The organism is Bacteroides sp. LFL-34 (genome assembly GCF_027257075.1).
Lineage (GTDB): Bacteria > Bacteroidota > Bacteroidia > Bacteroidales > Bacteroidaceae > Bacteroides > Bacteroides ovatus.
In genome coordinates this window covers 1-41,309 of sequence record NZ_JAPQKZ010000053.1, presented here as the reverse complement: position 1 = coordinate 41,309, position 41,309 = coordinate 1, and the positions used below count along the sequence as shown (strand labels likewise).

Sequence of the window (41,309 nt, the reverse complement as noted above, 5' to 3'; positions counted from 1 at the left end):
TTGGAATATAGCAACTTGTTGCCAAATGCATGAGGAAAAAGCAGCATAGCCAAAAGAAAATATAGCAGAACTGTAAAATATAAAAGAGGTTGTGCCAACGTTTTGACACAACCTCTTTTCTTATTCTACTTTTTTATGCCGGGGGTGATCGATGTTCTACCCACGTGTGAGTTGGTTTTAGCCCGGGTGTTAATAAGCGGCAGTTAGTTGCCGGCGTTTGTTTTCAGTTGCTCATTCATAGCAGCGGCAGCTTTACGGCCATCACCCATCGCCAGAATTACAGTAGCTCCACCGCGAACGATGTCGCCACCTGCGTAAATCATCGGGATAGAAGATTCCATGTTGTCATTTACTGCGATAGTTCCTTTCCGTCCTAATTCCAGTCCTTTGATAGAGCTTGGAACAATCGGGTTAGGAGATACCCCAACGCTGACAATGGCCAGATCTATGTCAATTGTTTCTGTTGCTCCCGGGATGGCTACAGGACTACGACGTCCGGAAGCATCCGGTTCGCCTAATTCCATCTTTTGCAGAATAACTTGTTTTACGCAACCTTGTTCATCAGCAATATATTCGATAGGATTATGCAGAGTGAGGAATTCAACCCCTTCTTCTTTGGCGTGTTTTACTTCTTCGATACGTGCAGGCATTTCTTCTTCCGAGCGACGATAGATAATAATAGCACGTTCAGCGCCAAGACGTTTTGCCGTACGGACAGAGTCCATAGCTGTGTTGCCACCACCGATTACTGCCACATTCTTACCGAATGCTACCGGAGTGTCCGAATCTTCGCTGGCGGCATCCATCAAATTGACACGGGTGAGGTATTCATTTGAAGACATGATATTGATAGAGTTCTCTCCCGGGATATTCATAAAGTTTGGCAGTCCGGCACCGGAAGCCACGAATATTCCTTTGAAACCTTCCGCTTTCAAGTCTTCTACACCGATAGTCTTTCCTACAATACAGTCTTTGATGAAATTAACGCCCATCTTACCGAGATTGTTGATTTCTACGTCTACAATCTTGTTTGGCAAACGGAATTCGGGGATACCGTATTTCAATACACCGCCAATTTCATGCAACGCTTCGAATACAGTTACATCATATCCATATTTAGCCATATCTCCGGCAAATGCCAATCCTGCAGGTCCTGAACCGATAACAGCTATTTTGATGCCGTTTTTCTCTGCAATGACAGGTACGGAGATTTGTCCGCTTTCACGTTCGTAATCAGCTGCAAAACGCTCCAAATAACCGATAGCTACCGGCTTTTCATTCATTTTCAGATGAATACATTTTGATTCGCACTGTTTTTCTTGCGGACACACACGGCCGCAAACTGCAGGGAGCGCACTTGTTTCTTTCAATGTTTTAGCAGCTTCGAGGAACTCACCGCGTTCGATATTCTTAATGAAGCGGGGAATATCAATACCTACCGGACAGCCTTCCATACATCCAGGATTAGCACAGTCGAGACAGCGTTTGGCTTCTGTAACAGCCTGTTCTGCTGTTAATCCTTGATTAACTTCCTCTTTACGGCTGTGTGAACGGTATTCAGCATCGAGTTCATTCATCTCTACACGAGGAATAGCCGTACGTTCTTTTGGCTTCATGGATTTGCGTAACTCCTGCCTCCAAGCAGCATTACGACTTTTTTCATCGATTTCTTTGGTTGCTTCACATTCCGATTCCAGCTTATGCATTTCTTCGCGTTCGATATTCTTGAACGCACCCATACGTTTCAGCATTTCGTCGAAATTCACCTGGTGACCGTCGAATTCCGGACCATCTACACAAACGAATTTAGTCTTTCCTCCTACAGTGATACGGCAAGCGCCGCACATACCAGTTCCGTCCACCATGATAGTGTTTAGCGAAACATCTGTCGGAATTTCATATTTTTTAGTCAGCAAGCAAACGAATTTCATCATGATGGCAGGGCCAATAGCGAAACATTTGTCTACTTTCTCACGTTTGATAACTTCTTCTACACCTTCTGTCACCAGACCTTTCCGGCCGTAAGAACCGTCATCCGTCATGATAATTACTTCGTCAGAGCTTTCACGCATTTCTTTTTCCAAGATGATGAGATCTTTATTGCGTCCAGCCAATACAGTGATAACACGGTTACCGGCAGCCTTCAAAGCCTGTACGATAGGAAGCATCGGAGCCACACCTACACCACCACCAGCGCAGATTACTGTTCCGAATTTTTCTATATGGGTAGCTTGTCCGAGTGGGCCTACTACGTCAGTGATAGATTCGCCTTCATTCAGCTCGCAGAGACGGGTAGAAGAAAGCCCGACTTCCTGCACTACCAGAGTAATGGTACCCTTTTTCAGGTCGGAACCTGCGATAGTCAATGGCATACGTTCTCCTTTTTCGCCTACACGTACGATGACGAAGTGTCCGGCCTTACGAGATTTAGCAATTAAAGGAGCTTCAATTTCAAATTTGAATACTTTTTCAGAAAAGCGTTCCTTGCTAATGATTTTGTTCATTATCTAATTAATTTGTTGTTTTTATTACGTAACTGCTATCAGAATGATATAAATTTTGGCAAAGATACAGCTTATTTGCGAAATATAAAAGAAAAGCCACTCTTTTGATGAGTGGCTCTCTATATAAGGGTGCTTTTATTAGTCTGTCAGATCAAGTCTTAGTCTATCATGTCGAAGCCGCAGTACGGAACCAACGCTTTCGGAATTCTAATGCCTTCCGGAGTCTGGTTGTTTTCGAGTAGGGCAGCAACGATACGTGGCAGTGCTAATGCTGAACCGTTCAGTGTGTGGCAGAGTTCGGTTTTCTTTTCTGCATTACGGTAACGGCATTTCAGACGATTGGCCTGATAGGTATCGAAATTGGATACGGAACTTACTTCCAACCAGCGTTTCTGTGCCTCTGAATATACTTCGAAGTCGAAACAAAGGGCAGCAGTGAAACTCATATCACCACCACAGAGGCGGAGGATACGATATGGAAGTTCCAGTTTTTGCAACAGACCTTCTACGTGGTCTAGCATTTCCTGATGAGATTGTTTGGAGTGTTCCGGTTTGTCAATGCGAACCAATTCTACTTTGGAGAATTCGTGCAGACGATTCAGTCCGCGCACATCTTTACCATAGGAACCAGCTTCACGACGGAAACATTGTGTATAGGCGCAATTCATTATTGGCAACTGTTTTTCTTCCAAAATTACATCACGGTAGATGTTGGTTACAGGCACTTCTGCTGTCGGAATCAGATATAAATCATCTACTTCGCAATGATACATTTGTCCTTCTTTGTCAGGAAGCTGTCCTGTGCCATAGCCGGAAGCTGCGTTAACTACTGTCGGTGGCATGATTTCAGTATATCCGGATTTGCGTGCTTCGTCCAGGAAGAAGTTGATAAGAGCGCGTTGAAGTTGTGCGCCTTTACCTTTATATACAGGGAAACCTGCACCTGTGATTTTTACACCCAGGTCGAAGTCTATTAAATCATATTTCTTAGCCAGTTCCCAGTGGGGGAGTGCATCTTTAGGAAGTTCAGTTTCCATACCTCCCATTTTTTCCACTACGTTATCTTCAGCGCCTACACCTTCGGGTACGCTGTCGTAAGGAATGTTGGGGATGGTGTAAAGTACATTCTGCATATCTGTTGCAGCCTGTGTCATAGCGGCGTCTAATTCTTTGTTACCTTCTTTTAGTTCGGCAACGCGTGCGCGTGCAGTCTCAGCTTCCTCTTTCTTGCCTTCTTTCATCAGTTGACCGATGGTGCGTGAAAGCGAGTTAACCTCTGCCAGATTCTTATCTAATTCATTTTGTGTGCTACGTCTCTTGTCGTTAAGAGCGATCACTTGATCGATCGTTTCCTTTGCATTTTTGAAATGCTTCTTTTCCAGTCCGCGGAGTACCGCCTCTGTGTTTTCTGTAATTTGTTTAATGGTAAGCATATCTATACTTTTTATGAACTTTCTTATTTAAGGCTACAAAGATAAAGAAAAAACGAATAATCAAGCAAATATATGTGTTATATATAATATATATGATGTGTCTATGATATATATAATACATGTATTGAGCTGTATAATAAACATATATGCAGTGAATGATACATACATGTCTCTTTTAGAGTGATATATAAAACTCTGGTTGTTAAAAAGAAAGGAGATGTAATCCAATGGATTACATCTCCTTCTCTTAAATATTTTCAGTTGTGCAATTATGCCTCAGTAGCAGGAACAACAGAAACATATCTTCTGTCTTCTTTGCCAACTTTGAAGCTAACTGTACCATCTACTAAAGCGAAAAGAGTGTGGTCTTTACCCATTCCGATGTTTTCACCCGGGTGGAATTCAGTACCTCTTTGACGAACGATGATGTTACCTGCTTTGCAAGCTTCGCCACCAAATATCTTAACGCCTAATCTTTTACTTTGTGATTCGCGGCCGTTCTTAGAACTACCGACACCTTTCTTATGTGCCATTTCTTCTTACTTTTTAATTGATTAAGCTACTACTTCTGTAATTGTTAATTCAGTGAACTGTTGACGGTGACCGTTCAGTTTTCTGTGTCCTTTTCTTCTTTTCTTGTGGAAAACAAGAACTTTGTCGCCTTTAACCAAGTTTGAAACAACCTGGCAAACAACTTTAGCGCCTTCTACGGTAGGAGCACCTACTGTTACGTTTCCGTCTTTGTCTACCAAAAGAACTTTTTCAAATTCTACTGTTGAACCGTTTTCTGCACCTTCGATGTGGTGAACGAACAACTTTTGACCAGCTTCTGCTTTAAATTGCTGACCGTTAATCTCTACAATTGCGTACATCTTATATATAAATGTATAAGTTAGCTCCGGCGGGTGGTCTTTAATCACTTAAAGAACTCTTTATCGAACCCGTTGCGGAATAATCGGGCACAAAAGTACTATTTTTATTCGTTCCCGACAAATATTTCTTTTATTTTTTATAGGAGATAAAATGATTACGGCAAATAAATGAGCATTTTAGCTCTCATTGTAGCCTATTGGACTAATTCTCCTAAATTCTGCATAATGATTTTGTGTGGATAAACACGAAGTTCCTCTCCCGTTGTCATTCCGTTCAGCACACCTGCAAAATCGACTCCTGCATTCTGCGCTGTTTCGGCATCTACGGTGCTATCTCCAATATACAATGTCTCTTCGGGGCTACTTCCCAGATGTTCCAATGCAAATTTAACTCCTTCCGGCGAAGGTTTCGGTGCTTTTACATCTTCTCCTCCCACTACTATATCAAGAAAATCTTTAGGCAGAAATTCTTCCAGATAACTCAATATCCGGAAACGATACTTGGTAGAGATAATTCCGACGCGGGCACCCCGTTTCTTCAATTCTTTCAGTGTAGACAATGTGTCGGGAAAAAGACGGGTATTTACATTCATGTGTACATCAGCTTCCAGTCTGTACTCCTGCCGGAAGGCCTCCAGCTGTGCCGGGTTGGTAATTCCGGTAAGGATACTGAATGATTCTTCCAATGTTTTGCCGATTGTACGCTTGATAGCTTCATCAGTAACGGTTAAATACTGATGCCGGGTAAGCACAATTCTGAAACACTTAACGATACCACGCGACGAATCGGCTAGTGTGTAGTCGAAATCGAATAAATAGGTTTTGTAGTTCATTGGGGAAAACTTTTCCGCAAAAGTACTAAATACTTTTCTTATTTCACAGCTTCTACTGTGTATCCTTGTCTTTTTAGTAAGTTTAATAATCCTTTTTCTCCGGGGAGGTGCAGGGCGCCTACTGCAACAAAAGTCGGGGCAGCCTTCATGATTGCCGGTAGTTTTTCAGCCCATGCTTTATTACGGTTGTAAATCATGGTATCTTCTTCGCCGGGAAGTGCGTCACATTGATCGCCTTTACGCTCTTCGCTGATTTTAAGCATGGTGTTCAGATCTTGGTTCATGTAGGCGTTTGTGAGCTTTTTCAGGTTTTCTACTTCAGTCTCTATATGGTTAAGAGTGCACATTAATAGTTGTGCTTGCCGTTGTAGTGAACTGCCATTGAAAAGCAGGTTGAATTGGAATTCTGCAGTTTCCAGTCCGTCCACCTTTTTTCCGTTTTGGATGGCTTGACTTTGAAAGAATGTGTCGAGTTGCTCTTGCGGGTTGAATTTCCCTATATGTTTTACGTAAGCCATCACCACTACATTATTTAATAAGAAGGCAGGTTTTAGCTTCGGAGCCATATTTAAATCTACCATCAGGTTTTCTTTGCAGAATTTATTAGCAGTCTCAAAGTCTTTCGGAGAAAGGAGAGAGTTTAGCGTGGTATCACTTTCAATCATCATTGCCTTTTGCATCTTTTCCATGGTGGCAGGCGATTGCATTTCCGACATTTTTATCTCTCCATATACTTGTTGAGTTTCATTCATAGCCTTTTTAAGTCCGGCAATGCTATCCATGATGCTGAACGGTGCTAGATGGTGAGTGCCTATGATGTAGGAAGGTTGGTTCAGTCCGTTGCCGGACACTTTCCATAAAAGCTGTGCATTGGCGCTGAATGCCACGCAAATAAATAGAACTGCTCCGATGAATGATTTCATAATTTTATATCATTAGAAGTTGATAATTAACGTATCCTGCCGCCGCTTATCCAGTGTTTGGTATAATAGTTTTCGTTCAAGTTGCTGACGATCACTCCTTTACTGGTGCTGGAATGAATAAACTTACCGTTTTTGAGGTAAATGCCTACATGAGCTACTTTATTTTTTGAACGACTGCTGGTGAAGAATACCAAGTCTCCTTCCCGGAGATTCCGTTTGGCGACTTTATTGCTTTCTTTTTTTAGATCTTCCGTGTTACGCGGCACTTGGGTGCGGTATACCTTACGGTACACTTGATAAACTAATCCCGAACAGTCGGCTCCTCGTTTCGAATCACCTCCACCACGATAGGGAACCCCTATCCAGTCGGCTGCTTCCAGATAGAGCTTATGGTTATCCTCCATATTAATATCTACCCCCAACAATATAGAAGCTCGTGCCAATGCTTGATAATCCAGCCGGGGTGCGGAAGTGCGGCAGGAACTAAGGCTGGCAATCAGTCCTAATAAAAGGATGAATTGCAGGAAGTATCTTTTCTTTCTATCAGGTTTCTTTATACTAGACTTATGGGTATCAGACTTTTCTGTTATATATCTCATCATAATTAGTTTATGCAATAATTTTAGTAAGGATGGATACTTACCATTCATTATTTTATCATTTCCTATTTACCGTTTACTCTTCTTCTACATTAAAATAATCCTCCAGTTCTTTCTCTGCGGAGTTGTCCTCGTTGATAATATCCCGGATGATGACACCGTGTTCCAATAAAGCAATCCTCGGACATACATCTACGGTATGATTGAGATTGTGACTGGATATGATAACCGTAGCTTGATGCTCCTCATTATATTTCTTGAGCAGATGTTTGATGATAGACTGAGAACTTGGATCGAGAAAGTTGAATGGTTCGTCCAGTATCAGTAATTGCGGGTAATGAAGCATGGCAGAAATAATTCCGATCTTTTGCTTGTTACCTGCGGAGTAGTTACGGATTAGCTTCTTGTGCCCGATCACTTCTCCACTCATAAAACGTTCGAAAGGAATCAGACGTTCGTCCACTTCTTCTTTCTTTAGTCCGTACATCTTTCCGATGAAATAGAAATATTCTTCCGGAGTGAGATAATCAATCAGAAAACCATCGTCAATGAAAGCACCGGTAATGCTTTTCCAGTCTTCGCTTTGGCTGACATCAATATCATTAATAATCACCTTACCATCGTCTGCTTTTAACAGATCCAGCATGATTCGGAAGAGAGTTGTTTTACCGGCACCGTTGTTTCCCACCAATCCGAGCATATCGCCTTGATTGATTTCGTAGTGTTCTATGTCTACGGCAATCTTCTCACCGAAATTCTTTTTAAGTTTGTCAATGATAATCATGATCTTCAATGTTTATATGGTTAATGATTCATGAGCGTTTATTGGCGGCTGTCTCTGAAGCCTTCCATGTTTTCGTATCGCCGTTTCATGAAACGATGATATACATTTTTAATCCATAAAGGAGAAGTCAGGGTAAATCCGAGACCGACAACTAACAGAATAATGTAAGTGATTGTTTCACCTAAAAATGCATTTAATAGACTGTATAAGATGAGAGGCACACCGAAAGCAGCGAAATTAACCACCATCTGTATAGCGCTATTCGTTTGTCGGCTTGCCACTTTCTCGTTTAAGGGGACCGTCTGTTTGTTGTAGACAGCCAGTTGGAAAAAACAGAAATAAATAAAGCCGATGGTATAGAAAAACCAGGCGAAGGCGCCCAGTAAAGTGAGTTTATTCATGATGATGGCGGGAATCATGAGTATGAAAGGTATGATTTCGCCAATGCTGTATGTGTAATATTTGGCTTTCAGTAGACTCATAATTGATTCTTTACGAGACATCAGGCCATCAATGTAATTACCTTCGAATGACATAATCTGTGAAAGGATAATCATTCCGAATACGGCAAAGTTGTATACACAGATGAAAGAAGTCATGAAATTCCCGTCGTAGACACTGGAAAAGCTAAGTGCGACGGAGAAAGCCACCACTACAATTGCGATATTGCGTAATGCACCTTTGCAGCGGCGGTTGCGTAAAAGCATTTTCAGTTCCAGCCTCATATATTCGCCAACTTCCCCGTAGCGTTCGAAGAATTTATATTCGGAGACATGTTTAATCTGACTATCTTCTACTTTTGCCAGCTCTGCATAGATAAGTCCGGACATGATCTTGCGGTTAATCAACCATAAAATGGCAATCACAAGTATGGTGCCGAGAAAATAGAGAATGTTGCCCTGTATGTATCCGTCTCCCAGATCCATGAAGAAATAGAAGAGAGGACTATCTTCGGGAATAAAAAGAAGGCAGCCTATTCCACCGTAGAAAGCAATAGGTAATAGAATCCACCAAATACGTTCGTTGATAAGAGTGCGGCAAAGCAAGTACCAGTAATTATTGGCAATAATCAATAGCAAGATACCGATAAGATAGGTGATGACACCGGGGATACCGAAAAACTTGGTAATAGTGATGAAGGAAAAAGGGACAAACAGAAACAACCAGAACAGGTTGAACAGGCTTAGTCCCGAGCGGATTAGTAAAAAGTCGATGACACGAATTCGTTTAACCGGCAGCAGGAGGTAAGGTTTTACCTCCTGCGTCGGTGTTTTTTGAAACGGAACACGCAACAGAAAGTCCAGTGCCAGGATAAAGATCAGAACCACTGCGTTCATCACATGATATGGTTCCCGGTTGGGAACCATATCAGAAAATCCGAACGCGAACGTCGTACCGAAGAATATCAGGTAACCAGCCCAGAATGCGCCCATGACATAACCGAGTATTTTAGCAACTTTGTTCTTTTCATACATCGGATGCCGTTTGGCGGCAAGCCTTCCATGTTTGCGTAATTCGTTGAATATCATCATTCGGTAGATATACTAGAGAATTTTTATTTGTTTTCTTCCGGCACGGTCATGATGACTTGAATTTCGTTGTTCTGTTTCAGCAATTTGGCGAGGAAGTCTTGCACTTCTTTCGCTGTAATGCTGTTGACCAACTTTTCATAGTCTTTTGTATTATCTACACCCGTGTAGAGGTATTCGTCCATATTATTAAGCCAGTAGCCGTTTTCTTTCTGGGCGTCTTTATACTTCTTCAGCATATATTCTTTGATCTTCTGCATGTGTTCGGCAGACGGACCTTCTTTTGCCATTTTGTGAAGTTGTTCTACAACAACAGCAGACAATTTATCTTTCTTGGCAGGGTCAGTTTGGAATACAATCTGAAGAACAAGTTCCTCTTTCGGGTATTTACCAAGACTTCCGTTACAGCTTACACCGTATGTACCTCCTTCTTTTTCACGGATTTCAGCAGTGTAAACCAAATCCAGAGCCTGATCTAAGAAGCTAAGCAGGACATTGTTGCGCAAGTCATATTTGCAAGTGCCGCTATAAAGGAACATGATGGTAGCCATCGGAGTTTCCTGTGCTTTCGCAAATACATTTTTGATCTCTCCCTTGCGGATGTCCATCTTGTTATCTTTGAAAGTCTCTTTACGGTTGATAGATGGCAGACCTCCCAGATATTTGGCGATTAACGGTTTCATTGTAGCCAAGTCTACGTTTCCTACCAGGAAGAAAGTGAAATCACTTGCATCTTTGTAGCGGTCTTTGTACATTTCAAGAATACGGTCATAGTTGATCTGGTCTACCATGTTTTCTTTCATTCTGATAGCGCGTGGATGGTGACCGTATAGTACGCTTGTAATAGTGTCACTGAAAGCAGTCATCGGGTTAGCGTCTGCATTTTGAAGTTCAGCTTTCAAACGGTTCTTGTAAGATTCGAATGCTTCGTTATCCTTACGCGGAGATGTGAAAGTCAGATAAGTAAGCTGCATCATTGTCTCAAAGTCTTTCGGAGCACAGCTACCGGAAACAGTTTCCGTAGTGTTGCCGATACCCGCACCTACGTTTGCACGTTTGCCAGCCAAAGCTTTACCCAGATCTACTTTGCTGAAATTACCGATTCCACCTACTAGAGCTACTCCGTTTAATTGAGAGATATTGATAATTTCTTCGTTCGGGAATACGCTGGTACCACCGAAGCTTACACCTTTCATTACAATCTGGTCAGCCTTGAAATCAGTTGGTTTCACATATACGGTTACGCCGTTGGAAAGTACCAACTTAGTTGTACCATAGATTTCGCCAGCTTTTTCAGAAACAATCTTACCGCCTTTAATATCTTCAGAGATCAGCGGTTCGTTAGAAACTTTATCTTCATAAGGTTTCAGATCGAATGACTTCATTTGTTTCAATAAAGCAGCAATTTCTTCTTTAGTAGGGTATTTTGCTCCTTCTTTTTCCGGACCGGCCAGCAAAACCACCTGATTGTTGTCAGTGATTAGTTGTTGCATCACCTGATTGACAGCTTCTACAGGGATATTCGGAGCCAGTTTGTTTACCAGTGTATATTCAACTTCAATTCCCGGAATCGGTTCTTTTTCAAGGAAATTGTTAACGTATTCGTTGACGTAAGAACCACTTTTAGTCTTTTCACGTTCGTTGTAAGCAGATTCTACGGCTTGCAAATAGTTGGCGCGTGCGCGTTCATATTCTGAAGCGGTAAATCCGAAGCGGCGTGCACGTTCCGCTTCTTCCAAAACAGTTTTCATTGCTAAATCGATACCGTCTATTTTGCTGCTTGCATCAAGTGCGAGTGCTTCTTTAGTCTTGGCAAGGAAATAGTTTCCATATTCTGCGCTTGCACTAGTGAAAGGAGGATTAGCGGTTTGACGGAGTTCGTTCAAACGGTTGTTCAGCATATTCATAGCCATGCTGACCATATACTGAGTAGCATAATAAGCAATGGTGTTTTTCAAAGAATCCGGTGTAGCGTCTTGTTTGAAGAAGATGTTCACATAAGGATTCTTCACTTCCTTGTCTGTACCGATATAGATAAGCGGTTCCTGATTATCTGCCACTGGATAGTAGATACGTTCGGCCGGGTTTACCGGAGCTTTTACATCTGCAAATACCTTTTTCAGTTTAGCTTCAATTTCATCTACATTGATATCACCTACAATAACGATTCCTTGTAAGTCCGGACGATACCATTTCGCATAATAATCGCGGATATCCTGATAAGGGAAGTTGTTGATAACATCAATACTTCCGATAGGCATACAGTCTGAATATTTAGAATCCGGATACAGAGTCGACTGTGCATCAGTCATGATGCGAAGCATACCACTGTTGCGGCTTCTCCATTCTTCGCGGATAACACCACGCTCTTTGTCAATTTCCTTGTCGGCAAGGTTGATAGCGTTCGACCAGTCGTGAAGGATCAGCAGACAAGAGTCTACCACGTTTATATTTTCAGTTGGTACGTTGCTGATGTTGTACACCGTCTGGTCGACACTGGTATATGCATTCAGGTTCGTGCCGAATTTGATACCTTTTGTTTCACACCAGGGCACGATGCCAAGTCCGGTTTCATCACCTGGGAAGTGCTTTGTTCCGTTGAAAGCCATGTGCTCCAGAAAGTGTGCCAGACCACGTTGTTGTGGTTCCTCAAGAATGGAACCTACTTTCTGGGCGATGTAGAATTCAACTCGTTTTTCGGGAAGGGCGTTGTGGCGAATGTAATAGGTAAGCCCGTTGTCTAGTTTACCGATACGAACATTCTTGTCCACAGGTAACTCTTGCATGGGTTGTGCAAGTGCGAGCTGGAAATTGCAGCATATAAAAAGGACTGCAATAAATAATCCACGTAATAAATGTTTCATGTTCTATTTAGTTTAAATAAATATTTCTGTGTTATTTGTCGTTGTGCTTGGTTGTAAATCACAAATAGACAGGGAAAAGAGTTATTTTATAGCTTCCCGTATCCTGACTAGCTTAGTTAACAGTCCTTCCAGAAGGTCTAACTTTAACATATTGGCACCATCGCTTTTGGCTACGGCAGGGTTTTCATGTGTTTCGATGAATATTCCGTCGGCACCTACGGCGATACCTGCTTTGGCGACAGTCTCTATCAACTGCGGCATTCCTCCTGTTACCCCACTGGTTTGGTTGGGTTGCTGCAAGGAGTGAGTGACATCCAGAATCACCGGATAGCCAAATGACTGCATTTCGGGGATACCACGGTAGTCTACAACAAGATCTTGATAGCCGAAAGTTGTTCCACGTTCGGTAAGCATCACATTCTTGTTTCCGGCTTCCACCACTTTGTCGGCAGCAAACTGCATTGCCTGCGGTGAAAGGAACTGTCCTTTCTTGATGTTAATCGTTTTTCCGGTTTTGGCTGCGGCAACCAACAAGTCGGTCTGGCGACAAAGAAAAGCCGGGATTTGAAGTATGTCCACGTATTCGGCTGCCATTGCAGCTTCATCTGCGGTATGGATATCGGTTACGGTGGGGACTCCGAAAGTCTCATGTACCTTTCTCAATACTTTGAGTGCTTTCTCATCGCCAATGCCGGTAAACGAATCCAGACGTGAGCGGTTTGCCTTACGGTAAGAACCTTTGAATACATAAGGTATTTGCAGTGCTTCGGTGATCTTTACTACTCGTTCGGCAATGCGCATTGCCATTTCTTCACCTTCTATCACACACGGACCGGCCAACAGGAAAAAGTTGCCGGTGGGGTTGTTCTTAAGTTCTATCATTTTATTATTTACCAATTACAAATTATCAATTAGATTGTGAGTATATGTCTCTCTCCTTGGGGGGAGTGATCCTGATTAGTTGGGGATGATAAGCGTTGTCTTTTCCGGGAGCACGCCTACTTCTAAAGGAAAATGTTTAGGCAACAAACGCCCGTCCAAATCCACCGCTGCATTCTGTGCCCGGAGTACCTTTACTTTTCTCGTCCGGTAGCTTTTCACCACTTTGTGATTCAGGATTCTTCCCTGAATCAGCATCCATAGTCCGGAAATAATTTGCAGGAATTCCGGGCGGTAGATTACAGATACATCCAGCCATCCGTTGTATGGAACGGCACTGGGAGTTTGTCCCCATCCCCAGGCACTGCCTATACATACGGTCATGATGCGTCCACGGATATGTTCATCATTGATGCGGAGATGCATTCTGTAGAGCTTCCGTTCGAAAATGAGGGAGAACAGGGCAGCAACGTATGAAAGGAACTTCACCCCCCAGAAACGTTTGGTCTGATCGGTGATTTTAACGATTCGTGCTCCCAGTCCGATATTAACGGCATTGAGGAAATAGCGACGCTGGTGTTCGTTTCCGTCGTAGAAGTTGCAGTAGCCTACATCTATTTTCTTCAACCGATGATTGATGATACAGTCGACAGCCGGCTTGTATTCGGTGCTAAGTCCCCAATATTTGGCGAAGTCATTTCCGATACCGTTCGGAATCATGCCGAGGGCGATGTTCTCTTTGTCTTCGGCATCGGATAGCATAATGCCATTGATGGCATCGTTCAATGCCCCATCACCTCCCACAATGACAATCGTGCGATAACCATTGTTGGCCAAAATTTTAGCGAGACGCTCTACCGAACCGAAACCTTCGGATTGTACATAGTCATAGTCTACACCTTTACTGTCCATGTACTCCTTAATTTCTTTCCAGCGCTTCTTTACCTTTCGGGTACCAGCTTTTGGGTTGTAAATCACTCCCCATTTCTTCGGTTCTACACTCATATTTGTTTATCTATCCTATTGTGTATTAAAAATCGCACTATAATAACTGCCAAAGATACTAATTCCCTTGCAGTTTCTCTTTTACAAAAGCTATCTTTTCTTCCATTGGCAGCTCTGCATTCATCCAATGGATCGTAAATCCTCTTCTTTCCATGCCGCGGAACCAGGTCATTTGTCGCTTGGCAAACTGATGGATGGCTATCTCCAAACCATTGAACATTTCTTCATAAGTCAGTTTGCCTATGACGTATAATGTCAGGTATTTGTATTCCAGTCCATAGTAGATGAGATCGTCCGGTGTAATTCCCTGTTCGATCAATCGTCTTACCTCGTCCACCATTCCTTCATCCAATCGTTGTTTCAATCGGTGGGTGATCTTTTCACGGCGCAGTTCCCGGTCAATGTCCACTCCGATGATGAGACTGTTCAGTTCCGGAAATTCTCTTTCGGGAACCGGATGGGCTGCATAATACTCTTCAATTTCTATCGCACGTATCGCCCGTTTTACGGTATCCACATCGGTAGAGTTATGCAAAACCTTGTATTGACTTAGCATTTCCGTCAACTCTTCCAGCGAATGATTTGCCAAACGGTTGCGTAATTCCTGATTTTCCGGTACGGGCATCAGTTTATATCCTTTCAACACGGATTCCAGATACATACCTGTCCCTCCACATAAAACGGGAAGACAGCCTTTTTGTTTGATGCTTTCGTAAGAATTCAAGAAATCACGTTGATATTCAAACACATTGTATTTATATCCGGGGTCTGCGATGTCAATCAGATGATAGGGGATTGTACGTCCGTTTACGGTATAGTCGGCCAAATCTTTTCCTGTACCGAGATCCATTCCTCTATATATCTGACGGGAATCGGCACTGATAATTTCTGTGTTGAGTTCATAGGCCAAGGCAGCGGCAAAGGGAGTTTTACCCGAGGCTGTAGGTCCGAGTATGGCGATTAAATCATAGTCCGGCATAGCTTCATTCTTTTATATCTGCAAAATTACGAAATATTTTTAACCTGTTTGGTATTCAATCGCTTTTTTATCAAGATTAATAAGGGGGATAGGGAAGGTTAATTTGTATTTTAACCTCTAATTGGTGGTATTCAATCTAATAATAATGAAGTGTATGAGAATACCGCCATCTGATATTATCTACTATGATATTTGTGTTGTTTTTATTGTCAATCTGTCATGATAGTAGCTAATCTTTTGATTTTTAGTGGAATATGGCTGATGATAGGAGCTGACAATAGGCTGACAATAAAGGTCTTGTTTTTTTATTGTCAGCTTTGTTTTTGCTGATTAAATAGTGTAACTATTTGATAAACAGTTGTTTATCTCCTTTTTTATCATGATGCTATTTTTGTGATAACTTCTGTATATCTGTATGTTTTTACGTTATATTACCACTAAGGTTGTGTTGAAAAATCAGGTGTGATAACTCTAGTATGCTGATAGAATAACACGGAGATACGGGTAAAGTAGCTTAAAGATACTGGCATTGTTCAGCTAGAGTGCCTTTATTGTTCTGCTAGAGTACCGTTCTTGTTAGTTCTCCACGGCCGTGGTAGCTTCTTCCCACAGTCGTGGTAGCTTCTTCTCACGGCCGTGGGAAGATCTCACCACGGCCGTGGTGAATGAATGATATCGGTAGCTTAACAGATGTATACCTGCTTGATAGAATAAAGATAAAGGTGCCTTAATAGAGTTGTGCTTACTTGCGTAAGTCTATAAACCTAGCATTCAAAATCATTTCCACATTTATCTGTTGTTTATTGTCTGTATGATTCGGCATACCTTTCCGTTTTTATCCACACCTTCTATGGTTATATCTTCCGGTGCAGTGCTGTCCGGAGTATAGTATTCGATAGTTGCTTTTCCATTGGCATCCAGTTGAAGGGTAGGATTCCAATAGATCGTACTTCGTAAATCCGAGCGTTGGTCATTCTTTTTTTCGGGCGTATCATAAGTCGGATGGTAGAATTCGACCGAGTCGCTGTACCCTAGTGGAGTGCACGTGATAATACCTTGTGCCGGTCTTGCCGGGATATCTTTGCCGTCTTTCAGCGTAATAACGATAGCACCTGCCGAACCGCGGGAACCTAAGATCGCTGCATCGGCACCGCGAAGAAGGCTCAAGCTCGACATATCACTGGTTTGTATCATGGTCAAGATGTCGTTATCGTCTTCATACACCACGTCGTCAACAACAATGACAGGTTGCTCGGGATTGTTGCGGATATGTATTTCATTTCCGTTTGTCACGCTAATGCCCGGAAGTCTGGTAACTGCATCAAAAGCTGTTTGCGCACCGAATCCTTCCAGTCTGTCCCCTTCGATCGTGTAGGTGTTGATACCTCCTGTGTAAATACTTTCTGAACTGGCCTTTTTACGACTTCCAGTGACTACCACTTCTTTCAGATTGTACACTCTCATTCCACCTTTCATGTAATATTGGTCGCGGGTGTTGAGCAAATAATCTTCCATAAACGTTGCTGTTCCATCATGGAAAGGAGACTTGTGCGAAGTTGCCGGGTATTGAGGAGTGTCAATCACGATGTCCACTCCGGCAAATCCTCTTTTGGTACGTGCCTGAACAAGGAAAGTCGTGCTATCTCTGAAAGATGTGTTCACGATAAACTCTCCTTTTTCGTCTGTGGTGGTAGTGGCGATGATGTTCTGTTTGGGAGCCAGAATACAAATAGGTCCTTTCTTAACGTTACCTCCAAAGAAACCTTTGATACGTCCGCTGATAGTTTGCCCCTTTTCCATATAGTTGGTGAGGTTCATTGAAGGTGCAGTCAGTACATTCTGGATATGGTGTCTGCGCCATCCGTGCGTCATCATCAGGAAGTCTACCGTGCGGAGAGTCCGGAGGTCTTGCTGCAAAAAATAATATCCGGGATTTTCTACATATCCTTTTAAGTCGGAGGTCAATAGAAAATTCGATACGATATTGTCAGCAAGCGAATCCGGGCGGATACTCTTTCTGTCGGTAATGCTGATGGAAAAACTACCTTCTACCGGAGTACCGTTATCGTCTTTTGCTGAAATTTGCAGGGATACCTTTTCTCTTTTTCCGTATGTCGGCTTATCTGCAAGAATTTGCCATTGATGCGGATTCCGGTCGGGTATGAAAACCAGGCATTCGCTAAGTGCGTTGCCCTGTTGGTCGATCAGCATGAAATGGGTGATGCCTGCGTTGAATAAACTGTCGTTCATTCTTCCAAAAGTCCTGTCGATACTGACTGGCTGCAGGATGACCAGCTTTCCACGAGTGTGCGCAATCAAGAATAACTTTTGAGGCCATTCGGTAGCTTCTGTTTTCTGGATTTCGTAACGGATTTCCTTTTTATAATGTGTCATGGAAAGTGTGATTCCTTTTTCTTCTACAGCTGGGAGGTCGAATCGTTTACTGATACCGTCACCGGATTTGGCAATCACATAGTAAGAGTTTCCCACAGTCGGATTCAGTGTGAAAACTCCCATGCCGTCATGCTCCGAGCGGAAAGCTGTCAATGTGTCTCCGTTGGCATCGAACAGGAATCCTTCTATTTCTGTAGAAAAGCCATCCGATCCTTGAGCCTTGAAAGCTATATTCTGATGAGCAACGGTCAGGAGAGCACCTCCTTCCGGGAAGAACTTAACATCAAAGTCTTTTGTAAACGAAGGCAGATAGAAAGTCTTTTTATAAATATATTGGGGATCATCGAACTCTACTTCAATGTGGCGTGTGGCAATAGGCTTCAAATCCGGCAGGGAAATAGAAATCAACCCATTCTCGTCTGTCTTTCTTTTACCTTTATCTTTAATCTTTCCGTTTTCAATGTAGCGGTAGCGGATGGCAGTATTTCCGAAAGCCTCTTGGGTATTGCTGGTAAATCTTACCTTGGCTGTATAATGTGATTCGTCTTCTTGCTGATACTCAATATTTGAAACAATCGTATTATCAATCGAATTACCGATTTTCAGATTGCGTGAATAAAAGAATTCCGGTTCCTGATTAAGCATCCAGTTGCTATATCCCCGCAAATAATAATCACCTGCAGGGAGAGTGGGAGGGAGGGTGAAAGCATTATGAAAACCCAATGAATCTCTACGGATCTTTTTCCGTTCTACAATAGAGTCGGAACGGTTGACAAGCTCTGTAATGATGAAGTTGCTTTGTGTATTATCTTGATGTGTAACAGAGTTTACCAGATATCCCTTGAACCATATTTTTTCTCCTGCCCCATAAAAGGGCTTGTCCAGATGTAAGTAGAGTTTCTCCTGTGGGACTTTTTCCAGTAGATTAAAATACGCAATAATTGTATCTTGTACGTTTTGCCCTGACAATGGGGCAAAACAGAACAGTATTCCGAAAAAGAAAGCTATTAAGCCTCTATGGATAGAAAATGTAGTTTTGTTTTTCATACGTTATGTGTTTGATTCTACATCTATGATTTGTGCATCCAGATCGAAAGCACTTTCTTTTTTACTGCCAGTATGTTAATCACCGATACAACGATAAATAATAGAATACCCATACTGATTGCTGCCCATAATGATCCGGTTTCCAGCTGTGGAAATAGGATGCGGATACTGTCTATGTAATAACTGCGCAACCAGGAGACTAATCCGATGGATAATACAAGCACAATAACGTTCAATCCTACCGTGAGCAACTGATAAGGCAATGCTACCTTGTTGGGACTGTATCCGATTAGTAATAGACTTTCCAGCTTGGTTGTATTCTTTTGTAAAAGCAGGAAGATGCTCAACATCAGTATATAGAATGAAAGGATACTGATAAATAAACCCACTCCCAATACAATACCTACGATAAGACGGAGGAAATAAGTTGTTTTTCCGGCATCCAGCTTACCATCTTCCGTTTCATATCCTTTCTTCTGAAAATAACTGGCGATGGCGGAATCTGCCGGATTGCTAACCTCGATAATCAATCGTGCCGGTTGGGCTTCTGCATTCGGTGCGAAATTCTCATTAGCCCATTTCATAAAGGACTGGGGAACAAGAATCGTATTCAGACGATTGGAGAAACCGACAATGTTTCCTTTGTACTGTTCCACCCGTCCGTTGCCACGCATCATAATGTCCATTTGAATCAGACTCATTAACCCTTCCGATAGTTTGGGGAGGCTGCGGCTTTGCGCAAAACCGAAGTTATAAAGGTTCAGATAGTTGCGCGGAATGATAATGGGTATGGTATGTGTGTGTTCATCGAAATGCCATTTATCGAGTTTGATGTCGACAAACTCATCGGGAACAGACTCAAAAAACATATCTGTGGAAAGATGAATACCGGCTTCCTTCATTCCCAATCCTGCTGAAACTTTGAATTGAGAAGGAGTGAAAGCTCCTATTGTTTTGGTAAACGGTTGCTTTTTCAGATCCGCAATTTCTTCGGCAGAGAATGTATTACTCTTTCCTGCAAAAGAACCGAGAGCACTGATTTTCTTTGTAGCTATGATGAAATCCTTTTTCATAAAGCTGTCTCCTTCGGTGAATACCGGAATGACATCTTTATAAAACTGTACGCTAAGCAATACAATCATCATGCCGAATAGGTTGGCTAAAAAGAAACCGGCTAATTGACCGATACTGATATGTTGGCGGAGAAGCTTCCAGACAAGAGTTGGCATTTTATTTACGATTTTACAATTTACGATTTACGATTTGAAATGATGCTGTGAAAAGAGGTTGTTTATTACCTGCTACCTGTTATTAACCAGCTTACTACAGTTGAAGTGTATGGTTGTAAGGCAACTCGATATGTTTACCGATGGAAGTGGCGATCACTCCGGCTCCTTGTGCCTTTGCTTCGGCGATGATAAGTTCACCCATGATGCGGCTGTTATCATCGTCCAGGTGGCTGATCGGTTCATCCAGAAATAAAAAGTCGAACGGCTGGCAGAGCGCCCGGATAAAGGCGACGCGCTGTTGCTGTCCGAAAGATAGCTTGCCGGCTTTCACATTTATTTTATCTGCGATCCCCAGTTGTTCGAAGAACGATAAGATTTCTTTTTTCTTTTTGCATCCGGTGAGGTTATTCTTCAATTGCACATTTTCAAGAGCGCTAAGTTCGGTGAAGATGCGTAAATCTTGAAAAAGCATACTTAGTGAATGCTTTCGCAGGTCGACCCATTGCTTCACGGAGTATGCTTTGATATTGGTTTCATCGAAATTAATAATCCCCTGATAGTCGTTGCGGTAGCCATAGATATAGCTGCACAACGAAGATTTGCCGGTGCCGGAAGCAGCTTCAATCAGATACATTTCTCCTTTCCGGAAGAAAAGATCCTGATGCCATACGTCCGAAGTCACCGAATTACGGTCAGCAAACACTTGGGGAAGTGTTTGCTGTAAGTGAATACTATTCATACCGTTGGTTTATACATTTATTACATGCCGGCAAATTGCTTGGCAAAGTCTACAATTTGTTTGAGGGCATTTACATCTTTGTCTTTCAGGCAGAGGTCGATCTCGCTGACTTTCCCTTCCGAACTCATGGACAGGTAAGAAACCTTGTTGGCCAGTTCGATATATGTCTTAGCTTCCTGTCCTCCGAAACCTGCTACCATTTTAACGATAGGCAGATCGAGGATTGCTTCGGCATTGATTGCTATAAATAGGCTCTTTCCCTTCATATCCGATGCATAAGGAGCATCTTTGACTGATTTGTCGGCAGCTTTACCTACGTTTTTGTAGAGTAACTCATCATTGGTTGCATACATTTGTTTATCCTTGATGCCGAAGAATATATTCATGCCTCTTGTCTTGTAGACATATTCGTCTTTGCCAAGTTGCATGATATCTTCCCCTCTCTTCAATCCCAATGATTCCTTGTTCTTGTAAATCATTTCAAGAGCATTGCCGTTCTTCACGTCAGCGTACATCATGAAAGTGGGAGCACTGCTCATCGTTACGTTGATTAATCCTGCAGAAATATCACCATTGAACGAGCTGAACAACTCTTTTACTTCGTCTGCCTTAGCGATAGATACTGTGTTGCGGAATTCCTTGTTTTCGCTCAACAGGTTATACAGTTCGCCTCCTTTTACACCTACGTTGAAGAACATCAGGGTAGAAGCCGGGAAGTATTTAACGAAAGTATTGTTCGCTTTTCCAACAGATTCCATTTGTTTTTTTAGGAGAGCTTTCACTGCTTCGTTTTCAGTATAGTTTTCTGTTTTGAGGGCAATCTTTCCTTTTTCAAAGTTCAGTCCTCCTATCAGAGTGATGTCTTCCGCTTTCACTTCAGTAGGTAATCCCATGGTTATCTGATCGCGGTAGGTTGAAGGAATAGCTGTCATGGAAGCAAAGAAGTTAATATCATTTTTCTGTTTCTCCATTTTCTGGAAAGCTCCTGATTTCACGATACTATTGCTTGCTGTCTGTTTCAACAAATTAGTAATGGCTTCTTTGGCTTTATCAGTTTGAGTTGTTCCGCTGACATTGACTACCAATATAGTAGAACTATTGAAAACAAGCAAACCGCTATTCATCGTTGTAAAACTGTAACCGTCAGCTTCGCCTACCGGTTGGCAGATCTGTTCTTTTGCCATCACGTCGAGTGAAGCATGCAACTTATCTTCATTGTTCACTTTACCTACAACAGTAGGATAAGGGAAAGAAGATGAAGAGAACACATAGAATGGAGATTCAACATCGATTCCCGATTCGCCCGGATTCTTCATAACCTTTTCCAGTTGTTGGAATGTGGCCGCATTCATTCCGCTTTTCAGTGCTTCCAGTACTTTTTGTTTAGCAGCTTCATTCTCTTTATCATCCAATCCCGCTTTGCTTGCGAGGGATTTAAGGTTGATAGAGGCAACTACCGAAGCGTCAGCCGGTATCACATTTGTATATTCCGATGTTTTGGAACATGCTGCCAGAAAAACAATCAGTACTGCCAGTACCGAGAGTCGTGAAATCGTTTTCTTTGCCATACTTATGTTATTTAAAAGTTGTATAATCATTGATTCAGACATTTACTGCTGTTATTGATTTTGCAGATTCAGCGTGTGGCAGGCCACCAATGCCGCTGTTTCTGTACGGAGCCGTGATTTGCCGAGACTAATCGGTACGAATCCCCGTTCGATGGTCTTCTTCACTTCTTCTTCACTGAAATCTCCCTCGGGACCTATCAGAACAAGGGCGTCTTCTCCTGGTTTCAGAACATTCTTCAATAGAGGTTTCTCCCCTTCATAACAGTGGGCGATAAACTTCTGTCCTTTAAACTCCTGCCTGATGAACTGATCGAACTCAATCATTTCGTTCAATTTTGGCAGTCGTGCCTTGAGAGATTGTTTGATGGCTGATACCAGAATCTTTTCAATCCGTTCGGTCTTGATGACTTTACGTTCCGAGAAACGGCAGTTGAGGAAAGTCAGTTCGTCAAAACCTATTTCGGTAGCTTTCTCTGCAAACCATTCGTTACGGTCCATATTCTTCGTCGGTGCCATGGCAATGTGTAAATGGCACGGCCATAACGGTTCCTGAAAAATGGTTTCTTTGATGTTTACGAAACAACGTTTGTTGGTTGCAACAGTAATTTCAGCTTTGTAGAAGTTACCCTTACCATCGGTAAGCGTGATTTCGTCTCCGATACTTAGCCGCAGAACACGGATACAGTGTTGTGCTTCCTCTTCGGGAAGCTCGTTGCTTTTCTGTATATCTGGAGTATAAAATACGTGCATAATATTACTTACTGATTTTTATTTCTTGAATTGATTTGATCGCGTATCTGCGCGGCTAACTCGTAATTCTCATCTTTAATAGCCTGTTCCAGTGCTTCTTCAAGCGTTCTGGAAGTAGCACCGGGCAAATCATGTTCTTCTTCAGCCACTTCGTCGTTGTCCGTTTCTTCAGAACGGGTTCTTTCTTCTGACGACATGTGAAGACATTCCTGTTCAAGAATAGATTCATAAATAAGAATCGGGCAGTCGGCACGCACTGCCAGGGCAACTGCGTCTGAAGTCCGTGCGTCGATACGTATAATCTCTTCGTCTTTTTTGAGGTAAATATAGGAGTAGAAAATACCATCCTTTGCTTTGTAAATTAATACACGTATCAGGCTGGCTCCCAGTATAGTAAGACTTGTTATAAATAAATCATGTGTCAACGGACGGGGAGTTTTCACTCCTTTCAGATATAAAGCGGTAGCCTGGGCTTCCGCTGGACCGATGATGATAGGCAGTTGCCTTTCACCGTCCACTTCGCCCAATAGCATAGCAAACGCGCCTACTTGCGCCTGGCTGTTCGTGATATTTATAACTTGTAATTCTACCTTTTTGTCCATCGTTCTCTTTTACTTAATTTGTTTTACTCTCCTGCTGGTGTTTGTACTTGAATACCAAGGCAAACAGAATGCCGATTACCAGCGCATAAGCGGCAAAGATCAGCCAAATGTTCATCCATTCGCGACTCACCAGTCTGCCGTCGGCATATACAGAGAATGCATCAACTACCGCACCGCTGGCATATCCGCCCATGATGGCTCCCAATCCGTTAGTCATCATAAAGAACAAGCCCTGTGCACTGGCACGGATAGAAGATTTGGCTTCTTGTTCAACAAACAACGAACCGGAAATGTTGAAGAAATCAAAGGCCATACCATAAACAATCATGGAAAGGATCAGCATCCATAGTCCTGATCCCGGATCTCCAAAACCGAACAGGCCGAACCGGAACACCCAAGCGAACATACTGATTAGCATGACTTGTTTGATTCCGAAATGACGCAGGAAGAAAGGTATGGCAAGAATAAACAATGTTTCGGACATCTGTGAAATGGATAACAGGATGACTGAATGTTTCACTCCGAAAGAATCTGCATATTCAGGGATGCTGGCAAAACTGCCTAGGAAAAGGTCGCCGTAAGTATTCGTAATCTGCAATGCTGCACCTAGAAGCATGGAGAAAAGGAAGAAAATAGCCATTTTCTTTTTCTTGAATAACACCAGCGCATCCAGTCCGAAAGCGGAGAGCCATGATTTGTTTTCAGATTTAGCCGGTCGACAGGCCGGGAGCGTAAATGAATAAAGTCCGAGTAGCAATGCGGAAGCACCTCCTACATAAAGTTGTGCACTTGAATTCTTGAATCCGGTAAGGTCGACAGCCCACATGGCACAAATAAAACCGATTGTTCCCCATACGCGGATAGGAGGGAAGTCTTTAATCAGGTCACATTTGTATTGCTCCAGTGCATTGTACGATACCGTGTTGGCGAGGGATAAAGTGGGCATATATACCAACAGGTTGAGTAACATGGCCCAATACATCTGGTCGTATCCCGTTGCGGTGGAAGCGTAGAAGAGACATCCTGCTCCTGCAATATGGCAAAGTCCGTATAAACGTTCTGCATTAAACCATTTATCGGCAATAATACCGATAATACCCGGCATTACCAAAGAGGCAATCCCCATGGTGGCGAAAATGGCTCCGATTTGTCCTCCTTCAAAATGAAGTTCTCTTCCCATATAACCACCTAATGATATTAACCATGACCCCCATACAAAGAATTGCAGGAAGTTCATAATAATCAAACGAACTTTTATACTCATGACTTTTTTAATTTGTGTTTCTCTTCACATTCATAAACCTTGCAAATATAATATTTTCGTTGAATAGGTGGATAAGTAATTTGATAAAAAGGGGATAAAAATGGCATAAATGCGAAGAAAAGATGAGATTTGGGTGTGAAAAAACAAATGAAGGGGGTATAAAAAAAAGAAGGCTATCTATCCCAGACAGCCAATCTTTGTTAACCTTAAATCTAATACCATGAAAAACACAGTGCAAAGATATAGGGTTTATGTTATACAACATAATGTTTTCTCGAAAATATTCTATTTGTTAACTCTAATTAACTTTGAATCTTCCGTTTTTCTGTTACTGCCCTCTCTAATCAGCCATACTTCCGGAGAAATGTCTGATATCCGAATGGAAACTTGGTTCCGGCACCTTGCCGGTTATTCTACGTAGAGTACCAATCCTTTCAGATATTCTCCTTCGGGATGATAGATGTTTACCGGATGGTCGGCCGGTTGAGTCAGCTGGTGTAGAATGCGTACGCTACGCCCTGACATGGCTGCTGCGGTAAATACGGCAGTACGGAAATTGTCTTTGCTTACCACTTGCGAACAAGAGAAAGTAAACAGGATACCGCCTGGTTTGATTTTCTCGAATGCTTTGGCGTTCAGTTTACGGTAACCTTGCAAAGCATTCCGCAGTGCATCTTTATGTTTGGCGAATGCGGGCGGATCAAGGATGATTAAATCATACTGGTCGCCCATGCGGTCGAGATATTTGAAAGCGTCCTCGGCAAACGCCTCGTGGCGGGAATCACCGGGGAAGTTTAATTCCACGTTTTTGTTAGTCAGATCAATCGCTTTGGCTGAACTGTCGACAGAGTGCACGAGTTTCGCACCTCCGCGCATGGCGTAGAATGAGAATCCGCCGGTGTAGCAGAACATATTCAGTACCGAACGGTCTTTGGCGTAACGTTCCAGCAAAGAACGGTTTTCACGCTGATCTACAAAGAATCCGGTCTTCTGACCTTTCAGCCAGTCCACATGGAACTTCAAGCCATATTCTTGTGCGATATTATCACTGCTTCCTCCTTTCAGAAAACCGTTTTCGGGGAAAAGGTCTGCCTTAAAAGGAAGAGTTGTTTCTGATTTATAATAGATATTTTCGATCTTGTCACCCATTACTTCGGATAAAGCTTCGGCAATTGTCATGCGGTCTACATGCATTCCCGCAGAGTGTGCCTGCATAACAGCGGTTTTGGCATAAACGTCAATCACCAGTCCGGGGAGATTGTCTCCTTCACCGTGAACGAGACGGTAAGTGTTGTTGGTCGGATTAGTGGCGATGCCGATACTGCGGCGCATATCGTATGCAATTTCCAGTTTGCGTTTCCAAAAATCGTGATCGATAGGTTCCTGGCGGAAAGACAGTACGCGCACAGCAATACTTCCGATCTGGAAATGTCCTTCGGCAATAAATTCTTTTTTTGAGGTGTACACTTCTACAACTTCACCTTCATCGGGCTCTCCGTCAAAACGAGCGATAGCACCGGAAAAAATCCAGGGGTGGAATCTCTTAAGAGAATCTTCTTTACCAGGTTTGAGATATACTTTATGCATAATGTAGTCTTTCCTCAACCCTCTCCCAAGGGGGAGGGCTTCAGATCGTTTTATTATTGGTTATTAATCACTTATTTTATTACTTATCACTTCTTCCGCGGGAGAGACAGTAGCTGTCAGCGGAGAAACCTCCCAATCTCCCGTCTGTTTCAGTTCTTGCAACAGATTGTAGATATTGAGGCATGCCCATGCATCGGTAGCAGCGTATTGTTTCTGTCCGTCACTTAATACATCAGCTTCCCAGTTGGACAAGCGTTGTGATTTGGATATTTTTTCTTTGAATAAGATGGCGTAAATCTTTTGCAGACTTTTGTCCTGTATTCCGAATTGACGCACATAGTCCTGTAATTCGATACAGCTTTGTTGGGTGAAAGGTGCACGTTTGTGCAGCATCATAAAGTCGTCTTTCAGTGAAAGTCCCACTTTGATTACAGCCGGATTTTCTAACAAGTCAACCAATGGCTGAGTCAATCCCGTCATATTGAGCCGGAATAAGAAACAGCATTCTTCGGAAGAAATCTGGAGAAGTGCTACTTTGTGCGATTGTCCTTTGGTAAAGGAAGGGCGAGTTTCGCTGTCGATACCTATCACTGGTCTGGATTGGAGGTAAGCTACAGCTTTTTCCGTTTCAGCTTCCGACTGGATAACATAAATACGTCCCGGAAAGACTGTTTTCGGGAGTTCTTTTAGTTCATCTTTATCTATGGTTCTTCTTACAATCATTTTTATTTTAATTCATCATCGTGGCAATGGCAACCGTCTTCGTGACAGTGGCAATCATCATCGTGGCAATGACAGCCATCTTCTTCACAACAATCGTTGTCGTCGCTTGGTTCGTAAAATCCTTCTTCATTACCTACTTCCTCTTCTTCTTCCTCCTGGTTGTATTTCACGTCATGAAGGGCGCGAAGTGTGTTTACCAGTTTCTGTCCCCACAGTGTACCGAAGTTTTCCTGGCAGATGGCCAATGAATCATTCATTGTTTCGTTCAGTCCCAGTTGGAAGACAAATATGAAATCTTTAATATCCTGATAAATGTCGGCCAGGTCTTCCGATATAGACTTCTTGATAGGTTGGTCGCTATACACCATATCTTGCACGAATACGTCCAGATAATCATCCTTGTCAGCCATCAATCCGGAAAGGTTGATACGCAGAATTTCGTAAATCTCTTCTGTGACATACGTTTCAAGTGCTTCGTCCCCGATAGTCTCACATTTGGGCAGCATAGATGCTTTGAGATAGAGTAGGGGAAGTATTTTTAATGATGTATCAACGAAAGTGCTACGCTTCATGCGTTCGGCACGTTCGAGAAATGCACAAAATTCGGCAGCTACCGTTACGAACTCAATTACGTTTTTATCAAATATCGTTTGGCTTTCTTTTTCCATGATCTATATTGATTTGAAACGCAAAGGTAAGAAAAAGGATTGAATGAGCGTAGTGCTCGTTATTTTTTTATTATTTTTGCAGCTTAGAATCTCATTCCAGTTTTATAAAAAAGAATTAAAGACTCATGGCAAAGAAGAAATTAGATAAGGAGGCGGAACGTACTCCCTCTTCCCCCAGTAAAATTTTGGCTGTATTTAAGAATGAAACCATTCATTTTGTAATCGGATTGATGCTGGTCATCTTTTCCGTTTACCTGTTGTTGGCTTTTTCTTCCTTCTTCTTCACGGGGGCTGCCGATCAAAGTATTATTGATAGTGGCAGTTCGGCAGATTTGGCAGCTGTTAATAATCAAGTGAAGAATTATGCAGGTTCACGCGGAGCGCAGTTGGCCAGTTATCTGATTAATGACTGTTTCGGCGTTTCCTCTTTCTTCATACTTGTTTTCCTGGCAGTGGCAGGATTGAAGTTAATGCGTGTACGTGTTGTACGTCTGTGGAAGTGGTTTATCGGCTGCACACTCTTGCTGGTCTGGTTCTCCGTATTCTTCGGATTTGCCTTTATGGATCATTATCAGGATTCCTTCATTTATTTGGGAGGTATGCACGGATATAATGTCAGTCGTTGGCTGATTTCGCAAGTTGGAGTACCCGGTGTGTGGATGATCCTGTTGATAACGGCTATCTGTTTCTTCATATATATAAGTGCACGTACCGTCATCTGGTTGCGTAAACTCTTCGCATTGAGTTTCCTGAAACGCGAAAAGAAAGAAGAAAAGGAGAATGTTCCGGAAGGAGAAGGAGATCCGGAATTTACGACCTCCCAACCGCAAGAAGTGGAGTTCAATTTGAAACGGACGTATAAACAGACACCTCCTCCGGCACCAGTGATGGATATTCAGGCTGAAGAACCTGAAGACGACTTTCCTATTAATAAACCGGAAAAGGAAGATACTTCCGTATCTGACGAAAGTGAAGGAGTGACTATGGTATTTGAACCGACTGTTTCCAATCCTGTTCCTATTGTGCAGGAAGACTCTTTGGAAGAGGCGGAACCCGGATTTGAGGTGGAACCGGCAGCTTCGGAAGAAGAATACCAAGGACCTGAACTCGAACCGTATAATCCTACTAAGGACTTGGAAAACTACCGTTTCCCGACTATCGATTTGATGAAGCATTTTGAAAATGATGATCCGACGATTGACATGGACGAGCAGAATGCAAATAAAGACCGCATCATCAATACATTGCGCAGCTTCGGAATCGAAATCAGTACGATTAAAGCAACTGTGGGACCTACGGTAACTCTATATGAAATTACTCCGGAACAGGGAGTACGTATTTCTAAAATCCGTGGTTTGGAAGATGATATCGCATTGAGCCTTTCCGCTGATGGTATCCGTATTATTGCTCCGATACCGGGTAAAGGAACCATCGGTATTGAAGTACCGAACAAGAATCCGAAGATTGTTTCCGGACAGAGTGTGATCGGAAGCAAGAAATTCCAGGAATCCAAATATGACTTGCCTATTGTATTGGGTAAGACGATCACGAACGAAGTCTTTATGTTCGACCTTTGCAAGATGCCGCACGTATTGGTGGCAGGTGCAACCGGTCAGGGTAAATCAGTCGGTTTGAATGCCATTATCACTTCCTTATTATATAAGAAGCATCCGGCAGAATTGAAGTTTGTACTGGTCGACCCGAAGAAAGTAGAATTCAGCATCTATTCGGTGATTGAAAATCACTTCCTTGCCAAACTTCCTGATGGAGGCGAACCGATTATTACGGACGTAACGAAAGTAGTGCAAACCCTGAACTCGGTTTGTGTGGAGATGGATACCCGTTATGACCTTTTGAAGATGGCACATGTGCGTAATATCAAAGAATATAACGAGAAATTTATCAACCGCCGCCTGAATCCGGAAAAGGGACATAAGTTTATGCCGTATATCGTAGTGGTGATTGACGAGTTCGGAGATTTGATTATGACCGCCGGTAAGGAAGTGGAACTTCCGATTGCCCGTATTGCACAGTTGGCGCGTGCTGTCGGCATCCACATGATTATCGCTACACAGCGTCCGACTACTAATATTATTACAGGTACGATCAAAGCCAACTTCCCGGCACGTATCGCATTCCGTGTATCTGCCATGATGGACTCCCGTACTATTCTCGACCGTCCGGGTGCTAACCGTTTGATTGGTAAGGGGGATATGCTCTTCTTGCAGGGAGCCGATCCGGTGCGTGTGCAGTGTGCCTTTATCGATACGCCGGAAGTGGAGGAAATTACGAAGTTTATTGCCCGTCAGCAAAGTTATCCTACTCCGTTCTTCCTGCCAGAGTTCGTGAGCGAAGATGGTGGTAGTGAAGTAGGAGATATTGATATGGGACGGCTTGATCCGTTGTTCGAAGATGCAGCCCGACTGGTAGTGATCCATCAGCAAGGTTCCACTTCGTTAATTCAGCGTAAATTCGCTATCGGTTACAACCGTGCCGGACGTATTATGGACCAACTCGAAAAAGCGGGAATCGTAGGCCCTACCCAGGGAAGCAAGGCACGCGATGTCTTGTGCATGGATGATAATGATCTTGAAATGCGATTGAACAATTTACAGTAACCGTTCGTTTATTAATCAAATGAGAAAATACATTTTTAGTGTTTTAATAGCTTTACTGTCTTTGCCTGTGATTGCCCAACAACAGCAGTCGCAGGCTAAAGTCATTCTTGATAAGACGGCAGAGGCGTTTCGTAAAGCAGGTGGTGTAAAGGCCGATTTTACTGTAAAGGCTGTGACGAACGGTCTGGTAGAAGGTGTTGAAAATGGAACGATTCAGTTGAAAGGAGAGAAATTCGTACTGAAAACGTCGGATATCATCACTTGGTTTGATGGAAAAACGCAGTGGAGTTATATGACAAAGAATGATGAAGTGAACGTCAGCAATCCGACACAGGAAGAGTTGCAGCAGATTAATCCGTATACATTTCTATATATGTATCAGAAAGGATTCTCTTATAAGTTGGGAGCAACTAAGATGTATCGTGGAAAAGCTGTTTGGGAAGTCGTTTTGACTGCCAGAGATAAGAAACAGGAGTTGGAACGTATCACTCTTTTTGTGACGAAGGATACTTATGAACCTTTGTATATTTTGCTTCAACAGCGTGGTCAACAGACACGTAATGAGATAACCATTACAAGTTATCAGACAAAGCAGAATTATGCGGATCAGGTTTTTACGTTTGATAAAAAGCAATATCCCAATGCGGAAGTGATAGATTTGAGATAATATACGTTTATAACAAAACGAAAAAGATAAATTAAAATGGCAGAAATAGAAAAAGTAAAATGCCTGATTATAGGTTCAGGACCTGCCGGATATACGGCAGCGATTTATGCAGGACGTGCAAATTTATGTCCGGTACTTTATGAAGGATTGCAACCGGGTGGCCAGTTGACTACTACTACGGATGTGGAGAACTTCCCCGGTTATCCGGAAGGAATCAGTGGTCCGCAGTTGATGGAAGACTTGCGTGCACAAGCAAGCCGTTTCGGAACAGACATTCGTTTCGGTATTGCTACGGCGGCCGATTTGAGCAAAGCTCCTTATAAAATAACAATCGACGGTGATAAGGTTATTGAAACAGAATCATTGATTATTGCTACCGGAGCTACTGCTAAATATCTGGGACTGGAGGATGAGAAGAAATATGCCGGAATGGGGGTAAGTGCTTGCGCTACTTGTGACGGATTTTTCTATCGTAAGAAAGTTGTAGCTGTAGTCGGTGGCGGTGATACAGCGTGTGAAGAAGCTGTTTATCTTGCCGGACTTGCATCCAAAGTATATCTGATTGTCCGCAAACCTTTCCTGCGCGCATCGAAGATTATGCAGGAACGAGTAATGAACCACGAGAAAATAGAAGTTCTTTTTGAACACAACGCAGTTGGTTTGTTTGGCGACAATGGGGTAGAAGGTGTAAATCTGGTGAAACGTTGGGGCGAACCGGATGAAGAACGTTACAGCTTGCCTATCGACGGTTTCTTCCTGGCTATCGGACATCAACCGAATACTGAAATATTTAAAGAATATGTTGATACGGACGAAGTGGGTTATATCATCACGGAAGGTGATAGTCCTCGTACAAAAGTTCCCGGAGTTTTTGCGGCAGGAGATGTTGCCGATCCGCATTATCGTCAGGCTATTACGGCTGCGGGAAGTGGTTGCAAAGCTGCTTTGGAAGCAGAACGTTATCTTTCTGCCAAAGGACTCATTTAATCCGGTTTATATCCGACCATAGGAGGGTATTAAAACCCTTATGAATATGAAAATCACCCACGCTAGAGTTTAATCTGTAGCGTGGGTGATTTTGTTGAGAGGGGAGTCTTGCTCCCCTTTATTTTATAAACTCAAAGCTTTTCGAACAATATTTGTCGATTGTCTTTGGTTAATACGCTTCTATTTCATCTATCCATAATTCGGCAGGAATGATTTCCGGCCCGTTATTCTTTTCAAAGTTGACACCATTACGCAGTGTGCCGCCATTCTTGATTTTGACTTTCAGGAATGTAGCCTGTGCCGGTTCAAATTCAATGGAATCGGTGAATGCAATTCTTCCTGTTTCCGGATAATCGTGTTTCAAAGCTTTTTCGGCTATCCGTGTGTATTGCTTGCCGTCTGCTGATACTTCTACAGCAACTCCTTCTGCAGGAAGAATTCTCATGGCAGGATTGAATAAAGAACCGAAAATAACTTTGCTGACTTGTGTCGGTTTATCCAGATGAACGATAAATTCCAAGTCCTTACCCTCCACGATGCCAAAACTACACCACGGAGTATAAGAAGCATTATTGCCTCGTTTGCCGTTGGTCAGTCCAAAGGTGGTTTTGTCAGCTCCTAATACATCGTTTTCATCGAATATATCGCCTGTCCATCCCATCGTATAATTAACCGTATAGGACTTTCCTGTCAATAAATTGCCATACAGTGGCTTGTGAGCTACTTTGCCCAACATCTTTCCGTCTTTGAAAGCAGCGGCTTTCAGGTCGATATTACCTTCAAGAACGAAAGGCTTTTCATATAAGATGGACACTTTGGACGGTTCGCTGCCGTCCGTTGTATACCGGATTTCCGCATTCGGGTAGAAACTTTCCAGCAATACCATTAAAGGGCCGTTTTCATCTGCGTGCGTATTTATATTTACGTCATAGAAGTTGAGACAAGGTTGGGTGTTCATAACTTTCAAACGTTCAAATTCAGTCACCATCCGTTCGCAGAAATTCTTCCAGTCTTTGTTTGCGTTTTGTGTCCAGGCCGTTTCGGCGATAGCCATTGCACGTGGGAAAGCTTGGTAGTCTGTACGTTCTGAAGTCTGCATATATTCTCTCCAAATATTACCTTGTATTCCGATGATATGCTTCTTGGCAAGCTCGTCAGCGTCGTCCGGAACAGGGTTATAGCTATATGTTTTCTTCAAGGTATTGTATCCGCCAATAGTAGTCGGAGCAATTTCCGGCTCTTCCTGATAGTAGTCCAGATATACATAAGGACTCGGAGTCATGATGGCATTATGCCCTGCTTTGGCTGCGTTCATACCGCCTTCTACACCGCGCCATGACATAACAGTCGCATTGGGAGCCAGACCACCTTCGAGAATTTCATCCCAGCCAATGATGTTTTTGCCTTTGCTATTCAGGTATTTCTCCATACGGGTAACGAAATAGCTCTGCAACTTATCTTCTTTGCTGTGCTTTATTCCGTCTATCTTACTGGGAGTTGTATCATCTTTCAACCCTAACTGGCGGATTAACTGCTGGCAGAAAGCACTGTTCTTCCACGCTGTCTTGGGACATTCATCGCCACCGATGTGAATGTATTCGCTGGGGAATAATTCTATAACTTCATCCATCACTCCTTCAAAGAATTTGAAAGTCGTTTCACTCGGACAGAATACCTGTTCGAATACTCCCCAGGTAGGAGATACTTTGTAAGTCTGTGTAGAGTCGCATGACAATTCCGGATAGGCGGCAAGTGCAGCCAATGCATGTCCCGGCATTTCTATTTCGGGAACAACATTGATGTATTTACTTGCAGCATAAGCCACTACATCTTTGATTTGCTCCTGCGTATAATAACCTCCATGTTCTTTTCCGTCGAATACTTGCGGATAGTTTACATAGTAATAGTCTACTAATGTCTTTTCACGTTTGGAACCGATTCCCGTCAATTTGGGATATTTCTTGATCTCGATTCTCCATCCCTGATCGTCTGTCAAATGCCAGTGGAAGACATTCATCTTGTTCATAGCCAGTAAGTCGATAAACTTGTAAATGTAGTCAATCGGTACATAATGGCGGCAAACATCCAACATGAGTCCGCGATGAACAAAACGGGGTGAATCTTCAATTTCTACGGCAGGAACCGACCAGTCAGCTTTCTTATCCAACTGCTTTCCGTAAATTGCCGGAGGGAGTAACTGATAAAGAGTCTGCACTCCATAAAAGAATCCGTTTGGCTGGGAAGCGGTGAGTGTAATGAGACTGGGAGTGACCGATAATTTATAACCTTCTTTCGGCATACCTTCCTGTACAACAAAAGAGATCGCCGTTTTTCCATCTGCACTTTCAGCTTCTTTCAAGGAGATTCCTGCTGTCAGTTTTAGTTGTTCGGCCAGGCTGTCGGCAATGCTTTTTACTTCCGGAGCATCCGAGGGAACTACGAGGCAGACTTTGTTGTTTAGTTCAAAGCGTCCTTCCTGTGGAAGAATCTGGTTGGGTTTGGGAACGATGTTGTACTCGTTCGCCGCTTCTTTTGTCTTCTGGCAACTGGGGGTAATCATTAGCAAGGACAAAAGAAGAAGAGAAATACTTTTCTTCATGGTCAAAATGTGTGTTAAGTTATAAATAGATTTGACAGGGCAAATGTACTTGTTTATATGATAAGTTCCAATAATATGGAAATAAAAAAAGCCGGAATGATGTCCGGCTTTTAGCTAAAGTTTCAGATTAATGTAGTTATATAATTAAGAGAGAGTTTTTATTTCAGTAGTTGCTCTTCGATGATTTGTACGTACTTCTCCGGAGTAGCTCCGACTTCAATAATCGGTTTGCCGCCTGCAGGTATGAAGAATAAGGTAGGCAATGCCTGTACACCGAAGTGATTGCATAAATCCTTTTCTTTGTCCGCATTAACCTTGTAGAATACAACTTTACCTTTATACTTTTCAGCCAGCTTTTCCATTTCCGGAAGTAAGCGCATGCAAGGTCCACACCAAGTTGCCCAGAAATCAATTATAACCGGTTTCTCGCCATTATAAACGAAATCGTTCCCTTTTCTGTAGTCGAAGATGTGTTCGAGGAAGAATTGGCGGGTAATCGGATTCAGTTTACCGTCTTCAACTTTAGTTTCCGTTACTTTAGCTTCCGCTTCCGGTATAGGAACCATGTCAAACGGCTGGAAATAAATTTTCTGATGAATATAGTCAATGGATATGATTCCGTAGTCCAGTATCTTTTTGCCTAATACGGAGCGTTTCAGGTATGGATTCTTCACTGCCATGGCATCCTCAATCTTTGTTTTTACAAACATGGTTTCAGGTAAGATGAGGCTTTCCTCTTCTTGAGTCGCTTCTTTATATCCATTGGAAACTTTTTGGTTGGTTCCTTTGGTATATTGTGTGCTCCATGTATTGAAATCTTTTTCGGTAAGATTCACTAATCCTTCGCTCCATGTATCCAGAACAAGAGAAACGGGTTTTCCCTGAATGGATATTGGACATACGATTCCTAATCCTGTAATTAGCTCAAAGTTCTCCCGGTAGTTTAATTTCATGTAAGAAGGACGATAGGGCTGCGTAATTGTGAGTTTTTTCCGCTGCATATCAATAGTCAGAACGGAAGTGCGGAAAATAGCACCGCTTAATACACCCATCACTCCCAGCTTGCGCAGATATGGTTCGTCTTCCAGAGTGAAAGCAGGCAGATCGTTGTTAAACGTGTTGTTGCCAATAGCAACTGTTGCCATTTCATATACTTTTCCAACAGGTACTTGTTTGAATACAAAATCCTGATAAGCACTAAAAGTACCGTTCTTCCCCGTGTCGATGCGTAACTTCTTGAGAGCCTCAGGAAGCAGGGCGTTATGTCCTGACAGATCGAGGACGAAGTCTGCCACTTCGCCATTAATGGCGGCTTCTACGATAATCTTTCCATCAATGGTTTTGAATGGAATGACCTCTGTCATACTGTTCTGTGTCTGTGCACTGATTCCTCCGGCAATACAAAATGCAAGTAGACAGAGATACATCTTTGTTATTATTCGCTTCATATCTTTTTTCTGTTTAAAGTTTATTTCTCTTTCCTGATTTCAATCTTTTTCTCTTGATTGTCTTTCTTGACAATAATATAACCGGTATCACCGCGGATGGCGTTCATGATATCTTCCACAGCCATTTGGCTCATGGGACAATCGTCCAAAGAAGTACCGTTGATGTTAATCACCTGGTCGCCGAAAGCAACTTTATCTTTCATGCTGTCCCAGATCGTTGTAATTTCGAATCTGTCATTGCGTGGCAGAATACTCACGTTCCAGAGAGCGGGAGCACCGCCCATGTCGGTTTTTCCTTCTTCAAACGGGAAAAAGTAGAATCGTCTGCGCATATAATCGATAATTACTTTACCGTATTCCAGTAAATCCACCCCGATGATGCTTCCATTCATCACTGTGGTCGTACTACCCACGTTCGTGAATTCTTTCCCCATGATGTTGATAGGAGGAACAGTCACCTTCTTTATATCCACCGGCTTGCCTAGACCTGTTATTCCGGCAGCTACGATACCATATCCATGGTTAGTAACTTTCGAAATGTCAGACAGCCTTTCATAATCTTCTGTAGAATAAAGCAGAAAGCCTCCCGCACCTGTATCGAACAGAACCTTGAAGTCATTGTCCCCTAAGCGGACATTGACAATGGAGTGATGATCCGTCTCATCCAACAGCGGAATCCCATCCGTTACTTTTAGTCCTTCGGGACGATACGGATAATTGATAACCATTATTTTAGAACGGGAATCGAATGTGACTACCGACTGTGCGAAAGCGTCTCCTCCAAGAATACCGACAACCCCTAGTCCGGTGAAGAATGGATTCTTAGGCAGTACCATCGTCTTCAACTGCTTGATTTTATAGTTTTCCCCGATAGAAACATTCTGTACGTGCGCTTCCTGATAATTGGAGCCTTGTGCATTCACATCGGAGATACGCATATATCCTGCGGCAGTAGCTTTCATTTCCGTTGCGGCATCATACATCGTTCCGGTTCTTCCTCCCGTATCGACGATATATTTCACTTTTATACCGTTAACAGTGACGGGGATAATGATTTTCTCTTGTATAAACTCATAAGGAATGGTGTCGCAAACCTTATTCCGGATTTGCGCTGCCATTCTTTGTCCGCAGTTTAGAAATAATAGCAGCCATAAGCCGGTCAGTATTCCTATACTTTTCATATTATTCTTTTTCATAGATAATATCCTTTACTCCGGAAGCTGTCTCAATCGTCAGTTTCGTCTTCTTTTTCTCTTTCAATTCCGGTATTCCGTTCAGAATACTTTCGCAGAAGTCATATTTCTTAGCAGGTTTGCCATTGATTTTAACTACCTTGTCTCCGACTGCTATCTTACCTTTCGTACTGCTCCATACGGTAGATACAAACAAATCTCCGTCTTTGACCGTTAAGTCAAAATTGTTACCTTGATTGTTTATTTCATTGTCCGGTTGAAATGCTTCGAAATAGAATCTTCCGCGTGGATAGTCGATGGTCACTTTACCGTATTGCAACAGTTTGACACCCAATAATGTGTAAGGGTGATTGTTGGTGCTGGTTGTTACGTTACGGAATTTGGTGGCTCCGACTGATAGCAATGGAATACGAACCCTGTAAGAAGAAGCTTTGTCCGCCTGACCGGATACTCCGATACTCCCTTCTCCATACCCTTCGGAAACCACTTCCATAGAGGCTTCCGGTTTGATTTTTTCAAAATCACTTTCGATAAGTGATAACAGGCTGGGACTACCAGTATCAAATAATACATTTATATTGCTGACCGGAGCTATCTGTACGCTGACGATCGGCATACCGCCCCCTTTGGTGAAATTCAACATCTTTCGTAAAGACACTGTCGATGGCTTTTCAGCAGAGGTAACTATAATATTTTTGGCTTGTGAATCAATAGTGACAATGGTGTTGGCGAATAAATCACTGCCGATGATGCCATCTACTCCAAAACATTCCCAGCCTTTTACTTCATCAATGACCAGTGACGGAGCATTTTTGAAATTAATAACATGGTCGGGGGTAGTCAGGTTCTCTATCCGGGTAGTCTTGTAATAGCTTTCCACGTTATTCACATCCGTTACTTTAGTCGAGTCGGTGGCTGCCATTTGCAGTGCCTGGCAGGCTTGAGTCGTGAGTGCCGTACGTCCTCCCGTATCAAATATGAAAGGACGTGCCGTGCCGTTCACTTTCATTTCGATAATCATCTTTTCACCTACCATCCGGTAAGGTATGGTTGCCTTATATTGTTGGGCGAATACAGGAACCGCCATGCAAAAGGCGACGACGGTTCCTATCATACGAGTCGTATACTTCATAAGCTAATTTTATTTGCTGACTTTTTCTGCTTCCAAAATTGCCTGATAAGCGTTTACAATACCTCCGGAAATACACAAATCATCGAAAAGGAACAAGTCTTGTGAAGGACTGTCGTTTACGCGGATTCCTTTTTCCACTTCCACCCCTTTGCGTGAAGTGACACTCTTCAGTAGTATGTCACGGATTTGCGAGCCGGTTAATTTAGGAAAATATGATTTCACTAAGGCAGCTACACCGGCTACAGTAGCCGAAGCCATTCCTTCTCCAGTTCCTTTTTGATAAGTGTCACCCATATAAGATGAATAAATGTCTGTTCCCGGAGCATAAATATCGAGAGCAGTTGCACCGTAATTGGTGTTCAATACCGGATTTCCATTCTTGTCTGAAGAAGCAACCACCATAAAATTGGTAAGTTCTCCGTCTTTTCTCATCTTCCGGTTAGGGAAAAACTCGTCTTTATCCATGTCTGCTGACAGATCCCAGACCGGAACTATTACCAATGCTCCTTTCTTTTCAGCTTCTTTCAGTGCATCTGCTACCCATTGTCTCTGTTCTTCCGGGTATAATGAATTTTGTTCCGGCAATAAAATAACATCCGCTCCATGGTTTACTGCATACTGGATAGCCAGTGCCATATCTTTTAAATAAGGTTCTCCTTCTCCCGGGTGGATGCGTAAAGTCATGATTTCTGCATTGTCTGCAATACCGTTACTTCCGATACCGTTGTCACGTTTAGCTGCGATAACGCCGGCCTTCATTACGCCTGTTGCCGCATCAGATGTCAACAGTACATTATTGCCGTAATGCGTGTCGTTAATATCCAGAGGATTATCACCTACAATTTCTTTCCGGTTATCAGTTCCGTATTTCTTTAAAGCATCTTCATAGGAAGTTTTAGCTGTTTCCACACTTTTTTTCCCCATTCTTTGGTATACGAGATCCCATTTGTCCGTTTGGTAAATGCTGAATGAATAAGCGGTAAAAACAAAAGCAATTTCAGAAAGGCTGTCTCTTTCTGCCTTAGGATCATAGCAGCTCTGGAAATCATCGACAGTTAGCTCTTTTCCGGGGAAACGCTTTTTCATATCCTTATCAAACTTCTCAATATATTCTTCAATGACATAAGAGAGTTGCAGTCCACCGTATGAACCACCGATTCTGGATTCAGGCATTACTTTATAACGATAGTAATTGTATTCTTCCAAATTTTCCGGTGCGGGTACTTCCTGACGTTTTCCGTTAATGATTTTATAATATTTCTTTCCGTCAAAGATATAATCTGCATATTTATCTTTCAGACGGAAAAATTCACGTTCTCCTTCGCGTGTCAGAGATTCCATGACCTGACCGTCTTTGCCACCGATGAAATTCCAACCATTGATGTCGTCTATCCAACCATTCTTGTCATCGTCTTTCTGGTTTAGTTTTTCTTTGGGATTCACCCAGATAGCCTGTTTCAGATCTTCGTGTTCTACGTCCATTCCTGTTCCGATCAATGCAACAACCGGTCTTTTCTTTGCTTTCTTTTTGTTGGCATTCAAGTAATCATAAGCTTTGTTTACTTCAGCTCCGTATACACTGTCCTGGTCGAAAGAACAGTTAAACCAGTCCAGTTCGGATTGTTTTTTTTGTGTTTCTGCCTGCTGTTTGACTAACTGGGCTGATACTGTCATGCTGATAAAACAGCATACGATTGGAAATATAAGTTTCTTCATTGTCGAAAGAGTTATAATTTATATAGTTTGTTTATTGTCTTATTTTTAAAATGGCTTCTCGTACTTGTTCCCCTCGGACATTACGTGCAGCGAGTTTACCTTCTTTGTCAATGACAACAAGGAAAGGGATGGAGTAGAAACCGTAAGCAGTCTGAATAGCACTTGGAGTCTTGCTGTTTTTGGGAAATCCTGTTTTATCCCATAGCATCACCCACGGCAGTTTTTCTTCATCCAGCATTTTTCTCCATTTTGCTTCGCTGTCATCCAACGAAACACTGATGAATTCTAAATCATCTGCTTTCAGATCATTGTATATTGTCAGCATACTGCGCATCTCTTTGCGGCAAGGACCACACCAGGAAGCACAGAAATCCAGTACGACAATTTTTCCACGGAAGTCCTTTAAACCTATGCTCTTTCCATTGTTGTCAATGAACGTAAAACCAGGACATTCTGCACCGATAATCTGGTGGGAGAGGACTTCTACTTTGTTGATTAACCATTTGGCAGACAACGAATTCCTATCTTGTTCCGGTATCATATCCAATAACATTTTGTTGGATGGGTAATCATTCACATCTGCCAGATAAGCTAATGCGGATGCCATGGCAGATGTCAGCTTCTCTTTGGCAGAAGTCGGGATTGTTGCTTTATCCGGATCTCTTTCGGTCGGCATATAGTTTTGTAAAGTCAGAAACGGATCAATGCCGGTGAATGAAAGTGAACTTTGTTCGGGATTCTTTTCATCGAAAAAACCATGAATGGTTACAGGTCTGTTTTCGAGGTATATGTTTTGCTCCGTATTCCCAATATATAGTGTATATACATCGGATATAATGTCTTTTTTTTCGGTTTCGAATACTCCATTTTGGTTAATAGGACAACTTAAAATGAGGTTCCCATTCAAATCCTTAACTTGCAAAGTGGTTGGTTTGAGTAGTCTCAACTTTCCTTTGAATTGAAGTCCGCTGTCGCTCCATAGAGGAGTGGTGCTGCATAAGAGCAATAATATCAATGAGAGTCTTATTAATTTCATGATTTGGAGTTTATAATATATCTTGAGTTCAACTTATAAATGCAACTTTTTGGGTGCGGATAATAAGCAATAAAAACATTTATTTTTCAGAGAGGAAAGAGAGACAATGTCCCCCTTTCTCTCACTCTGAATGGATAA

32 protein-coding genes are annotated in these 41,309 nt (G+C 42.5%); 3 read left to right on the top strand and 29 right to left on the bottom strand.

Annotation, left to right across the window (positions count from 1 at the left end; translation table 11 throughout):
• Positions 1 to 203: 203 nt before the first annotated feature.
• From N5O98_RS23115 to N5O98_RS23005, 23 genes are all read right to left on the bottom strand, one after another.
• Entirely contained in the window at positions 204 to 2,504 is a 2,301-nt protein-coding gene (locus N5O98_RS23115; RefSeq protein ID WP_004309008.1) for a bifunctional dihydroorotate dehydrogenase B NAD binding subunit/NADPH-dependent glutamate synthase, read from the bottom strand.
• A 158-nt stretch (positions 2,505 to 2,662) separates the two neighbouring features.
• Positions 2,663 to 3,937 carry a serine--tRNA ligase gene (gene serS / locus N5O98_RS23110; protein ID WP_004301791.1) on the bottom strand — a complete coding sequence of 425 codons (1,275 nt, stop codon included), beginning with the start codon at positions 3,935 to 3,937 and terminating at the stop codon, positions 2,663 to 2,665.
• A 269-nt stretch (positions 3,938 to 4,206) separates the two neighbouring features.
• A complete protein-coding gene (rpmA, locus tag N5O98_RS23105) occupies positions 4,207 to 4,470 on the bottom strand; it encodes a 50S ribosomal protein L27 (protein WP_004301792.1) in 264 nt (87 codons plus the stop codon).
• A gap of 21 nt (positions 4,471 to 4,491) precedes the next feature.
• On the bottom strand, positions 4,492 to 4,809 hold the full coding sequence (rplU, locus tag N5O98_RS23100; protein ID WP_004316691.1) for a 50S ribosomal protein L21: 318 nt from the start codon (positions 4,807 to 4,809) through the stop codon (positions 4,492 to 4,494).
• A gap of 194 nt (positions 4,810 to 5,003) precedes the next feature.
• Positions 5,004 to 5,642 carry an HAD-IA family hydrolase gene (locus N5O98_RS23095; protein ID WP_004309869.1) on the bottom strand — a complete coding sequence of 213 codons (639 nt, stop codon included), beginning with the start codon at positions 5,640 to 5,642 and terminating at the stop codon, positions 5,004 to 5,006.
• A 38-nt stretch (positions 5,643 to 5,680) separates the two neighbouring features.
• Positions 5,681 to 6,565 (bottom strand): TraB/GumN family protein, encoded by an 885-nt coding sequence (locus N5O98_RS23090; protein ID WP_004309868.1) that lies wholly within the window; start codon positions 6,563 to 6,565, stop codon positions 5,681 to 5,683.
• A gap of 26 nt (positions 6,566 to 6,591) precedes the next feature.
• Positions 6,592 to 7,215 (bottom strand): C40 family peptidase, encoded by a 624-nt coding sequence (locus N5O98_RS23085; protein WP_004324994.1) that lies wholly within the window; start codon positions 7,213 to 7,215, stop codon positions 6,592 to 6,594.
• 25 nt (positions 7,216 to 7,240) lie between these two features.
• Positions 7,241 to 7,948 (bottom strand): ABC transporter ATP-binding protein, encoded by a 708-nt coding sequence (locus N5O98_RS23080; RefSeq protein WP_004301798.1) that lies wholly within the window; start codon positions 7,946 to 7,948, stop codon positions 7,241 to 7,243.
• A gap of 38 nt (positions 7,949 to 7,986) precedes the next feature.
• Positions 7,987 to 9,480, bottom strand: coding sequence for a DUF5687 family protein (locus tag N5O98_RS23075; RefSeq protein ID WP_004304601.1), 1,494 nt, complete (start codon positions 9,478 to 9,480; stop codon positions 7,987 to 7,989).
• A 23-nt stretch (positions 9,481 to 9,503) separates the two neighbouring features.
• Positions 9,504 to 12,341, bottom strand: a complete 2,838-nt coding sequence (locus N5O98_RS23070) for a M16 family metallopeptidase (protein WP_004309865.1) — start codon at positions 12,339 to 12,341, stop codon at positions 9,504 to 9,506.
• 81 nt (positions 12,342 to 12,422) lie between these two features.
• Positions 12,423 to 13,223 carry a 3-deoxy-8-phosphooctulonate synthase gene (kdsA, locus tag N5O98_RS23065; protein WP_008650894.1) on the bottom strand — a complete coding sequence of 267 codons (801 nt, stop codon included), beginning with the start codon at positions 13,221 to 13,223 and terminating at the stop codon, positions 12,423 to 12,425.
• A 75-nt stretch (positions 13,224 to 13,298) separates the two neighbouring features.
• The gene (locus tag N5O98_RS23060) at positions 13,299 to 14,225 is read right to left on the bottom strand and encodes a diacylglycerol/lipid kinase family protein (RefSeq protein ID WP_004301802.1); all 927 of its coding nucleotides are present in this window, start codon (positions 14,223 to 14,225) and stop codon (positions 13,299 to 13,301) included.
• Between the two features lie 58 nt (positions 14,226 to 14,283).
• Positions 14,284 to 15,204, bottom strand: coding sequence for a tRNA (adenosine(37)-N6)-dimethylallyltransferase MiaA (gene miaA, locus N5O98_RS23055; protein ID WP_004309863.1), 921 nt, complete (start codon positions 15,202 to 15,204; stop codon positions 14,284 to 14,286).
• Between the two features lie 789 nt (positions 15,205 to 15,993).
• Positions 15,994 to 18,645, bottom strand: a complete 2,652-nt coding sequence (locus tag N5O98_RS23050; RefSeq protein WP_004309862.1) for a TonB-dependent receptor plug domain-containing protein — start codon at positions 18,643 to 18,645, stop codon at positions 15,994 to 15,996.
• A gap of 23 nt (positions 18,646 to 18,668) precedes the next feature.
• Complete coding sequence (locus tag N5O98_RS23045) at positions 18,669 to 19,874, bottom strand: hypothetical protein (RefSeq protein ID WP_004309861.1); 1,206 nt, start codon at positions 19,872 to 19,874, stop codon at positions 18,669 to 18,671.
• Between the two features lie 94 nt (positions 19,875 to 19,968).
• Positions 19,969 to 20,613, bottom strand: coding sequence for an ATP-binding cassette domain-containing protein (locus tag N5O98_RS23040; RefSeq protein WP_004304608.1), 645 nt, complete (start codon positions 20,611 to 20,613; stop codon positions 19,969 to 19,971).
• Between the two features lie 20 nt (positions 20,614 to 20,633).
• Complete coding sequence (locus N5O98_RS23035; RefSeq protein WP_032855970.1) at positions 20,634 to 22,181, bottom strand: DUF4836 family protein; 1,548 nt, start codon at positions 22,179 to 22,181, stop codon at positions 20,634 to 20,636.
• 51 nt (positions 22,182 to 22,232) lie between these two features.
• Positions 22,233 to 22,931, bottom strand: a complete 699-nt coding sequence (locus N5O98_RS23030) for a 16S rRNA (uracil(1498)-N(3))-methyltransferase (RefSeq protein ID WP_118161367.1) — start codon at positions 22,929 to 22,931, stop codon at positions 22,233 to 22,235.
• 8 nt (positions 22,932 to 22,939) lie between these two features.
• Positions 22,940 to 23,533: a bifunctional nuclease family protein gene (locus N5O98_RS23025; protein WP_004301811.1), complete on the bottom strand. Its 594-nt coding sequence runs from the start codon at positions 23,531 to 23,533 to the stop codon at positions 22,940 to 22,942.
• A 13-nt stretch (positions 23,534 to 23,546) separates the two neighbouring features.
• Positions 23,547 to 24,797 carry a nucleoside permease gene (locus tag N5O98_RS23020; protein ID WP_004301812.1) on the bottom strand — a complete coding sequence of 417 codons (1,251 nt, stop codon included), beginning with the start codon at positions 24,795 to 24,797 and terminating at the stop codon, positions 23,547 to 23,549.
• 408 nt (positions 24,798 to 25,205) lie between these two features.
• Positions 25,206 to 26,384 (bottom strand): class I SAM-dependent rRNA methyltransferase, encoded by a 1,179-nt coding sequence (locus N5O98_RS23015; protein ID WP_004304613.1) that lies wholly within the window; start codon positions 26,382 to 26,384, stop codon positions 25,206 to 25,208.
• Positions 26,385 to 26,447: 63 nt separating this feature from the next.
• Entirely contained in the window at positions 26,448 to 27,107 is a 660-nt protein-coding gene (locus tag N5O98_RS23010) for a 3'-5' exonuclease (protein WP_004301815.1), read from the bottom strand.
• Positions 27,108 to 27,109: 2 nt separating this feature from the next.
• Positions 27,110 to 27,775, bottom strand: a complete 666-nt coding sequence (locus tag N5O98_RS23005) for a DUF5063 domain-containing protein (protein WP_004304614.1) — start codon at positions 27,773 to 27,775, stop codon at positions 27,110 to 27,112.
• Positions 27,776 to 27,900: 125 nt separating this feature from the next.
• Between N5O98_RS23005 and N5O98_RS23000 the strand changes: the two genes are divergently transcribed.
• From N5O98_RS23000 to trxB, 3 genes are read left to right on the top strand one after another with little or no spacing between them, the layout of a single operon-like run.
• Entirely contained in the window at positions 27,901 to 30,393 is a 2,493-nt protein-coding gene (locus N5O98_RS23000) for a DNA translocase FtsK (protein ID WP_004309853.1), read from the top strand.
• Between the two features lie 19 nt (positions 30,394 to 30,412).
• Positions 30,413 to 31,060, top strand: a complete 648-nt coding sequence (locus N5O98_RS22995; RefSeq protein WP_004309851.1) for a LolA-like putative outer membrane lipoprotein chaperone — start codon at positions 30,413 to 30,415, stop codon at positions 31,058 to 31,060.
• Between the two features lie 36 nt (positions 31,061 to 31,096).
• The gene (gene trxB, locus N5O98_RS22990; RefSeq protein WP_004309849.1) at positions 31,097 to 32,047 is read left to right on the top strand and encodes a thioredoxin-disulfide reductase; all 951 of its coding nucleotides are present in this window, start codon (positions 31,097 to 31,099) and stop codon (positions 32,045 to 32,047) included.
• A gap of 169 nt (positions 32,048 to 32,216) precedes the next feature.
• Here trxB and N5O98_RS22985 read toward each other — a convergent pair whose 3' ends face one another.
• From N5O98_RS22985 to N5O98_RS22960, 6 genes are all read right to left on the bottom strand, one after another.
• Positions 32,217 to 34,646: a beta-N-acetylhexosaminidase gene (locus N5O98_RS22985; RefSeq protein ID WP_004309847.1), complete on the bottom strand. Its 2,430-nt coding sequence runs from the start codon at positions 34,644 to 34,646 to the stop codon at positions 32,217 to 32,219.
• 158 nt (positions 34,647 to 34,804) lie between these two features.
• The gene (locus tag N5O98_RS22980; RefSeq protein WP_008775498.1) at positions 34,805 to 36,094 is read right to left on the bottom strand and encodes a thioredoxin domain-containing protein; all 1,290 of its coding nucleotides are present in this window, start codon (positions 36,092 to 36,094) and stop codon (positions 34,805 to 34,807) included.
• 20 nt (positions 36,095 to 36,114) lie between these two features.
• On the bottom strand, positions 36,115 to 37,290 hold the full coding sequence (locus tag N5O98_RS22975) for a pepsin/retropepsin-like aspartic protease family protein (RefSeq protein WP_008775499.1): 1,176 nt from the start codon (positions 37,288 to 37,290) through the stop codon (positions 36,115 to 36,117).
• Entirely contained in the window at positions 37,277 to 38,419 is a 1,143-nt protein-coding gene (locus N5O98_RS22970; RefSeq protein WP_004309842.1) for an aspartyl protease family protein, read from the bottom strand. Before N5O98_RS22970 ends, N5O98_RS22975 begins: the two co-directional genes overlap by 14 nt.
• 9 nt (positions 38,420 to 38,428) lie before the next feature.
• Positions 38,429 to 40,135 (bottom strand): S8 family serine peptidase, encoded by a 1,707-nt coding sequence (locus N5O98_RS22965; protein ID WP_004309840.1) that lies wholly within the window; start codon positions 40,133 to 40,135, stop codon positions 38,429 to 38,431.
• A gap of 31 nt (positions 40,136 to 40,166) precedes the next feature.
• The gene (locus N5O98_RS22960) at positions 40,167 to 41,171 is read right to left on the bottom strand and encodes a TlpA family protein disulfide reductase (protein ID WP_004309838.1); all 1,005 of its coding nucleotides are present in this window, start codon (positions 41,169 to 41,171) and stop codon (positions 40,167 to 40,169) included.
• Positions 41,172 to 41,309 lie beyond the last annotated feature (138 nt).

Excerpts from the sequence above, each read along its gene's own strand:
- N5O98_RS23115 (WP_004309008.1), bottom strand. The coding sequence starts at position 2,504 with ATGAACAAAATCATTAGCAAGGAACGCTTTTCTGAAAAAGTATTCAAA.
- serS (WP_004301791.1), bottom strand. The coding sequence starts at position 3,937 with ATGCTTACCATTAAACAAATTACAGAAAACACAGAGGCGGTACTCCGC.
- rpmA (WP_004301792.1), bottom strand. The coding sequence starts at position 4,470 with ATGGCACATAAGAAAGGTGTCGGTAGTTCTAAGAACGGCCGCGAATCA.
- rplU (WP_004316691.1), bottom strand. The coding sequence starts at position 4,809 with ATGTACGCAATTGTAGAGATTAACGGTCAGCAATTTAAAGCAGAAGCT.
- N5O98_RS23095 (WP_004309869.1), bottom strand. The coding sequence starts at position 5,642 with ATGAACTACAAAACCTATTTATTCGATTTCGACTACACACTAGCCGAT.
- N5O98_RS23090 (WP_004309868.1), bottom strand. The coding sequence starts at position 6,565 with ATGAAATCATTCATCGGAGCAGTTCTATTTATTTGCGTGGCATTCAGC.
- N5O98_RS23085 (WP_004324994.1), bottom strand. The coding sequence starts at position 7,215 with ATGAATGGTAAGTATCCATCCTTACTAAAATTATTGCATAAACTAATT.
- N5O98_RS23080 (WP_004301798.1), bottom strand. The coding sequence starts at position 7,948 with ATGATTATCATTGACAAACTTAAAAAGAATTTCGGTGAGAAGATTGCC.
- N5O98_RS23075 (WP_004304601.1), bottom strand. The coding sequence starts at position 9,480 with ATGATGATATTCAACGAATTACGCAAACATGGAAGGCTTGCCGCCAAA.
- N5O98_RS23070 (WP_004309865.1), bottom strand. The coding sequence starts at position 12,341 with ATGAAACATTTATTACGTGGATTATTTATTGCAGTCCTTTTTATATGC.
- kdsA (WP_008650894.1), bottom strand. The coding sequence starts at position 13,223 with ATGATAGAACTTAAGAACAACCCCACCGGCAACTTTTTCCTGTTGGCC.
- N5O98_RS23060 (WP_004301802.1), bottom strand. The coding sequence starts at position 14,225 with ATGAGTGTAGAACCGAAGAAATGGGGAGTGATTTACAACCCAAAAGCT.
- miaA (WP_004309863.1), bottom strand. The coding sequence starts at position 15,204 with ATGCCGGACTATGATTTAATCGCCATACTCGGACCTACAGCCTCGGGT.
- N5O98_RS23050 (WP_004309862.1), bottom strand. The coding sequence starts at position 18,645 with ATGAAAAACAAAACTACATTTTCTATCCATAGAGGCTTAATAGCTTTC.
- N5O98_RS23045 (WP_004309861.1), bottom strand. The coding sequence starts at position 19,874 with ATGCCAACTCTTGTCTGGAAGCTTCTCCGCCAACATATCAGTATCGGT.
- N5O98_RS23040 (WP_004304608.1), bottom strand. The coding sequence starts at position 20,613 with ATGAATAGTATTCACTTACAGCAAACACTTCCCCAAGTGTTTGCTGAC.
- N5O98_RS23035 (WP_032855970.1), bottom strand. The coding sequence starts at position 22,181 with ATGGCAAAGAAAACGATTTCACGACTCTCGGTACTGGCAGTACTGATT.
- N5O98_RS23030 (WP_118161367.1), bottom strand. The coding sequence starts at position 22,931 with ATGCACGTATTTTATACTCCAGATATACAGAAAAGCAACGAGCTTCCC.
- N5O98_RS23025 (WP_004301811.1), bottom strand. The coding sequence starts at position 23,533 with ATGGACAAAAAGGTAGAATTACAAGTTATAAATATCACGAACAGCCAG.
- N5O98_RS23020 (WP_004301812.1), bottom strand. The coding sequence starts at position 24,797 with ATGAGTATAAAAGTTCGTTTGATTATTATGAACTTCCTGCAATTCTTT.
- N5O98_RS23015 (WP_004304613.1), bottom strand. The coding sequence starts at position 26,384 with ATGCATAAAGTATATCTCAAACCTGGTAAAGAAGATTCTCTTAAGAGA.
- N5O98_RS23010 (WP_004301815.1), bottom strand. The coding sequence starts at position 27,107 with ATGATTGTAAGAAGAACCATAGATAAAGATGAACTAAAAGAACTCCCG.
- N5O98_RS23005 (WP_004304614.1), bottom strand. The coding sequence starts at position 27,775 with ATGGAAAAAGAAAGCCAAACGATATTTGATAAAAACGTAATTGAGTTC.
- N5O98_RS23000 (WP_004309853.1), top strand. The coding sequence starts at position 27,901 with ATGGCAAAGAAGAAATTAGATAAGGAGGCGGAACGTACTCCCTCTTCC.
- N5O98_RS22995 (WP_004309851.1), top strand. The coding sequence starts at position 30,413 with ATGAGAAAATACATTTTTAGTGTTTTAATAGCTTTACTGTCTTTGCCT.
- trxB (WP_004309849.1), top strand. The coding sequence starts at position 31,097 with ATGGCAGAAATAGAAAAAGTAAAATGCCTGATTATAGGTTCAGGACCT.
- N5O98_RS22985 (WP_004309847.1), bottom strand. The coding sequence starts at position 34,646 with ATGAAGAAAAGTATTTCTCTTCTTCTTTTGTCCTTGCTAATGATTACC.
- N5O98_RS22980 (WP_008775498.1), bottom strand. The coding sequence starts at position 36,094 with ATGAAGCGAATAATAACAAAGATGTATCTCTGTCTACTTGCATTTTGT.
- N5O98_RS22975 (WP_008775499.1), bottom strand. The coding sequence starts at position 37,290 with ATGAAAAAGAATAATATGAAAAGTATAGGAATACTGACCGGCTTATGG.
- N5O98_RS22970 (WP_004309842.1), bottom strand. The coding sequence starts at position 38,419 with ATGAAGTATACGACTCGTATGATAGGAACCGTCGTCGCCTTTTGCATG.
- N5O98_RS22965 (WP_004309840.1), bottom strand. The coding sequence starts at position 40,135 with ATGAAGAAACTTATATTTCCAATCGTATGCTGTTTTATCAGCATGACA.
- N5O98_RS22960 (WP_004309838.1), bottom strand. The coding sequence starts at position 41,171 with ATGAAATTAATAAGACTCTCATTGATATTATTGCTCTTATGCAGCACC.